56 protein-coding genes (1 of these 56 running past the window's edge) are annotated in these 56,413 nt (G+C 63.7%); 32 read left to right on the plus strand and 24 right to left on the minus strand.

Annotated features, from left to right (window positions below; all coding sequences use genetic code 11):
- Positions 1-374: 374 nt before the first annotated feature.
- The gene (locus ACZ52D_RS04550; protein ID WP_464442704.1) at positions 375-722 is read right to left on the minus strand and encodes a hypothetical protein; all 348 of its coding nucleotides are present in this window, start codon (positions 720-722) and stop codon (positions 375-377) included.
- Between the two features lie 120 nt (positions 723-842).
- Positions 843-1,715: a MurR/RpiR family transcriptional regulator gene (locus tag ACZ52D_RS04555; protein WP_222456232.1), complete on the minus strand. Its 873-nt coding sequence runs from the start codon at positions 1,713-1,715 to the stop codon at positions 843-845.
- 153 nt (positions 1,716-1,868) lie between these two features.
- Between ACZ52D_RS04555 and ACZ52D_RS04560 the strand changes: the two genes are divergently transcribed.
- The 7 genes from ACZ52D_RS04560 (at position 1,869) to ACZ52D_RS04590 (ending at position 9,990) form a co-directional block, all read left to right on the plus strand.
- Complete coding sequence (locus ACZ52D_RS04560) at positions 1,869-2,654, plus strand: N-formylglutamate amidohydrolase (protein WP_464442706.1); 786 nt, start codon at positions 1,869-1,871, stop codon at positions 2,652-2,654.
- A complete protein-coding gene (locus tag ACZ52D_RS04565; RefSeq protein ID WP_222456234.1) occupies positions 2,647-3,243 on the plus strand; it encodes a TRAP transporter small permease subunit in 597 nt (198 codons plus the stop codon). The genes ACZ52D_RS04560 and ACZ52D_RS04565 overlap by 8 nt, the downstream gene beginning before the upstream one ends.
- Positions 3,243-4,745 (plus strand): TRAP transporter large permease, encoded by a 1,503-nt coding sequence (locus ACZ52D_RS04570; protein ID WP_417475596.1) that lies wholly within the window; start codon positions 3,243-3,245, stop codon positions 4,743-4,745. The genes ACZ52D_RS04565 and ACZ52D_RS04570 overlap by 1 nt, the downstream gene beginning before the upstream one ends.
- A gap of 52 nt (positions 4,746-4,797) precedes the next feature.
- The gene (locus ACZ52D_RS04575; RefSeq protein ID WP_222456236.1) at positions 4,798-5,832 is read left to right on the plus strand and encodes a TRAP transporter substrate-binding protein; all 1,035 of its coding nucleotides are present in this window, start codon (positions 4,798-4,800) and stop codon (positions 5,830-5,832) included.
- Between the two features lie 115 nt (positions 5,833-5,947).
- Positions 5,948-7,300 carry a glutamine synthetase family protein gene (locus ACZ52D_RS04580; protein ID WP_369924599.1) on the plus strand — a complete coding sequence of 451 codons (1,353 nt, stop codon included), beginning with the start codon at positions 5,948-5,950 and terminating at the stop codon, positions 7,298-7,300.
- A 98-nt stretch (positions 7,301-7,398) separates the two neighbouring features.
- Positions 7,399-8,781 (plus strand): aldehyde dehydrogenase family protein, encoded by a 1,383-nt coding sequence (locus ACZ52D_RS04585; RefSeq protein WP_464442708.1) that lies wholly within the window; start codon positions 7,399-7,401, stop codon positions 8,779-8,781.
- A 63-nt stretch (positions 8,782-8,844) separates the two neighbouring features.
- Positions 8,845-9,990, plus strand: a complete 1,146-nt coding sequence (locus ACZ52D_RS04590; protein ID WP_464442709.1) for an iron-containing alcohol dehydrogenase — start codon at positions 8,845-8,847, stop codon at positions 9,988-9,990.
- A gap of 87 nt (positions 9,991-10,077) precedes the next feature.
- On the opposite strand, the gene ACZ52D_RS04595 is transcribed toward ACZ52D_RS04590, so the two are convergent.
- The gene (locus tag ACZ52D_RS04595) at positions 10,078-11,082 is read right to left on the minus strand and encodes a LacI family DNA-binding transcriptional regulator (protein ID WP_464442710.1); all 1,005 of its coding nucleotides are present in this window, start codon (positions 11,080-11,082) and stop codon (positions 10,078-10,080) included.
- Positions 11,083-11,227: 145 nt separating this feature from the next.
- On the opposite strand from ACZ52D_RS04595, the gene gap reads away from it, so the two are divergent.
- Entirely contained in the window at positions 11,228-12,241 is a 1,014-nt protein-coding gene (gene gap, locus ACZ52D_RS04600; RefSeq protein ID WP_222456241.1) for a type I glyceraldehyde-3-phosphate dehydrogenase, read from the plus strand.
- A gap of 306 nt (positions 12,242-12,547) precedes the next feature.
- On the opposite strand, the gene ACZ52D_RS04605 is transcribed toward gap, so the two are convergent.
- The 5 genes from ACZ52D_RS04605 to phnC form a co-directional block, all read right to left on the minus strand.
- Complete coding sequence (locus ACZ52D_RS04605) at positions 12,548-13,162, minus strand: LbetaH domain-containing protein (protein ID WP_417475602.1); 615 nt, start codon at positions 13,160-13,162, stop codon at positions 12,548-12,550.
- 39 nt (positions 13,163-13,201) lie between these two features.
- On the minus strand, positions 13,202-14,566 hold the full coding sequence (phnE, locus tag ACZ52D_RS04610) for a phosphonate ABC transporter, permease protein PhnE (RefSeq protein WP_464442711.1): 1,365 nt from the start codon (positions 14,564-14,566) through the stop codon (positions 13,202-13,204).
- Positions 14,563-15,432, minus strand: coding sequence for a phosphonate ABC transporter, permease protein PhnE (phnE, locus tag ACZ52D_RS04615; RefSeq protein WP_464442712.1), 870 nt, complete (start codon positions 15,430-15,432; stop codon positions 14,563-14,565). The genes phnE (ACZ52D_RS04610) and phnE (ACZ52D_RS04615) overlap by 4 nt, the downstream gene beginning before the upstream one ends.
- Positions 15,433-15,543: 111 nt before the next feature.
- Positions 15,544-16,446, minus strand: a complete 903-nt coding sequence (gene phnD, locus ACZ52D_RS04620; RefSeq protein ID WP_222456245.1) for a phosphonate ABC transporter substrate-binding protein — start codon at positions 16,444-16,446, stop codon at positions 15,544-15,546.
- Between the two features lie 65 nt (positions 16,447-16,511).
- On the minus strand, positions 16,512-17,330 hold the full coding sequence (gene phnC, locus ACZ52D_RS04625; RefSeq protein ID WP_222456246.1) for a phosphonate ABC transporter ATP-binding protein: 819 nt from the start codon (positions 17,328-17,330) through the stop codon (positions 16,512-16,514).
- A gap of 217 nt (positions 17,331-17,547) precedes the next feature.
- Between phnC and rpe the strand changes: the two genes are divergently transcribed.
- Positions 17,548-18,237 carry a ribulose-phosphate 3-epimerase gene (gene rpe / locus ACZ52D_RS04630; protein WP_464442713.1) on the plus strand — a complete coding sequence of 230 codons (690 nt, stop codon included), beginning with the start codon at positions 17,548-17,550 and terminating at the stop codon, positions 18,235-18,237.
- A 232-nt stretch (positions 18,238-18,469) separates the two neighbouring features.
- Here the strand turns inward: rpe and ACZ52D_RS04635 are convergent, their stop codons facing one another.
- Positions 18,470-20,560 (minus strand): 3-hydroxyacyl-CoA dehydrogenase NAD-binding domain-containing protein, encoded by a 2,091-nt coding sequence (locus tag ACZ52D_RS04635; protein ID WP_464442714.1) that lies wholly within the window; start codon positions 20,558-20,560, stop codon positions 18,470-18,472.
- A 387-nt stretch (positions 20,561-20,947) separates the two neighbouring features.
- Between ACZ52D_RS04635 and ACZ52D_RS04640 the strand changes: the two genes are divergently transcribed.
- From ACZ52D_RS04640 to ACZ52D_RS04735, 20 genes are all read left to right on the plus strand, one after another.
- Positions 20,948-21,475 carry an N-acetyltransferase family protein gene (locus ACZ52D_RS04640; protein WP_464442716.1) on the plus strand — a complete coding sequence of 176 codons (528 nt, stop codon included), beginning with the start codon at positions 20,948-20,950 and terminating at the stop codon, positions 21,473-21,475.
- 145 nt (positions 21,476-21,620) lie between these two features.
- Positions 21,621-22,823 carry a 3-oxoadipyl-CoA thiolase gene (pcaF, locus tag ACZ52D_RS04645; protein WP_464442717.1) on the plus strand — a complete coding sequence of 401 codons (1,203 nt, stop codon included), beginning with the start codon at positions 21,621-21,623 and terminating at the stop codon, positions 22,821-22,823.
- A gap of 24 nt (positions 22,824-22,847) precedes the next feature.
- Positions 22,848-23,825 (plus strand): 1,2-phenylacetyl-CoA epoxidase subunit PaaA, encoded by a 978-nt coding sequence (gene paaA / locus ACZ52D_RS04650; RefSeq protein ID WP_369924588.1) that lies wholly within the window; start codon positions 22,848-22,850, stop codon positions 23,823-23,825.
- A gap of 53 nt (positions 23,826-23,878) precedes the next feature.
- Positions 23,879-24,163, plus strand: coding sequence for a 1,2-phenylacetyl-CoA epoxidase subunit PaaB (gene paaB / locus ACZ52D_RS04655; RefSeq protein ID WP_222456250.1), 285 nt, complete (start codon positions 23,879-23,881; stop codon positions 24,161-24,163).
- Positions 24,163-24,957: a 1,2-phenylacetyl-CoA epoxidase subunit PaaC gene (paaC, locus tag ACZ52D_RS04660; RefSeq protein WP_464442718.1), complete on the plus strand. Its 795-nt coding sequence runs from the start codon at positions 24,163-24,165 to the stop codon at positions 24,955-24,957. Before paaB ends, paaC begins: the two co-directional genes overlap by 1 nt.
- A gap of 124 nt (positions 24,958-25,081) precedes the next feature.
- Positions 25,082-25,567 (plus strand): 1,2-phenylacetyl-CoA epoxidase subunit PaaD, encoded by a 486-nt coding sequence (gene paaD / locus ACZ52D_RS04665; RefSeq protein ID WP_464442719.1) that lies wholly within the window; start codon positions 25,082-25,084, stop codon positions 25,565-25,567.
- Positions 25,568-25,577: 10 nt separating this feature from the next.
- Positions 25,578-26,651, plus strand: a complete 1,074-nt coding sequence (paaE, locus tag ACZ52D_RS04670; protein WP_464442721.1) for a 1,2-phenylacetyl-CoA epoxidase subunit PaaE — start codon at positions 25,578-25,580, stop codon at positions 26,649-26,651.
- Between the two features lie 24 nt (positions 26,652-26,675).
- Positions 26,676-27,437, plus strand: a complete 762-nt coding sequence (locus ACZ52D_RS04675) for a Phenylacetic acid catabolic protein (RefSeq protein WP_464442722.1) — start codon at positions 26,676-26,678, stop codon at positions 27,435-27,437.
- Positions 27,438-27,671: 234 nt separating this feature from the next.
- A complete protein-coding gene (locus ACZ52D_RS04680) occupies positions 27,672-28,178 on the plus strand; it encodes a VOC family protein (protein ID WP_464442724.1) in 507 nt (168 codons plus the stop codon).
- Between the two features lie 45 nt (positions 28,179-28,223).
- Positions 28,224-29,087 carry a branched-chain amino acid aminotransferase gene (locus ACZ52D_RS04685; protein ID WP_464442725.1) on the plus strand — a complete coding sequence of 288 codons (864 nt, stop codon included), beginning with the start codon at positions 28,224-28,226 and terminating at the stop codon, positions 29,085-29,087.
- Between the two features lie 74 nt (positions 29,088-29,161).
- Positions 29,162-29,617, plus strand: a complete 456-nt coding sequence (locus tag ACZ52D_RS04690; RefSeq protein ID WP_222456257.1) for a universal stress protein — start codon at positions 29,162-29,164, stop codon at positions 29,615-29,617.
- Positions 29,618-29,762: 145 nt separating this feature from the next.
- Positions 29,763-30,329 (plus strand): NifU family protein, encoded by a 567-nt coding sequence (locus ACZ52D_RS04695; RefSeq protein ID WP_369924581.1) that lies wholly within the window; start codon positions 29,763-29,765, stop codon positions 30,327-30,329.
- Positions 30,330-30,349: 20 nt separating this feature from the next.
- A complete protein-coding gene (tsaB, locus tag ACZ52D_RS04700) occupies positions 30,350-30,946 on the plus strand; it encodes a tRNA (adenosine(37)-N6)-threonylcarbamoyltransferase complex dimerization subunit type 1 TsaB (protein ID WP_464442726.1) in 597 nt (198 codons plus the stop codon).
- The gene (locus ACZ52D_RS04705; protein ID WP_464442727.1) at positions 30,939-31,364 is read left to right on the plus strand and encodes a GNAT family N-acetyltransferase; all 426 of its coding nucleotides are present in this window, start codon (positions 30,939-30,941) and stop codon (positions 31,362-31,364) included. The genes tsaB and ACZ52D_RS04705 overlap by 8 nt, the downstream gene beginning before the upstream one ends.
- A gap of 163 nt (positions 31,365-31,527) precedes the next feature.
- Positions 31,528-32,526, plus strand: a complete 999-nt coding sequence (locus ACZ52D_RS04710; RefSeq protein ID WP_222456261.1) for a BMP family lipoprotein — start codon at positions 31,528-31,530, stop codon at positions 32,524-32,526.
- 235 nt (positions 32,527-32,761) lie between these two features.
- Complete coding sequence (locus ACZ52D_RS04715; protein WP_222456262.1) at positions 32,762-34,291, plus strand: ABC transporter ATP-binding protein; 1,530 nt, start codon at positions 32,762-32,764, stop codon at positions 34,289-34,291.
- On the plus strand, positions 34,291-35,385 hold the full coding sequence (locus tag ACZ52D_RS04720) for an ABC transporter permease (protein WP_369924579.1): 1,095 nt from the start codon (positions 34,291-34,293) through the stop codon (positions 35,383-35,385). Before ACZ52D_RS04715 ends, ACZ52D_RS04720 begins: the two co-directional genes overlap by 1 nt.
- A complete protein-coding gene (locus ACZ52D_RS04725) occupies positions 35,385-36,392 on the plus strand; it encodes an ABC transporter permease (RefSeq protein WP_222456264.1) in 1,008 nt (335 codons plus the stop codon). The genes ACZ52D_RS04720 and ACZ52D_RS04725 overlap by 1 nt, the downstream gene beginning before the upstream one ends.
- 192 nt (positions 36,393-36,584) lie before the next feature.
- The gene (locus tag ACZ52D_RS04730) at positions 36,585-37,508 is read left to right on the plus strand and encodes a sulfite exporter TauE/SafE family protein (protein ID WP_464442728.1); all 924 of its coding nucleotides are present in this window, start codon (positions 36,585-36,587) and stop codon (positions 37,506-37,508) included.
- 2 nt (positions 37,509-37,510) lie between these two features.
- Positions 37,511-38,293, plus strand: coding sequence for a TIGR02186 family protein (locus ACZ52D_RS04735; RefSeq protein WP_417475616.1), 783 nt, complete (start codon positions 37,511-37,513; stop codon positions 38,291-38,293).
- 179 nt (positions 38,294-38,472) lie between these two features.
- On the opposite strand, the gene ACZ52D_RS04740 is transcribed toward ACZ52D_RS04735, so the two are convergent.
- From ACZ52D_RS04740 to ACZ52D_RS04765, 6 genes are all read right to left on the minus strand, one after another.
- Entirely contained in the window at positions 38,473-39,210 is a 738-nt protein-coding gene (locus tag ACZ52D_RS04740; RefSeq protein ID WP_464442729.1) for an SDR family oxidoreductase, read from the minus strand.
- Positions 39,207-40,745 (minus strand): ATP-dependent DNA helicase, encoded by a 1,539-nt coding sequence (locus ACZ52D_RS04745; protein ID WP_222456268.1) that lies wholly within the window; start codon positions 40,743-40,745, stop codon positions 39,207-39,209. The genes ACZ52D_RS04740 and ACZ52D_RS04745 overlap by 4 nt, the downstream gene beginning before the upstream one ends.
- An 84-nt stretch (positions 40,746-40,829) precedes the next feature.
- Positions 40,830-41,471, minus strand: coding sequence for an acyl-homoserine-lactone synthase (locus tag ACZ52D_RS04750; protein ID WP_464442730.1), 642 nt, complete (start codon positions 41,469-41,471; stop codon positions 40,830-40,832).
- A gap of 91 nt (positions 41,472-41,562) precedes the next feature.
- Positions 41,563-42,282 (minus strand): helix-turn-helix transcriptional regulator, encoded by a 720-nt coding sequence (locus ACZ52D_RS04755; RefSeq protein ID WP_222456270.1) that lies wholly within the window; start codon positions 42,280-42,282, stop codon positions 41,563-41,565.
- Positions 42,283-42,653: 371 nt separating this feature from the next.
- Positions 42,654-43,940 (minus strand): crotonyl-CoA carboxylase/reductase, encoded by a 1,287-nt coding sequence (gene ccrA, locus ACZ52D_RS04760; RefSeq protein WP_222456271.1) that lies wholly within the window; start codon positions 43,938-43,940, stop codon positions 42,654-42,656.
- 111 nt (positions 43,941-44,051) lie between these two features.
- Positions 44,052-45,473, minus strand: coding sequence for a 1-acyl-sn-glycerol-3-phosphate acyltransferase (locus ACZ52D_RS04765; protein ID WP_464442731.1), 1,422 nt, complete (start codon positions 45,471-45,473; stop codon positions 44,052-44,054).
- A 174-nt stretch (positions 45,474-45,647) separates the two neighbouring features.
- Between ACZ52D_RS04765 and ACZ52D_RS04770 the strand changes: the two genes are divergently transcribed.
- The 3 genes from ACZ52D_RS04770 to deoD all read left to right on the plus strand — a co-directional run bounded on the left by ACZ52D_RS04770 (position 45,648) and on the right by deoD (position 48,771).
- The gene (locus ACZ52D_RS04770) at positions 45,648-47,615 is read left to right on the plus strand and encodes a methylmalonyl-CoA mutase family protein (protein ID WP_464442732.1); all 1,968 of its coding nucleotides are present in this window, start codon (positions 45,648-45,650) and stop codon (positions 47,613-47,615) included.
- 117 nt (positions 47,616-47,732) lie between these two features.
- Positions 47,733-48,050 (plus strand): H-NS histone family protein, encoded by a 318-nt coding sequence (locus ACZ52D_RS04775; RefSeq protein WP_222456274.1) that lies wholly within the window; start codon positions 47,733-47,735, stop codon positions 48,048-48,050.
- 16 nt (positions 48,051-48,066) lie between these two features.
- Positions 48,067-48,771, plus strand: a complete 705-nt coding sequence (deoD, locus tag ACZ52D_RS04780; protein ID WP_222456275.1) for a purine-nucleoside phosphorylase — start codon at positions 48,067-48,069, stop codon at positions 48,769-48,771.
- Positions 48,772-48,947: 176 nt separating this feature from the next.
- Here deoD and ACZ52D_RS04785 read toward each other — a convergent pair whose 3' ends face one another.
- The 9 genes from ACZ52D_RS04785 to sdhC all read right to left on the minus strand — a co-directional run.
- Positions 48,948-49,805: an urea carboxylase-associated family protein gene (locus tag ACZ52D_RS04785; protein WP_464442733.1), complete on the minus strand. Its 858-nt coding sequence runs from the start codon at positions 49,803-49,805 to the stop codon at positions 48,948-48,950.
- Positions 49,806-49,877: 72 nt separating this feature from the next.
- A complete protein-coding gene (locus tag ACZ52D_RS04790; protein WP_464442734.1) occupies positions 49,878-51,053 on the minus strand; it encodes a type III PLP-dependent enzyme in 1,176 nt (391 codons plus the stop codon).
- Between the two features lie 561 nt (positions 51,054-51,614).
- On the minus strand, positions 51,615-51,803 hold the full coding sequence (locus tag ACZ52D_RS04795; RefSeq protein WP_464442735.1) for a hypothetical protein: 189 nt from the start codon (positions 51,801-51,803) through the stop codon (positions 51,615-51,617).
- A 121-nt stretch (positions 51,804-51,924) separates the two neighbouring features.
- Positions 51,925-52,635, minus strand: coding sequence for a ZIP family metal transporter (locus ACZ52D_RS04800; RefSeq protein ID WP_222456279.1), 711 nt, complete (start codon positions 52,633-52,635; stop codon positions 51,925-51,927).
- Between the two features lie 101 nt (positions 52,636-52,736).
- A complete protein-coding gene (locus ACZ52D_RS04805; RefSeq protein ID WP_464442736.1) occupies positions 52,737-53,006 on the minus strand; it encodes a hypothetical protein in 270 nt (89 codons plus the stop codon).
- A gap of 117 nt (positions 53,007-53,123) precedes the next feature.
- Positions 53,124-53,903 carry a succinate dehydrogenase iron-sulfur subunit gene (locus ACZ52D_RS04810; protein ID WP_369928545.1) on the minus strand — a complete coding sequence of 260 codons (780 nt, stop codon included), beginning with the start codon at positions 53,901-53,903 and terminating at the stop codon, positions 53,124-53,126.
- An 11-nt stretch (positions 53,904-53,914) separates the two neighbouring features.
- The gene (gene sdhA / locus ACZ52D_RS04815) at positions 53,915-55,723 is read right to left on the minus strand and encodes a succinate dehydrogenase flavoprotein subunit (RefSeq protein ID WP_222456281.1); all 1,809 of its coding nucleotides are present in this window, start codon (positions 55,721-55,723) and stop codon (positions 53,915-53,917) included.
- 26 nt (positions 55,724-55,749) lie between these two features.
- Positions 55,750-56,121: a succinate dehydrogenase, hydrophobic membrane anchor protein gene (sdhD, locus tag ACZ52D_RS04820; protein ID WP_222456282.1), complete on the minus strand. Its 372-nt coding sequence runs from the start codon at positions 56,119-56,121 to the stop codon at positions 55,750-55,752.
- 12 nt (positions 56,122-56,133) lie between these two features.
- On the minus strand, positions 56,134-56,413 hold the 3' portion of the coding sequence (gene sdhC, locus ACZ52D_RS04825) for a succinate dehydrogenase, cytochrome b556 subunit (RefSeq protein WP_222456283.1). The gene runs 110 nt beyond the window's last position; only the last 280 of its 390 coding nucleotides appear in the window; its start codon lies off the right edge, out of view — the gene reads right to left on this strand; the stop codon is at positions 56,134-56,136.

A 56,413-nucleotide genomic window follows, 5' to 3' on the forward strand; every position in this document is an offset into this window, starting at 1 on the left:
GGGCTTTTACGGACACCCCGGGATGCCCGCAACCCCAAAATGCACAAAAACGCAGATCCGCCGAAGAAAATCCCCGCAACCACGCAAAATCAATAACTTAGCAGGCAAGAAACCCGCCAGAACCTGGCGCAGGATCGCCGATGCCGCCCTCCCCTCCCCGCCCCGCGACCGCGATCCGCACCCAAACGCCCAGTTACCCACAGACTCGCAGGACTTACCCACAGACCAGGCCCGGAATCGGCCAAACATTGGACCACCTGCCCCGCGGACGACTCGCTCAAAACGCTTCACTGGGCAGAAACGAAAACGGGCGCCCCCTGGGGGCGCCCGAAAACTCCACAGCGCAGCAACCTGCCCCGCTCCAACAGGAACTCTCACTGTGACAACAGCCAGCCCGCCTCCGCTTCGCAAAATTTACGGCTGAGCTGGCGAGGCTCGTCGCTGCCCTCGAGGTAGGCCTGATGGACCAGGGTCATGCAATTTCCCTGCCGCGCGCCAAAACGCACCTCCCCATGCGCACCGCTATCAGCATTCTTCCAACTCACCGCCCCAAGGCTGTCCGGTTGCGCCGCCCCCAGGATCCGCTGCTCCGTCTCGCGCATCAGATTTGTATCCTCAGGGGTGAAACCGGATTTGGACAGGATACGGCTGAGCGGGTTGGCCGCAACCGGCGCGCAGGCCAGCGCGGCAACAACGGCAAGAACAACTCCAGAAAGACGCATTTCAAATACTCCATGAGGCATGGGACGCTGACCCCATGCTGTTCAACAAAACCTGCGAGCAGTAAGACGCAAGCTCACGCCGTTGTCCATGCAGCCAAACCGGTGCACGCGGTTCGCCGCTCAGGAGAACTTGCGGAACAGCCGCGTCATGTCGAACAGCTCGTCCAGCCTGTCGTATCGCTCCTTGGTCTTGTCCCAACTCTCCTCCTGAGTGGCCGCAATCATCGCCTCGAGCAGCATCATGGTGGAAATGTTGGAGTCCCAAGCCGAGGGGATCTCCACCCAGCAATTGAAGACATGGTCCGCAACAGAGGCAATCGGGCTGGTCCACTGATCGGTGATCAACACCACCTTCACGCCTCGCTCGGCCGCCAGTTCAGCGAGGCGCTGCAGATTTGTCTCGTAGCGGCGCACGTCGAACATCAGCAATGTGTCACCTTCGACCATGTCCAGCACGTAGTGCGGCCAGGTCGCCGAGGAGGATGTCATATGGGTGACCCGCTGGCGAATGGCCTGGAAGTGAGTAAAGGCGTAATCGGCCAGCGCCCGCGTGATCCGGCCGCCAACGACATAAAGACGCCCCTCCGTATTGGCGAGCTGCCGGGCCGCCGCATCGAATTGCGCGGAGTCGATGTTTGAAAATGTCTGCTGGAGGTTTTCGGTGACGGCAGTGGCAAAGCGGTTCAGCAAGTGCCCCTCAGGCGCTTCGGACGCCCAGTTGTCCCGCCGTTTGGTCGGCCCGGAGACCTTGGCCTCCAACTCCTTGAGAAGCGCCTGATGGAACTGCGGATACCCTTTGAACCCCAGCTTCTGCACCATCCGCGCCACCGTCGGCGTGGAGACATCCGCGTTGGCCGCAACGATTGTGATCGAAGCCAAGCCGGCCGCCGGGTAGTTTTCAAGCAGGCGATTGGCAAATTTTCGTTCGGACTGGGTAAGCCCGGCAAAATTCTCGCGGATCAACTCGCGTACGGTGGCTGGCGGCTTGGTCAACGTGGCACTCCCGCTTGTAAACTGGATCCCCCGCCCGGTTCACTCTGAAGAACATCTTTCAGAGCCGTCCTGTCGGAAAACTTCCATGAAAGTATATTGACACAAAAATCTCTTCATGGAAACATTTTTCCAAGCCTCAGGGGGGGACGATAAATGCAAGTGAGTGATTCTCACGCTCAGGATACAGCCGTGGAGGTGGTGAACGCGGACGGTAGCGGCCAGGTCTTGCTGCTGTGTGAACACGCCTCCAATCACATTCCGGACCGTTATCAGGGACTGGGACTGCAGCAGGAACACCGCCTGAGCCATGCTGCCTGGGACCCCGGCGCGCGGGCCGTGGCGCTGCACCTGTCCCGCGCCCTTGACGCGCCGCTGGTGGCGAGTCGCGTCTCGCGGCTGGTATATGATTGCAACCGTCCGCCCGAAGCCCCCTCTGCCATGCCGGAAAAATCCGAGCTGATCGAGGTGCCCGGCAATCGCGACTTGACGGACGCGCAACGGCAGGAACGCGTGGCGACTGTGTATGCCCCCTTTTGCGCCGCGACCACCAAACTGATCGAGGCGCGCAAGGCCGCAAATGTGCCGACGGTACTGGTCACCATGCACAGTTTCACCCGCCACTACTATGGCAAGGAACGGGCCGTGGAGATCGGCATTCTGCACGACAGCGACAGCCGACTGGCGGATGCGATGCTCGCCGCCGCTCCGGCCTTGCCGCACCGCCGGATCGAGCGGAACGAGCCATACGGGCCGCAGGACGGGGTGACCCATTCGCTGCAGATCCACGGGATCGCCCATGGGCTCGACAACGTGATGATCGAGATCCGCAACGACCTGCTGTCGACCCCCGCAGACGAGGAAGCGCTGGCAGAAGAAATGCTCACCCTGCTGCGCCCTGCCTTGGCCGCACTGACTCCGAAGGGGGACACCAATGCCTAAGGTAATCCGGGCCTACGTCCGCGGCATCGACGCGATGAACCGCTTTATCGGCCGCATTGCGATGTATCTGATCTTTGCCCTGATCGGGGTGCTGTTGTGGTCCTCGGTTTCCAAGACCTTCTTCAACCCGTCGCTGTGGACGCTGGAAACGGCGCAGTTCGTGATGGTCGCCTATTACATTCTGGGCGGCCCCTATTCGATCCAGATGGGATCCAACGTGCGGATGGATCTGTTCTACGGTAGCTGGTCGGTGCGCACCAAGGCGCTGGTTGATGCCTTCACCGTGCTGTTCCTGATCACCTACCTCGTGATCCTGATGTACGGCGCGCTCAGCTCCACCGCCTATTCGCTGGGGTACTTCGGTATGGAGCCGCTGCAGTTCTTCTGGGAGCTGCTGGTCACACTGGTGACCGAAGGCTTCAGCGCCGCGGGCGAAAAACTGGGCTATCTCGAGCGCAGCTCGACCGCCTGGCGGCCCTTCCTGTGGCCGGTGAAAACCATCCTCTGCTTCGGCGTCTTCCTGATGCTGCTGCAATGCCTTGCTGAACTGTTCCGGGATATCGGACGCCTGCGTGGAGTTGAAATCTGATGTCCTACGAATGGATTGCGATCGTCATGTTTGCCGGCATGATGCTGATGCTGATGACCGGCCAGCGTGTGTTCGGCGCCATCGGCTTTGTCGGCGCGGTTGCGGGCATGCTCCTGTGGGGCACCGGTGGGGTGGAGATTCCCTTCTCGGCCGCGATGAAGCTGATGAAGTGGTATCCGCTGCTGACGCTGCCGATGTTCATCTTCATGGGCTACGTGCTGTCGGAATCGAAGATCGCCGACGACCTCTACCGGATGTTCCACGTCTGGATGGGCCCGGTGAAGGGCGGCCTGGCCATCGGCACCATCGGCCTGATGGTGTTGATCTCGGCAATGAACGGCCTGTCGGTCGCTGGCATGGCCATCGGCGCCACCATCGCGCTGCCGGAACTGCTGCGCCGTGGCTATGACAAGATTCTGGTGACCGGCACCATTCAGGCCGGGTCGTCGCTGGGCATCCTGGTGCCGCCCTCGGTGGTGCTGGTGCTTTACGCGATGATCGCCCGCCAGCCGGTGGGCCAGCTGTGGCTGGCCGGGGTGGTGCCGGGTCTGCTGATGGCCACCATGTTCATCATCTACATCTACCTGCGCGCCCGCATGCAGCCCGACCTTGGCCCTGCCATGGCCCCCGAGGACCTGGCCGAGTACGAGACCATCTCTGACCATCCGCTGCGGCTGAACTACATCGTTCTGGGCGCGCTGGTGCTGGTGCCGCTGTTGATCCAGACCGGCCTGCTGGAGGCGAAACCCGCGCTCGGCCTGGCCGCGGCACTCGCAGCACTGTCTTTCGTGACCCGCAAGAACCCGCTGTTCTACAAAGACATCTTCATGAAGGAGAAGTACCGCCTGCTGTTCTCGGGCGTGCTGCCGCTGGCGATCTTTGCCGCCATGATGGTGCCCTTCGTGAACGGCTGGACCTCGCTGGTCGAAAGCTCTGCCATCGGTGCGATGACTGCCTTTATCGCTGCGGTGCTGAAGGGGCGCATGAACAAGGAGGTCTTCGAGATCTCCGTGCGCTCCACCCTGGGGATCTCCTGCATGTTCATGTGGATCATCCTGGCGGCACTGGCCTTTGGCGCCATCTTCGACGGGCTGGGCGCGGTCAAGGCGATCGAGGACCTGTTCACCACCAAACTGGGTCTGTCACCCTGGATGATCCTGATCCTGATGCAGCTCAGCTTCATCGTGATGGGGACCTTCCTCGATGACACCGCAATGCTGGTGATCGTGGCGCCGCTTTACGTGCCGCTGGTGGGCGCGCTCGGGTTCGACCTGATCTGGTACGGTGTGCTTTACACCATCACCACTCAGATCGCCTACATGACCCCACCCTTCGGCTACAACCTGTTCCTGATGCGCGCCATGGCGCCGCCGGAGATCGGGCTGAAAGACATCTATGTCTCGATCATCCCCTTTGCCGCGGTCATGGTGGTGGCACTGGCGCTGATCATGGTCTTCCCGCAGATCGCCCTGTGGCTGCCGGAATATGTCTACGGAAAATAATCAACGAGAGCCCTGCCAAGGGGCCGGATATTTCAACAAGGAGATGAGACGAATGACAACGAGACGCAAGTTTTTGCAAACTGCCGGCGTCGGCGCCATGGCAGCGCCCCTCGCCACCCCGGCCCTCGCGCAATCCACCATCAAATGGCGGATGCAGACCTACGCCGGTGCAGCACTGGCCGAACATGTGGTGAAGCCAGCCATCGACATGTTCAACAAGGTCGCTGGCGACCGGATGCAGATCGAACTCTATTATGCCGACCAACTGGTCCCGACCGGTGAACTGTTCCGCGCCATGCAGCGCGGCACCATCGACGCGGTGCAGTCGGATGACGACTCGATGGCCTCGCCGACCGAAGTCACCGTGTTCGGCGGCTACTTCCCCTTTGCCTCTCGTTACTCGCTGGATGTGCCGGTGCTGTTCAACCAGTACGGCCTGAACGAAATCTGGGATGAGGAATACTCCAAGGTCGGCGTCAAGCACATCTCCGCGGGCGCCTGGGATCCGTGCCACTTTGCCACCAAGGATCCGATCAACTCGCTGGCGGACCTCAAGGGCAAGCGCGTCTTCACCTTCCCGACCGCCGGTCGCTTCCTCAGCCAGTTCGGCGTGGTGCCGGTCACCCTGCCCTGGGAAGACATCGAAGTCGCCATGCAGACCGGCGAACTGGACGGCGTGGCCTGGTCGGGTATCACCGAAGACTACACCGTCGGCTGGGCTGACGTGACCAACTACTTCCTGACCAACAACATCTCCGGCGCCTGGGCCGGGTCGTTCTTTGCCAACCAAGAGCGCTGGAACGAGCTGCCCGAAGACATGCAGACCCTGTTCCGCGTCTGCTGTGACCAGTCGCACTACTACCGTCAATGGTGGTACTGGGGTGGCGAAGCATCCTTGCGCGTGAACGGCGACAAGATGAAGCTGACAACCATTCCCGACAACGAGTGGCAGCAGGTCGAAGACGCCGCAGTGAAGTTCTGGGACGAAATCGCCGCCGAAAGCCCGACCAAGGCCAAGGTGGTCGAAATCTTCAAGAAGTACAACTCGGACATGCAAAAGGCAGGCCGCCCCTACCGCTATAGCTAAGGGACCGCTTGAAAAGACGGAGTTTGGCCTGCACCCGCCGGCCAGGCTCCTGGACCAAGTAATTTGCCAAGACTTTCATGAACAGGTCTTGGCTCCAGCACGCAAAGGGCTGCTCATGCTCTCCTTCGACGATTTGAAAACCCAGGTGTCTTCCGGCCTGGTCGATACGGTTCTGGTCTGCCTGGTGGACATGCAGGGCCGCCTGATGGGCAAACGCTTTCATGCGCAGCACTTCATCAACGGCGCCTGGGAAGAAACCCACTGCTGCAACTACCTCTTGGCCACCGACCTTGAGATGGCGACACCGGACGGCTATGCCTCCACCTCCTGGGAAAGCGGATACGGCGACTACGTGATGAAGCCGGACCTCGAAACCCTGCGTCCGGTGCCCTGGCTGGACGGCACCGTGATGGTGTTGTGCGATGTCCTCGATCACAACACACACAAGGAAGTCCCGCATTCCCCGCGCGCGATCCTGAAAAAGCAGGTGAACCGCCTCAAGGCGATGGGCTATGACGCCATGTGCGCCACCGAACTGGAATTCTTCCTGTTCGAGCAGAGCTTTGACGAGATCCGCAAATCGGGCTTCCGCAATCTGGCGCCGATTTCGGGCTACAACGAAGACTACAGCATCCTGCAGACCACCCGCGAAGAGCACGTGATGCGCCCGATCCGCAACCACCTGTGGAACGCGGGCCTGCCGATCGAGAACTCCAAGGGTGAGGCCGAGACCGGTCAGGAAGAGCTGAACATCAAATACGCCGCCGCGATGGACACGGCGGAATACCACACCATCGCCAAGCATGCGGTGAAGGAAATCGCCCAGCAGCAGGGCCATGCAGTGACCTTCCTGCCGAAGTGGAGCCACGAAAAGGTCGGCTCCTCCAGCCATGTGCATCAGTCGCTGTGGCAGGACGGCAAGCCCGCGTTCTATGATGAAAGCGACGACTTGGGCATGTCGGCCCTGATGAAGAGCTACATGGCGGGTCTGCTGAAATACGCGCCCGACTACACCTATTTCATGGCGCCCTATATCAACAGCTACAAGCGCTTCATGAAGGGCACCTTTGCCCCCACCCGCATCATCTGGTCCGTGGACAACCGCACCGCGGGCTACCGGCTGTGCGGCGCAGGCACCAAGGCGATCCGGGTGGAATGCCGCATTCCGGGCTCTGACATGAACCCCTACCTGGCGATGGCAGGCATGCTGGCGGCAGGCATCGCGGGCATCGAGGAAGGCCTGGAACTGCAAGCACCCGCGAAGGGCGACGTCTACCAGGGCGACAGCGGCCTGATCCCCGGCAACCTGCGTGACGCGGGCGCGGCGCTGAAAGCGTCTGAAATGTTGCGCACCGCCCTGGGCGACGACGTGGTGGATCACTATGTCCGCGCCGCCGAGGTGGAAATCGAGGAATTCGAACGCGTGGTCACCGACTACGAGATCGCGCGAGGGTTCGAGCGGGCGTAAACCGCTACCGGGCGGCACCGACGCAAGGCGCGGGCCACCCGGGTATTTTGACCAGAAAGAAACAGGGGCAACCTGCCCCTTGGAATGGAGTTGTTGGCATGGGCCAGACACTGAAGTGCATCTCGCCGATCGACGGATCGGTTTTTGCCGAACGCGAAACCCTGTCGCGCGAAGCGGCGGCTGACGCCGTGGCGCGCGCGCGCAGCGCCCAGGCCGCCTGGGCGGCCCGCCCTCTTCAGGAGCGGATCGACCTGGTGATGGCCGGAGTCGCCGCCGTGGGCGCCATGAATGACGAGATCGTGCCCGAACTCGCTCACATGATGGGCCGCCCGGTGCGCTACGGTGGTGAATTTGGCGGCTTCAACGAGCGCGCCAGCCACATGGCGAAAATCGCCGAGGACGCGCTTGCGGATATCGAGGTCGGAGACGACGCCAGCTTCAAGCGCTACATCAAACGCGTGCCGCATGGGGTTGTGCTTGTCGTTGCCCCCTGGAATTACCCCTACATGACCGCGATCAACACCGTGGCACCTGCGCTGATCGCAGGCAACACGGTGCTGCTGAAACACGCGACGCAAACCCTGTTGGTGGGCGAACGCATGGCGCAGGCCTTTGCCTCTGCCGGTGTGCCCGCGGATGTGTTCCAGAATGTCTTCCTCGATCACGACACCACATCGGCGCTGATCGCCGAGAAGGCCTTCAACTTCGTCAACTTCACCGGTTCCGTCGGCGGCGGCAAGGCGATGGAACGCGCTGCGGCAGGCACATTCACCGGCGTCGGCACCGAACTGGGCGGCAAGGATCCGGGCTATGTCATGGAAGACGCCGATCTGGACGCCGCGGTCGACACGCTGATTGACGGCGCCATGTTCAACTCCGGCCAGTGCTGCTGCGGCATCGAACGGATCTACGTGCATGAAAGCCTGTTCGACGCCTTCCTGGAAAAGGCCATCGCCATCGTCAAAGGCTACAAGCTCGGCAACCCGCTGGACGAGGCGACCACCATCGGCCCGATGGCCAACGTGCGCTTCGCCAAGGAAGTGCGCGAACAGATCGCCGAGGCCGTTGCGGCCGGCGCCACCGCTCATATCGAGACCATGGCCGAAGACGACGGCGGCGCGTACCTCACGCCGCAGATCCTGACCAACGTGACCCACGATATGCGCGTGATGCGCGAGGAAAGCTTTGGCCCGGTTGTCGGCATCATGAAGGTCACCTCCGACGAGGAAGCCATCAAGCTGATGAACGACAGCGACTTTGGCCTGACCGCCTCGCTCTGGACCAGGGATCTGGAGCGGGCACAGCGCGTCGGTGACCAGATCGAAACCGGCACCGTGTTCATGAACCGCGCCGACTACCTGGATCCGGGCCTGTGCTGGACCGGCTGCAAGGACACCGGTCGCGGTGGCGGGCTGTCCGTCATCGGCTATCACAACCTGACCCGTCCGAAGTCCTACCACCTGAAGAAAGTGGCAGGCTGAGGACACCCTGCCCGCTCCGAAGTCTCCTCCCGGAGCGGGCTGTTTGCATCAAAGGAAAACGACATGAGCCTCGTTGGAAACTGGTCCTACCCGACCGCAATCAAATTCGGCGCCGGCCGGATCAAGGAACTGGCCGATGCCTGCGCGGCAGCCGGGATCAAGAAACCGCTGCTGGTCACCGACAAGGGGCTGGCGGATCTGCCGGTCACCCAGTCCACCCTCGACATCATGGAAGCGGCAGGTCTGGGCCGCGGCATGTTCTCGGACGTGGATCCCAACCCGAACGAGAAAAACCTCGAAGCGGGCGTCGAAGCCTACAAGGCCGGCGGCCATGACGGCGTGATCGCCTTCGGCGGCGGCTCCGGCCTGGATCTGGGCAAGATGGTGGCCTTCATGGCCGGTCAGACCCGCCCGGTCTGGGATTTCGAGGACATCGGCGACTGGTGGACTCGCGCGGATGCCGACGCCATCGCCCCGATCATCGCGGTGCCCACCACTGCGGGCACGGGGTCCGAGGTCGGCCGCGCCAGCGTCATCACCGACAGTGTCACCCACCAGAAGAAGATCATCTTCCACCCCAAGGTGCTGCCCACCGTGGTGATCTGCGATCCCGAGCTGACCGTGGGCATGCCCAAGTTCATCACCGCAGGCACCGGTCTGGATGCCTTTGCGCATTGTGTTGAGGCCTTCTCCTCGCCGCATTACCATCCAATGTCCCAGGGCATCGCACTGGAAGGCATGCGTCTGGTCAAGGATTACCTGCCGCGCGCCTATGCTGACGGCACCGACATCGAAGCCCGCGCACAGATGATGTCCGCCGCCGCCATGGGCGCCACCGGCTTCCAGAAGGGGCTCGGCGCGATCCACGCCATGAGCCACCCGATCGGCGCGCATTTCAACACCCACCACGGCACCACCAATGCGGTCTGCATGCCTGCGGTGCTGGAGTTCAACGCGCCGGTAATCGCCGACCGGTTCAATATGGCAGCGGCCTATCTGGGCATCGAGGGCGGCTTTGACGGCTTCCGCGCCTTTGTGCAGGAGTTGAACGACTCCTTGGGCATTCCGCGCAAGCTGTCCGATCTGGGCGTAACCGAGGCCTCGATCCCAGATCTGGTCAAGGGCGCGATCATCGACCCGTCCTGCGGCGGCAACCCCGTCGAGCTGACCAAGGAAAACCTGACCCAACTCTTCAAGGCGGCCCTCTAAGCCAACCACTCACGGAACTCAGAAACGCTCCCCCCCCGCGGGGAGCGTTTTACTTTACGCCAGTCTTCAACGTCTCTTTTCCGCGGGTCAGAGCGTTTCGCCCAGACTGATCGCAGGGTGCAGCCGGTCGAACACCAGCTCTCCTCCCGCGTCACCGCTGCGCGATTGCAGGATGATCTTCGCCGCGCGCTCGCCAATTTCGCGGCGGCAGGCGTCGGTGGTGGCCAGCTGCTTGGGCAGCCCCTGCAACAATTGCAGATTGTTGAACCCGGCCAAGGCGATGTCGTCCGGGACGCTCAACCCGGTCGCGAGACAGTGCATTAGCCCGCCAACGCTCATCACGTCGCTGGAATAATAGATACAGTCCAGGTCCGGACTGCGGGCCAGCATCTGCGCCGTCAGCTGGCGCCCGGTCTGGATCGAGCTTTCGCCGGAGTAATGCTCGCGATCCGCCAGCGTCACCCCTTGCGCCGCCAGCCCGTCGGTAAAACCGTCAAAACGCTTACGGGCCCGGAAGTCCTGCGGCATCTTGGTGCCGATAAAACCAATCCGTCGGTAGCCTCGGGCGAGGATCTGTTCCGCCATGCCGCGCCCCGCGTCCAGGTGTGAAATGCCGACGCAGTGACGCACTGGTTCACCGTCCACATCCATCACCTCGACCACCGGGCAATCCGCCTGCTGCAGCATCCGCCGTGTCGGGTCGGAATGCTCCAGCCCGGCAACGATCAGCCCGGACGGCCGCCAGCTCAGCATTTCGCGGATGACCTCCTCTTCCTCTTCCAGGGCGTAGCCTGAAATGCCAACCACCGGCTTCAGCGGGCTGTCGCGCAGAACCGCGGAAATGCCGGACAGCACCTCGGGAAACACGAAACTGTTGAGCGACGGCACCACCACCGCCACCAGGTTCACCGACTGCGACGACAGCGATCCCGCGATCCGGTTCGGCACATAGCCATGGATGCGGGCGATTTCCTCGACCCTGGACTTGGTCTTGGCCGAGACATCCGGCGCCCCGCGCAACGCGCGCGAGGCCGTCATCTCGCTGACCCCTGCGAGCCGGGCCACATCTTTCAGCAACAGTTTTTTTGTCATGACCCCATGGTCTTGCAGTTCGCCGCCAGCCGCAAGAGGGGAACGTTGCAACGCAGAGCTTGATTTACGCTTCCGTTATCGCTATCAGTAGCGCAGCCGTTATCGATACCGGACTTCACGCCGGTGCCACAGCCGGAGATCAGGAATGACACTGAAAATCGCAATCAATGGGTTCGGGCGCATTGGCCGCGGCGTGCTGCGCGCGCTGCTGGAAAACAACGTCCAGGATATCGAGGTGGTGGCGATCAACGACCTGTCCCCGCCGGAAACCCTGGTCCATCTTCTGAAATACGACAGCGTCCACGGCCGCCTGAAGACCCCGGTCTTCCTGTCCGGCGACGAAATCCGGGTCGGACATCACACCATCCGCCTGACCGCCATCCGCAACCCCGAGGAACTGCCCTGGCAGGACGTGGACGTGGCCTATGAATGCACCGGCCTGTTCACCACCCGCGATACGGCGGCGCTGCATCTGAAGAACGGCTCCAAGCGGGTGCTGATCTCGGCCCCGGGCAAGGATGCCGACCGCACCGTGGTCTTTGGCGTCAACCACATGGATCTGACCGCCGAGGATGTGATCGTCTCCAATGCCTCCTGCACCACCAACTGCCTGGCACCGCTGGCCAAGGTCATGGACGAGACCTTCGGTATCAAGACCGGCTACATGACCACGATCCACGCCTATACCGGCGACCAGCCGACCCATGACACCAGCCACAAGGATCTTTACCGCGCCCGCGCTGCAGCGCTGTCGATGATCCCCACCTCCACCGGCGCTGCCCGCGCCATCGCCGAAGTGCTGCCGCATCTGAAGGGCCGCCTCGAAGGCTCTGCCATCCGGGTGCCGACCGCCAATGTCTCCGTGGTCGACCTCAGCTTCGTGCCAGAACGCCCCGCCACCGTCGAGGCGGTGAACCGGGCCGTGCAGGCGGCGGCGGAATCCGATCTCGCCGGGATCCTGTCCTATGAGGAAGACCCGCTGGTGTCGGTGGATTTCAACCACGATTCGCATTCCAGCTGCTTTGCCGCGCCGCAAACCGCCGTCACCTCCGAGGGACTGGTGCGGGTGGTCAGCTGGTACGACAACGAATGGGGCTTCTCCAACCGGATGATCGACACCGGCCGCCGTATTGGCGAGGTGATGAAAGCCGTCGGCTAAGGTCGGCAGCCCAGGCGCGCCAGCGGCAGCGGTCCTCTCCCGCCCGTTGTCAGTCACTGGCGTGCCTGCCGCCCGTTGGGCCCGGCGCCGCGCTGACGCGCGGCGCGGGTGCGTTCAGACCGGGCTGTTCCCCATGAAACATGGGTTCAAGTGCCCCCCTGACTGCAGCGCGTGTACTTTCGGCCCCCTTCTCCGGGTTTCGGCCAGCCCCCATGCGCCGCGCAGCGGCGCCACGCCCAACTGTGAGGGGCATTTTGTTAAATGTGCCGCAACAGGCGGGAGCCGCGCCTGACGAAGAGACGCGGTTCAGGCGTATTTCTCCAGGAACGCCTCTGCCTTCAACGTCCGAAAATCCGGCAGCGCCTCTCGCAGGCGGGCATGGTCCCAGTCCCACCAGGCCAGCGCCATCATCGCTTCGGCCACAGCCTCAGGATAGCGGCGACGGATCAGCCGGGCGGTATTGCCGCCCACGATCGTGTAGGGGGCCACATCCTTGGTCACGATCGCGCCGGAGGCCACCACCGCGCCGTGGCCGATGGTTACCTCTGGTTTGATGATCGCCGCATGGCCGATCCAGGTGTCATGCCCGATAGAGGCCGTGCGTCCGGCGCGGTGGCGGAACCAGTCTGCATCCGCCTCCGCATCCTCCCAATAGTCGCCGGAGCGGTAGAGGAAGTGATGCTGCGAGGCTTTCTCCATCGGGTGATCTGTCGCGCCGATGCGGGTGAAGCTGGCGATATTGGCGAATTTGCCGACCTGCGCATTGGCGATGTCGCAGCTGCGGTCGCAGTAGCTGTAGTCGCCGATCCGCGAGTTGGTGACCCGGCTGCCTGCACCGATTTCCACATAGGCTCCGAACGTGCTGTCCGCGATGCTGCAGTCGGGATGTATAAACGGGGTCTCTGCCGTCAAACGGGGCATGGAGCTGCCTTATCTGTGGTGTCTGTGCCGCCGCCCCGATCAGGGCAGCAGCATCGCCTTGCCCGCGCGCGTTTTGCGCTTGGCCGACCCGGTCTCGCCCGTGATCAGCCGCCGCCGCAACCAGCCCGATATCCAGTCCATCAGCATCACCATCAGGATGATGAGGGTGATGTAATAGGCCACCTCCTCCCAGTCCTTCTGGGTGATGATCGCCTGGGTCAGCAGCAGACCGATGCCGCCGCCGGTGATCGCGCCGATGATGGTGGCAGAGCGGGTGTTGGATTCGAGGAAGTACAGCAGCTGGCTCAGCAGCACCGGCGTGATCTGCGGGATCACCCCGAAACGGTAGCGCTGCGCCAGTTTCGCCCCGGTCGAGGCCACGCCTTCGATCTGCTTTTCATCGACGTTTTCCAGCGCCTCGGAGAAGATCTTGCCGAAAGTGCCAGTGTCCGTCACCAGGATCGCCAGCGCGCCGGTCAGCGGTCCGGGGCCAAAGGCGCGGGCCAGGACCACCGTCCAGATCAGTGAATCCACGCCGCGGACGAAATCGAACAGGCGGCGCATGGCAAAGCGCAGCGGCGCAAAAGGCATGAAGTTGCGGGTCGCGGCAAAGGCCAGCGGCAGCGCGATCAGCCCGGCGCCGAAGGTGCCCAGGAAGGCCATCAGCAGCGTTTCCGCAATCGCCCAGGCCACGTCCTGATGGCGCCACATCTTGTTGGTCCAGACGTCGTGCAGGATCGCCCCCGCCTCGCCGTCGGCGGCGCGCTGCAGCAGCTCGCCAACCCCAAGGCCATAATAGGGGCTGTCGAGGGTGAAGAAGAACAGCTCCCAACCGGTGAAATAGCGGAACACCTCGGACCGGTTGCGGGTCACTGTCAGGCGGCCAGCCTCCGTGGTGATCGCCAGCCGGTTCTTGGAGCTGTTGATCCACTCCGGCACCTCGCCTGCGGGCAGTTCCGCCTGCACCCCGGCGCTGCGGCTGGGGGTGGCGCGCACGGTACCGTAACCCGGTATCGCATATTCAATTGTTTCAGGACCAAAGGTGACGCGGTGGCCGTCTTCGAGATCGATCACCGTGGTCTCTCCCAGCGACACCCAGTCCGGCGCGGTGCCTTCGGGGTAGGCGCCCTTGCGCTCGCCCTCGATGGCGACGGATACCGCACCGCTGCGATTGTCGCGTGTGACATGGGTCTTGTAGCTGTAGCTGTCGCTGACCAGGGTGCGCGCGTTCTCAAGGCTGGCACGCTGCCACAGACCCGCCACGTCGAAAGCGACAAAGACATATGCCATGTAGGCCAGAACCGCAGCTGGCAGCGCAAAGCTCAGCAGGCGCTTCTTCAGGAACAGCTGCGCCGCCTCCTGCTTCAGCTGGGCCGGTGTCAGATTGGTGTCAAAGGTGGTCATGCCTTCGCTCCATGGGTCAGACGGTCACGCAGCAGGCCGGACAGCTGATCCACGGCCACGATGGTGACAAACAACAGAAGGAAGATCGCAGCGGCCTCGTCGTAGCGCCCCTGTCCCCAGGACATGGCGTTCTTCAGCTCGTAGCCGATACCACCGGCGCCGACGAAACCCAGGATCGCCGAGGCGCGGATGTTGATCTCGAAACGCAGCAGCGCATAGCTCACATAGTTCGGCCCCACCTGCGGCAGCACCCCCAGCGCCATCCGCTGCGCCCAGCTGGCCCCGACCGAGGTCAGCCCCTCCACCGGCTTCAGCGAGGCATTTTCGTTTACCTCGGAAAACAGTTTGCCCAATGCCCCGGCGGTGTGGATGGCAATGGCGATCATCGCAGGCACCGGCCCGCCGCCCAGCACAAAGATCAGCACCAGCGCGATGACAATCTCGGGAATGGCGCGGCAGATGTCGCTGATGCGCCGGAACAGCGGGATCAGCGCAGGCCAGGGGGCCATGCCGCGGGTGGCCAGCATGGACAGCAAGGTGCCGAGAACCGTCCCCACGAGGGTCGACGCCGCGGCAATGTTCAGGGTCTCCACCAGCGCCGGGAAGAAATGCACCACATGGCCCGGGAGCTGCGCGGCCTTCTCAGCAGCTTCTGCAAGCACCTCGGCGGGGTAGTCGAAGATGCGGGTGAACCCTTCACCAAAGGAGCCGGCGTTGCGATCATCAGCGGTGCGGAACCCCGCCACCATCATGGCCACGAATACCGCAAGTAGAATGCCGCCATACAGGCGCTTGCGCCGAGTATGGTCCGTGTATTGTTCCCGGATCTCGTCCAGCGTCGGCCGGGCTGCCGTCAGATCTGCCATTTAAGGGTCCTGGTCTTGCTGAGGCGACGCATCAGCGTGCCTTCATGGAAATTGCGGGGTCCGGGACGACCCGAACCCCGCAGACTGTGATCGAGAATTTACTATCTGAAATTACTTGGATTTCAGCTTGCGCGCTTCGATGATGACCTCGTAGGCCTCGTGGGTGATCGGCTCGAATGCGCGGGCTTCGCCGGCGGCAACGCCATAGAAGCAGTCACGGTCCTTTTCAGCCAGCCCCGCCATCAGCGCGGTCATCTTTTCCTTTACGTCCGCAGGCAGTGCCTTGCGCAGCACCACCGGGCCTTCCGGGATCGGCGCCGATTTCCAGATCTCGACCATGTCGTTCATGTCGACCAGGCCGGCATCCACCGCACGGCGCAGAGCGCCGGACTTGTAGCCATCTTCCCATTCGCCCAGACCGTCGGCCCAGGTCACGCCACCGTCGACGTCACCATTGGCAACCGCCACGATGGTCTGCTCGTGACCACCGGTGAACTTCACCTCACCGAAATAGTCGCCGGATTCCATGCTGGCGTTGATCTTCTGCGGAATCTCGATCGAGGGGATCAGGTAACCGGAGGTGGAGTTCGGGTCACCGAAACCGAAGGTTTTGCCCTTCAGATCCTCCAGCGAGGTGATGCCGCTGTCCTTGCGGGCAAAGCCGACCGAGTAGTACCCGTAGCCGCCGTCAGTGTTCACCTTGACCAGCACCGGCTCGACCGCCTCCGGGTCGGACAGATAGGTCTTGGCATAGCCCGAAGCGCCCAGCCAGGCCATGTCGATGGTACCGCCGAGCAGCCCCTGGATCACACCGTTATAGTCGGCGGGGGCAAACAGCTTGGTTTCGACACCCAGTTCTTCTTCCGCGTATTTGCGCAGGCATTCGTTGTTGTTCAGACGGTCCTGGGCGTTTTCACCGCCCAGCAGGCCAATGCGGAATTCGGTGATTCCTTCGGCTGCGACCGGGGCGGTCAGGGCGGTGGAGGCCAGTACGGCAGCAATAATCTTCTTCATTTTACGTCTCTCCAAATGATCTCCCCGACAGGCAAACTGCCGGTTTGACGAATACGGTCAGGGGGTTATTCGGCGGGAACCACGGCACGCAGCGCGTCCGTCTTTTCCAGCGTTTCGATTTCGGTCGAGGTCGCGGCCTCCGAGAACTCCTCTCCGGCGCCGTAGATCTCGCGGGCGACACCGGTGGTCAGCTGTTCGGGCAGACCGTCAAAAACGATGCGACCATCGCGCATGCCCACCACCCGGTCGCAATAGCGACGCGCGGTATCCAGCGTGTGCAGGTTGGCAATGACGGTGCGGCCGTCTTCCTCGTGGATGCGGCGCAGTGCCTCCATCACAGTCTGGGCATTCATCGGATCCAGCGAGGCAATCGGTTCATCCGCCAAGATGATCTTGGGGTCCTGCATCAATGCCCGGGCAATCGCCACCCGCTGCTGCTGGCCGCCCGACAGCGCCTCGGCCCGCTTGGCGGCGTGTTCGGCGATGCCCAGACGGTCCAGGATATCGATCGCCTTGTGGATGTCTGCCATCGGGTAAAGGTTGAACAGCGTCGCCATCACGTTGCGGCGGTTCAGCGTCCCGTGCAGCACGTTGGACACCACGTCCATCCGCGGCACCAGGTTGAACTGCTGGAAGATCATCGCGCATTCGGACTGCCAGGCACGTTTTTCCTTGCCCTTCAATCGGGTAATGTCACGGCCCTCAAACAGGATGCGGCCTTCGCTGGCGTCGCCCAGCCGGTTGATCATCCGCAGCAATGTGGACTTACCGGCGCCAGAGCGGCCGATGATCCCGATCATGCAGGGTTTGTCGATATCCAGCGTCGCGGCCTCGACCGCGGTCTTGTCGCCGAAACGTTTCGTAAGTCTGTCAATGCGCAGCACGGCGGCGCTCCCTTTTCTTTCCGGGACTGCCTAGCCGCGCTGCTCAAAGCTCATGTGTCACAGCCGTGAAAGTTTTGTAACGCCACCCACCCGCATCCCTTAGGTGCAGGTGCCCTGCCCAGATGGTATGGATGCAAACTGCCCCTGTCCTCAGCCCGCCAGACCCGCTATACGGCCAGAAACTGCCTCTATCTTTGCTGCTGAAGGAAGCTGCCAGATGTCCTTTGACCGTTCCATCAAGATCGCCCCCTCGATCCTCTCCGCCGATTTCGCCAACTTCGGGCAGGAGATCCAGGCCATCGAAGCCCAAGGCGCCGACTGGGTGCATGTGGATGTGATGGACGGGCACTTCGTCCCGAACCTCACTTTCGGCCCGCAGGCGGTGAAGGCGTTCCGCCCGCATGTAAAGACGGTGATGGACGTGCACCTGATGATTGCGCCGGTGGACCCCTACATCGATGCCTATGCCGATGCAGGCGCCGATGTGCTGACCGCCCATGTCGAGGCCGGCCCGCACATTCACCGCACCCTGCAGGCAATCCGCGCAGCAGGCATGAAGGCAGGCGTGGCCCTGAACCCCGGCACCCCGGCCGAGGCGGTCGAACATCTGCTGGACCTGACCGACCTGGTCTGCGTGATGACGGTGAACCCCGGTTTCGGCGGCCAGAAGTTTCTCGACATGACCGCCAAGGTCCGCCGCCTGCGCAGCATGATCGGCGACCGCCCGGTGCATATCGAGATTGACGGCGGCGTTGATCCCACCACTGCACCGCTGGTGGCCGAGGCTGGCGCAGATGTGCTTGTCGCAGGCTCGGCCGTGTTCAACGGCGGTTCGGTCGACAATCCTGACGTCTACGGCGAAAACATCCGCAAGATCCGCAGCTCGACCCAAGGCACCTGGGCCTGAGCGCCAGACCGGGGCACTTGCGCCGATCGCTAGCGGCCTGCCCCTCGGCACATCCCGGGATGTGACACGCTTGTCTTGTTTGCCTTGTCAGGCCCAGCGCCGCGCGTTTCGCGCGGCGCTTTTGCATTTAACGTCGGCCTCAGCGCGCCTGGCACGGCGTAGCCGGGCCGCGGCCTGATGGCCTTCGACGGGCCGGAAGGGCGCGCCACCGACGAGGGCGGCGCTTCCGGTGTCAGTCGGCCTTGTTCAGATCGTCAAACCGGCGGCCCTCGGCGACCAGCTGCTCCAGCAGTGGCGCTGGCTGCCAGAAGAAGTCATCCTCTGCTGCATAGGCCCGGATGTCCGCGAGGATCCCGTCCAGCCCCTGCAGGTCCGCCCATTTCAGCGGGCCACCCCAGAAGCGCGGGAACCCATAGCCAAACAGCATGACCATATCCACGTCCAGCGGGCGGCGGGCTATGCCCTCCCCCACCACCTTGGCGGCCTCGTTCACCATGGCACACATGTAGCGCCGCAGCACCTCGGCATCGCTGAACTCGCGCGGGGTCACGCCCTGCTGCGCCTGATCCTTGGCAATCAGTTCAGCCACCTCCGGGTTGGGCACGCCACCACGCTGACCTGCCTCGTAGATGTAGAACCCCTTGCCGGTCTTCTGTCCGAAGTCGCCGCCTTCACAGAGCATCTCGTAAAAGCGCGGCACACGTTCACGCGGATCGCGGGTCGGCGCGCGGCGCTTGCGGGCGGCCCAATTGATATCGAGCCCCGCCAGATCCCCCATCTCGAACGGCCCCATCGGAAAACCGAAACCGCGCACCACCTCGTCCACCTGGTAGGGCGAGGCACCGTCCAGAACCACATATTCCGCCGCCTTGCGATAAGCGTTCATGATGCGGTTACCGATGAAGCCGTCACAGATGCCCGAGCGCACGGCGACTTTCCTCAACCGCTTGCCAAGGGCAAAGCCGGTGGCCAGCACCTCCGGCGCGGTTTTCTCTGCCACCACGACCTCGAGGAGCTTCATCACATGCGCAGGAGAGAAGAAATGCAGACCGATCACATCCTGCGGGCGGGAAGTCGCCGCCGCGATCTCATCCACATCCAGATAGGACGTGTTGGTCGCCAACACCGCCCCCGGTTTGCAATGGGAGTCCAGTTTGCCAAAGACCTCGCGTTTCACGTCCATGTCCTCGAACACCGCCTCGACCACCAGGTCCACCTGCGCCAGTGCCGTGTAATCGGTGGACACCGTCAGCGCCGCGCCGGTCAGCTCGGAGAACTGCGCCTCGCTGATCTTGCCGCGCTTCAGCGCGCCGCGCAGGTTGCCTTCGATCCGGCCGCGCGCTGCCGCCACCGCGTCCTCTGTCATCTCGATCAACACCACCGGCAAACCGGCCAGCAGGACGGCGGTGGCAATGCCCGCCCCCATGGTGCCGCCGCCGATCACCCCGACCGATGCGACGTCGCGCGGGCTGACGCCCTCTAGTTCCGGCAATTTGCTGACCGCTCGCTCGGCAAAGAAGGCGTGGATCAGGCCCTGGCGCTGATCCGAGTCCATCAGCTCCATGAACAGCGCGCGCTCGCGCTTCAGCCCTTCTTCGAAACTACCCGCCTCGGCCGCAGCCTGAACCGCCCGTACCGCGGTCGCGGGCGACAGCTGGCCGCGGCCCTTCTTCAGCACTGCCGCATAGGCCGCATCAAAGTCCACCGCCTCAGGCGCAGGCATCTCGCCCACCGCCCGGCGCGCGGCCCCTTTTTCCAACAGTTCGCGGGCATAGGACAGGCCGATCTCACGCGGATCGCCGTCCACCACCCGGTCGACGATGCCCTTCTCCAGCGCTTCGGCGGCGCTGACGTGACGCCCCGAGGTGATCATCTCCAGTGCAGCTACGGTTCCCGCCAGCCGCGGCAGCCGCTGGGTGCCGCCGGCACCGGGCAGGATGCCGAGGTTCACCTCCGGCAAGCCCATCTTGGCGGACGGCACCGCCACCCGGTAATGCGAGGACAACGCCACCTCCAGCCCGCCGCCCAGCGCAGTGCCATGCATGGAAGAGACCACCAGCAGCGGCGAGGCTTCGATCCGGTTGCACAGATCCGGCAGGCTCGGCTCCTGAGGCGGCTTGCCGAACTCGCGGATGTCGGCACCCGCGAAATAGGTGCGACCCTCACCGTAGATCAGCACCGCCTTGGCGCCCTCTTGCTCGGCCCGTTCGATGCCTGCGAGCAGCCCCTTACGCACCTCGACGCCCAAGGCGTTCACGGGCGGGTTCTGCGCTTTCAGGACAGCGATGCTGCCCTCACGCTCATATGCAATGGCTTCACTCATCCGGCTGTCTTCTCCCCTTCGGCGCTGCTTGCGGTGCAGCGCAGCTTACGTCTGATTGGGCCTCGCAGAACACCCTGCGCCAAGCCCCGATATCCTTTGGCAACCCGAGGGCACCTGGCAACTTGTAACAAGTTTCAGGCAGAAGTGAAACTTTTGAAACGCATCGCCCAAGCGTGCCATTCAGCTTTCCGCGGCAAGAAGAGCCGGCGACGGCCGGAAAAGAAACCCCAAAGAACATCTGCGCCCCCACCCTGGCGAGCGTCAGTTCGGGAAAGAGGAGCCAGCCAGCCCGGCGTCGGAAGATCCCTCCAGGGGCGCCAAGACCCTTGACCCGCGTTCGGCCCTGACGAAACGATTGCGCATTTCCCCCTCGCCCACGGAGCCATAATGAACGCAACCAGGTCCCGCATCCGCCCCGCCACCCTGGACGATTGCTCCAGCCTCGCCGCGCTTTCAATCGAAGTCTGGTTGGGAACCTACCTGCGCCAAGGCGTTGCAGCGGCCTTTGCCGACTTCGTCCTCGGCCATTTCACCCGATTGCACTTCGAGGCCGCGCTGCAAGATCCCCACGAACGAATTCTGGTGTCACAGAACCAGCAGGGAATTGATGGCTACATTCGGCTGAGCCACAACCGCGCGCACCCCACCGGCGGCGTGTCCCGCACCGAGATCTCTACGCTGTATGTTCAGCCGCGCCACCAGGGCAGCGGTATCGGTCGCCGCCTGCTCCACGCCGGGCTGGAGCAGAGGCGCAGTTTGCACTGGGACGCGCCCTGGCTGGCCACGAACGCTGAAAACCATCCTGCAATCGAATTCTACCTGCGGCACGGGTTCTGTCGTGCTGGCATGACCCATTTTCAGATCGACGGTCAAAAATACCCCAATCAGGTCTTTCAGTTCGTGGACGCTAGCTAGCCGCGATGCGCCTGCCCACTTGTTACAGAATTTTCCACCATCACCTAATTGCGTTACATTTAACTTGCCGCGAATCATCATTCGGCGTATCACCGACCCTACGGTCGGGGAATTCCCGCCAGCACCACAGGAGACGCGAACACCCATGGATGCTTTCATCTGCGACGCCACCCGCACCCCGATCGGCCGCTACGGCGGCGCGCTCAGCCAGATACGCACTGACGACCTGGCCGCCCTGCCGATTGCCGCGCTTGCAGCGCGCAACCCGGATGTGGACTGGGGCAGACTGGACGACGTAATCCTGGGCGACGCCAATCAGGCCGGAGAAAGCAACCGCAACGTCGCACGCATGGCGGCCCTGCTGGCGGGCCTGCCCACCACGGTGCCGGGCACCACGATCAACCGCCTTTGTGCCTCGGGCATGGATGCGGTCGGCATGGCCTCGCGCGGGATCAAGGCGGGTGACTATGACATGGCCATCGCCGGCGGCGTTGAAAGCATGTCGCGCGCGCCCTTCGTGATGCCCAAGGCCACCGCAGCCTTTACCCGTGCCAATGCGGTCTACGACACGACCATCGGCTGGCGCTTCGTGAACAAGCGTATGCACGACATGTATGGCACCGATTCCATGCCGCAGACCGCCGACAACGTTGCCGAAGACTACGGCGTCTCCCGCGAGGATCAGGACGCCTTTGCCGCCCGCAGCCAGGCCCGTTGGGCTGCCGCGCATGAGGCTGGCATTTTCAAGGAGGAGATTACTCCGGTCACCATTCCCCAGCGCAAGGGCGAGGACCTGGTGATCGACACCGACGAACACCCCCGCCCCGGCACCACGGCGGAGAAGCTGGCGGGGCTGAAAGGCGTCAACGGCCCGGACAAGAGCGTCACCGCAGGAAACGCCTCCGGCGTCAATGACGGCGCCGCCGCGATCCTGATGGCAAATGAGGCTGCGGCTGCGAAGAACGGCCTGAAGCCGATGGCCCGCATCGTCGGCATGGCCGCCGCAGGGGTCGAGCCGCGCATCATGGGCATTGGCCCGGTGCCCGCCACCCGCAAGGTTCTGGCCCGCACCGGCCTCACCATCGAACAGATGGACGTGATCGAATTGAACGAGGCCTTCGCAAGCCAGGGCCTTGCCACCCTGCGCGAACTTGGCCTTCCGGACGATGCGCCCCATGTTAACCCTAATGGCGGTGCCATCGCGCTTGGCCACCCGCTCGGCATGTCCGGCGCGCGGCTGGTGCTGACCGCCGCCTATCAGCTGCAGCGCAGCGGCGGGCGCTATGCGCTCTGCACCATGTGCGTCGGCGTCGGTCAGGGAACAGCCCTGATCCTGGAACGCGTGTAATCTACCCCGCAGGAGGTCCCAGACATGTATGCTCAGATGATCAAATCCGAAGCGACCCAGGACGATCCGGAGAAGCTGGCCGCCTTTCAGGCCCGCATCGACGCGGGTGAGAAGATCGAGCCCAAGGACTGGATGCCCGAGGGCTACCGCAAGACGCTGATCCGCCAGATCGGCCAGCACGCACATTCCGAAATCGTCGGCCAGCTGCCCGAAGGCAACTGGATCACCCGCGCGCCGACGCTGGAGCGCAAGGCGATCCTGCTGGCCAAGGTGCAGGATGAGGCAGGCCACGGGTTGTATCTCTACTGTGCCGCAGAAACGCTGGGTATCAGCCGCGACGAGATGACGGAAATGCTGCTCGACGGGCGCATGAAGTATTCCTCGATCTTCAACTACCCAACGCTGAACTGGGCCGACATCGGCGCGGTCGGCTGGCTGGTCGACGGTGCGGCGATCATGAACCAGGTGCCGCTGCAGCGGACGTCCTACGGCCCCTACTCCCGCGCCATGATCCGCGTCTGCAAGGAAGAGAGCTTTCACCAGCGCCAGGGCTATGACGTCATCCGCAGAATGGCCGAGGGCACCCCGGAGCAGAAGAAGATGGCGCAGGATGCGCTGAACCGGCTGTGGTACCCGTCACTGATGATGTTCGGTCCCTCCGACAAGGACTCGGTGCATTCCGCGCAGTCGATGAAATGGAAGATCAAGATGAACACCAACGACGAGCTGCGTCAGAAGTTCGTCGACCAGACCGTGCCGCAAGCGGAATACCTGGGGCTGACCATTCCGGACCCGGACCTGAAATGGAACGAGGAGCGCGGACACTATGATTTCACCGACCCGGACTGGAACGAGTTTTTTGACGTGATCAAGGGCAATGGCCCGTGCAATGCCGACCGTCTCGCCGCCCGCAACAAGGCCTGGAAGGATGGCCAGTGGGTGCGCGACGGCATGCTCGCACATGCCCGCAAAAAGGCCGCACGCAAGCACGCGGCCGAGTAACTTTCGAACCTTCCAGCGCCCGCGGCGCCCCCTCAGCCAAGAGGATCAGAGATATGAAAAACGAATGGCCCCTGTGGGAAGTCTTCATCCGCGGCCAGCACGGCATGAGCCACCGCCACGTCGGCTCCCTGCACGCGCCCGACGCCGAAATGGCAATCAAGAACGCCCGCGACGTCTACACCCGCCGCAACGAAGGTGTGTCGATCTGGGTTGTCGAAGCCGCGGCGATCACCGCCTCCTCACCCAGCGACAAGGGTCCTCTTTACGAGCCGTCGGAAAGCAAGGTTTACCGCCACCCGACTTTCTTTGACATTCCTGACGAAGTGGGGGCGATGTGATGACTGCCGCCGCCGCCAAAGCTCAACCCGCCCTCACCCAGCAAGAAGCCTTTGTGCAGTTCCTGCTGCGAATGGGAGACAACACGCTGATCCTCGGTCACCGGGTCAGCGAATGGTGCGGGCACGCGCCGGTGCTGGAGGAAGACATCGCACTGGCCAACATCGCTCTCGACCTGATCGGCCAGACCCAGATGTGGCTGGGCCTTGCAGCAGATGTGCAGGGCGAGGGGAAATCCGCAGACGATCTCGCGTTTCTGCGCGACGCCTGGGACTTCCGCAACCTGCTGCTGGTCGAGATGCCCAACGGTGACTTCGGCCAGACGCTGATGCGCCAGTTCCTGTTCGACGCTTGGCATGGGCTGATGCTGGAACAGCTGAAAAGCTCCTCGGACGAGCGGGTGGCCGCGATTGCAGAGAAGGCTTCGAAGGAAGTTGCCTACCACTTTGAGCGGTCCGCCGAGACGGTGATTTCCCTTGGGGACGGCACCGAGGAAAGCCACAACCGCATGCAGGCGGCGTTGGACTACCTCTGGCCTTACGTCGGCGAGATGTTCCTCTCCGACGAGGTCGACGCCGCGATGGAGCAGGCAGGAATCGCGCCGGATCCAGTAACCTTGCGCGACGCATACGTTTCCCGCGTCTCCGACGTTCTGGCAGAGGCTACGCTCACCATCCCGGAGAGCCGCTTTGCCCAGAAAGGCGGCCGCACCGGCCAGATGCACACCGAGCATCTGGGCCATCTGCTGACCCAGATGCAGTGGCTGCAACGCGCCTACCCCGGCGCGAGATGGTAACGCCACGGTACAAGAACTGAGGGCAGCCCCCGGCCTCGGGTTGGGGGTAAAGCCCCCTCCCGTGGGGGAGGTCGGGGGCTGCCCGGTCTAGCGTCCGGGCGAAACAGCCAATGAGGATTTCCGCATGAGCCAACTTGCCGAAAAACCAGCCGAGAAGCCCAGCCCGGACCAGGTCTGGGAGTGGCTGGACGCGGTGCCGGACCCGGAGATCCCGGTGATTTCCCTTGTCGACCTTGGCGTCATCCGCGGCGTCGAGTGGCAGCACGACACGCTGGTCGTCACCGTTACACCCACCTATTCCGGCTGCCCGGCCACCGCGGTGATCCAGATGGATATCGAAACCGCCCTCAAGGCCCGCGGCATTGAGGATGTGCGTCTCAAGACCCAGATCTCGCCCGCCTGGACCACCGATTGGCTGTCAGACAAAGGCCGCGCCAAGCTCGAGGTCTACGGCATCGCCCCGCCCCAGCCCGCGGGTGGCCCGGAAAAATGCCCGCATTGCGGCAGCCGACATGTCACCAAGGTCAGCCAGTTCGGCTCGACCCCCTGCAAGGCCCACTGGCGCTGCCAGGACTGCCTCGAACCTTTTGATTATTTCAAGTGCATCTGAGGAGACCCTGATGGCGCGCTTTCACGACCTTGAAGTCACCGATGTCCGCAAGACCATTCGCGATGCGGTGGTGGTCACCCTGAAACCCTCGCCGGAGGCGGCCACTGCGTTCGATTTCACCCAAGGCCAGTATCTGACCTTCCGGCGGGACTTCGACGGCGAGGAGCTGCGCCGCAGCTATTCCATCTGTGCCGGAAAGGACGAGGGCATCCTGCAGGTCGGCATCAAGCGCGTCGACGGCGGTGCCTTTTCGACCTGGGCCAACACCGAGCTGAAAGTCGGCGATACCCTGCAGGCGATGCCGCCGATGGGCACCTTTCACACGCCGCTCGATCCGAAGGCTGAAAAACACTATCTCGGCTTCGCGGGCGGCTCCGGCATCACGCCCGTCCTCTCGCTCCTCAAGACGACGCTGGCGACAGAGCCAAAGTCCTCCTTCACGCTGGTCTATGCCAACAAGGGCGTGAACACGATCATGTTCCGCGAGGAACTGGAGGATCTGAAGAACATCCACATGGGGCGACTGAACGTCATCCATGTGCTGGAATCCGACGCTCAGGACATTGACCTGTTCACCGGTCTCGTGACCGAGGAAAAATGCGCCCAGCTCTTTGAGCATTGGATCGACATCACGTCCGTCGACACCGCCTTCATCTGTGGTCCTGAACCGATGATGCTCGGCATCGCCGCAGCCCTGCGCACGGCCGGGCTGGAGGACAGCCAGATCAAGTTTGAACTTTTCGCCTCTGCCCAGCCGGGCCGCGCCAAGCGCAAGGCGGGCGCCGCAGAAGCTGGCACAAGCGCCAATCAGACCAAGGCGGCCATCACACTCGACGGGGCCACCCAGACCATCCAGATGGGCAAGGACATGACGCTGCTGGACGCCGCACTGGAAAACGCCATGGACGCGCCCTACGCTTGCAAGGCGGGCGTCTGCTCCACCTGCCGCTGCAAGGTTTTGGAGGGCGAGGTGGAGATGGTCGCCAATCACGCGCTTGAGGATTACGAGGTCGAAAAAGGGTATGTGCTTAGCTGCCAGGCCTACCCGGTGACGGATACAGTGGTGGTGGACTACGACCAGTAGCAACCGTTTTGGGGAGGATCAGCCGTGGCTGAAGATATGAGCATCGAAACCTACCTGGCCCGCGGGGGCGTGTTGACCACCCCGGCCAACGTCCCGCCCCGCTACCGGGCAGAGCTGCTGAAGCTGATGGCAACCTTCGTCGACAGCGAGCTGGCCGGTGCCGCAGGTTTTGCTGATATCATCAACCAGGGTCCCGGCATCCAGGCCCGCATCGCCGCGGCCCGCATCGTGCTGGAAAAAACCGCGCATGCGGACCGGGTGTTGCGCCTGATGGGGGAATTCGGTGCGGACACGGCCCGCTATGCCGATCACCATCCCTGGACCGCCCGGCTGGCGCGCGATGCCGACATCGGACAGAGCCGAAGCCAACACGACATGCGGCTGGCGGTCTTCAACTACCCGCTGCAAGGCTGGGCCGATGCGGTCGTGATGAACGTGTTGATGGGCCGCGCCGTGACCCTCCAGCTGGAGGAGCTGAGCCATGTCTCCTACCAGCCCTTGGCCGAGGCCTTCCGCACGATCCTGCCAGTGGAGACCCGCCACGCGGAACTGGCCGAAGAAGGGCTGATGACACTCGTGGAATCAACCGGAACCGAGCCCCTGCAAGACTTGGTTGACTATTGGTGGCCAAGAGTCGCGGCAAGCTTCGGGCAGGAAGCCTCGGACAAGTTCGAAGGGCTGAAAGCGATGGGGCTGCGCCGCACGCCAAACGCCGAGTTGAAGACCCGCTGGCAGCAACAGGCAACTTCCATCCTGGCGAAAGCCGGGCTGGCGCCAGCAGGCTGAGCCCGGCTGCGTCTGCGCGCCAGGCAGCCCGGCGCTCCCGCCCCTCCTTGCACGCAGTGTCATGCGCTGGTCCGCTTGGGCGCGGCGCGCTTGTCGGCGCGCGGTCACGCCCCCTGTGACAGTGTGCAACCGCACAGGGGAATGGTGCGCCCCTGTGGACTGGCACCGGCCCTGACTGTCGCCATATTCAAAGGGACAGACCGCGCGGCGGTACAGCACCTCAAGGAGACGAACATGAGCACTGGTTCCACATCCCTTCCCCAAGGCACCTGCATCGGCCATGTTCACCTGAAGGTCTCGGACCTTGAGCGTGCAATCGGCTTTTACAGCGGCGTTCTGGGGTTCGATGTCACCCAGCGGATCGGCGAGTCCGCGGCTTTCCTCTCGGCGGGCGGCTATCATCACCACATTGGCCTGAACACCTGGCACTCGCGCGGCGGAGCGCAACCGGCTCCGGGCACCACGGGGCTATACCATACCGCAATCCTGCTACCGGACCGCCCCAGCCTCGGTGCCGTGCTGCGTCGGGTCCTGGCGGCCAACATCCCGCTGGAGGGCGCCGCCGACCATGGCGTTTCAGAAGCGCTCTACATCCGCGACCCGGACGGCAACGGCGTCGAACTCTACCGGGACCGCCCGGCAACGGAGTGGCCACGGACCGCCGATGGCGAACTGGCGATGGTCAACGAGCCGCTTGATCTCGAGGCGCTGCTGGAGGCGGAAAAGGGTATGGACCTCTGACCCATTCCTGCCTAGCGTTCCGCCACCAAGCGAAAGGACAGATCGATGGCCGCAGGCAGCAAAATCCGGACCTATTTCAATGGCACCTGGCACGACGGCGATGTCGCCGTGATGCGGGCCGCGGACCATGGGATGTGGCTGGGCTCCTCGGTGTTTGACGGCGCCCGCTTCTTTGATGGCGTCACACCAGACCTGGACCTGCATTGCGCCCGCACCAATGCCTCGGCCCGTGCGTTGATGATGGAGCCGACCTTGCAGGCGGCTGAAATGGCCGAACTGATCCGCGACGGGCTCAAAGGGTTTGCCGCGGACGCAGCCGTCTACGTGCGGCCGATGTACTGGGCCACCGATGGTGATGCGACGCTGATTGCTCCGGACGCGGACAGCACGCAATTCGCCGTCAGCCTGGAAGAGATCCCGATGCCCGCCGCCGACGCCTCTGCCACGCTGACCCGCACCCGTTTCCGTCGGCCGGTGCTGGAAAACGCGGTAGTGAATGCCAAGGCCGGATGCCTCTATCCCAACAACGCCCGCATGCTGCGCGAGGCCCGCAGCAAGGGCTTTACGAATGCCCTGGCACTGGATGCCATGGGCAATGTTGCCGAAACCGCCACCAGCAACGTCTTCTTGGTCCGCGATGGCGTCGTGTTCACGCCGATCCCCAACGGCACCTTCCTGGCCGGCATCACCCGCGCCCGCCATATCGCCAACATGCGCGCCGATGGAATGACCGTGACCGAATGCGTGCTGACCTACGAAGACTTCGAGACCGCGGATGAGATCTTTCTGTCCGGCAACATGGCCAAAGTGACCCCGGTCACCGCATTCGACGACTGCACCTATGAGATCGGCCCGGTGACCAAACGCGTCCGCGCGCTCTACTGGGATTGGGCAGCAGGGCAGAAATGACAGCGCAGCAGCAGCTCTATTGCCTGATCGGCCTGCTTGCGCCATGATCCCGACGCAACAACACGTGAGGCGAGATGCGCAAATTCCTGGTGGTACTGGACGACAGCCGCGAATGTCTGAACGCGATGCGCTTTGCCGCGATGCGGGCTGCGCACACCGGCGGCGGTGTGACCATCCTGTCGGTGATCCCGCCGGATGAGTTCAACCACTGGATCGGTGTCGGCGAGGTCATGCGTGAAGAGGCCCGCGAACGCATTCACGCCCACTTCGAGGTTTTCGCCAAGTGGATGCGTGACCGCCAGAATGTCGACCCTGAACTGGTGATCCGCGAAGGCGAGCCGGTGCCTGAAATCCTCGACTATATCGAGGGCGATCCAGAAATCGGCGTGCTGGTGCTCGGCGCGGGCATCGGGCGCAAGGGGCCGGGACCGCTGGTCACCCAGCTGACCAAGAACTCGGGCACGCTACCGGTGCCGATCACCATCGTTCCGGGCGATCTGTCCAAGGAACGGCTGGAAGCCATCACCTGATACCCGACGCGACCGAACACCACCGCGCTGCGCCCCGCTCCCATCGCCATTGCTCTGCCGAGCCCCGGCAATTTAGAATGGTTCCAAATCTTGACTTGCCGTGGCGCAAGGCGCATATCGGGAACACGCTTAACGGAGACCCGCCATGTTCATTCAGACCGAATCCACGCCCAACCCGGCGACGCTGAAATTCCTGCCGGGTCAGACAGTTCTCGAGGTCGGCACCGCAGACTTTGCCAGTGCCGAGGCCGCCGAGAAATCCCCGCTGGCTGCCCGCATTTTCGCCGTCGACGGCGTGACCGGCGTATTCTTTGGCAATGACTTCGTCACCGTGACCAAGGAAGACAGCGTCGATTGGGACCACATCAAGCCCGCCATCCTCGGCGCGGTGATGGAGCACTTCCAATCCGGTCAGCCGGTGATGGCCGATGGCTCGTCCGATCCGGCCTCGGGCCACGCGGAACACTCGGGCGAAGATGCCGAGATCGTCAACCAGATCAAGGAACTGCTGGACAGCCGCGTCCGCCCCGCAGTTGCCCAGGACGGCGGCGACATCACCTTCCACGGCTTTGATCGCGGCGTTGTCTACCTGCACATGCAGGGTGCCTGCGCAGGTTGCCCCTCCTCGACCCTGACGCTGAAGATGGGCATCGAGAACCTGCTGCGCCATTACATTCCGGAAGTCACCGAGGTGCGCCCGGTTGCCGTGTGACGGCTGCGAAAGGACATTGCATGACCTCTGAACCGCTGGTTCTGGGATTTGACACATCGGCCGCGCATTGCGCGGCCGCTTTGCTGCGCGGCGACGAGGTGCTGACCACCCGTCTGGAAGAGATGACCCGCGGCCAGGCCGAACGACTGATGCCGCTGCTGCAAGAGGTGCTGTCCGAGGCCGATGCCAGCTGGGAAGACCTCGACGCGCTGGGTGTCGGCATCGGCCCGGGCAATTTCACCGGAATTCGCATCGCCGTATCCGCGGCCCGTGGGCTGGCCCTCGGGCTGGACATCCCGGCGGTGGGCGTCAACGGCTTTGAGGCCCGCGAGGCGGACGGCAGCCTGCCCGCGGTGCCTGCCCCCCGTGACCAGGTCTATGCCGCCCTGCCCGGCGAGGCACCGCGCCTGATGCCGCGCCAGGAGGCCGAGGACGCCGCCCGCGGTGCCGGTCTGGCGTTTGCGCCCGAGGCCAGCCCCCCCGGGATCGCGGAAGCCATTGCGCGCATCGCCTCCGCACGCTTTGCCACCGCCACCGAGCCCCCCGCGCCACTTTACCTGCGGGCCGCGGACGCCGCGCCCTCGAGTGACGTCGCGCCGACCCTGCTCGATGACTGACGCACCAAGCCCGTCACAGATGGCCGCCACCCATGCGGCCGCCTTCACCCAATCGCGTCCTTGGACAACCGGTGAATTCGCGGAGCTGTTGACCAGCCGCCTGTCGCTTGTGGTCGGCGACGACCGCTGCTTTGCCCTGTTTCGGGTGATCGCGGACGAGGCGGAGCTGCTGACCATTGCCACCCACCCGGATCACCAGCGCCAGGGACTGGCGCGGGCCTGCCTGTCGCGGGCGGAGGTCGAGCTGCGGCTGCGTGGCGTGACGGAGGTGTTGCTTGAGGTCGCCGCCGACAATGCTCCGGCACAGTCGCTATATCGCAGCGCGGGATTCGCGGAGTGCGGCCTGAGGCGGGAATATTACCCGCGTCCGGGCGCACAAGCTGTCGACGCGCTGCTGATGCGCAAAGCTTTACGTTAGGCCACTTTGCGGTTCAGCCCGCTATTTCGCACCATTTGGTCAAAAAGCTGTTGACCCTCTCCCTGCCCTGCAGGCTAAATTGCCGCACCCTTTTGGCCTGAACGAGGCCGGGCAGCGGCAAACCCCGCTGCATATGAAAAAAAATGATAGTGGGAGTTTCCTGATGACCCTGATGAAATCGCTGATGGGCGCAGCCGCGTCGCTGGCGCTGACCGCAGGCGCCGCACTGGCAGAACCGGCGCTGATCTTCGACCTGGGCGGCAAATTCGACAAGAGCTTCAACGAAGCCGCCCATAACGGTGCCAGCCGCTGGGCCGAAGAGACTGGCGGCAGCTACCGCGAGATCGAGCTGCAGTCCGAAGCCCAGCGCGAGCAGGCCCTGCGCCGCTTTGCCGAAGCCGGCGCCAACCCCGTCATCACCATGGGCTTTGCCATGGCCGACCCGCTCAGCACCGTTGCCGCCGACTACCCGGACACCAAGTTCGTGGCTGTCGACGTCACCTGGCTGGAAGCGCCCAACATTCGCCAGATCGGCTTTGCCGAGCATGAAGGCTCCTATCTGGTCGGCATGATGGCGGCGATGGCGTCGAAGTCCGACACCGTCGGCTTCATCGGCGGCATGGACATCCCGCTGATCCGCCACTTTGCCTGTGGCTATGCCCAGGGCGTGAAGGCCGTGAACCCCGACGCCAAGGTTGTCGCCAACATGACCGGCACCACCCCGGCGGCCTGGAACGACCCGGTGAAGGGCTCGGAGCTGACCAAGTCGCAGATCAGCCAGGGCGCTGACGTGATCTATGCCGCGGCCGGCGGCACCGGCGTGGGCGTGCTGCAGACAGCCGCCGACGAAGGCATCCTGTCGATCGGCGTGGACAGCAACCAGAACCACCTGCACCCGGGCAAGGTCCTGACCTCCATGCTCAAGCGGGTGGACGTGGCCGTCTATGAAGCCATGAAGGCCGGCGAAGACCTGGAGACCGGCGTCTTCACCATGGGTCTGGCCGAAGACGGTGTGGGCTATGCCCTGGACGAGCACAACGCCCCGCTGGTCACCGACGAGATGAAGGCCGCAGTTGAAGAAGCCCGCGAAAAGATCATCGCAGGCGAGATCAGCGTCGCAAGCTACTATGAAAACGACAGCTGCCCTGCGCTGAGCTTCTGATCCGACTGTCCCAGGCCATGACGGATTGTCTGCATATTCTGCGTGCCGCCTGGGGCCAGCCATCACCCGCTTCCCGATCCGCCTCGGCGGACATGGGGGGCGGGTTCCTCTTTTTCCACTCCGATCCCGGCAGCGCCGGTTGGTCAGGCATCTATCCCGCCTGCCCGTCCCGCATCGCGCCCGCCGCCCTCACTTTGGGAGCAAGGATCGGAACTTCAGGCATGGGAGAGCCCGCTTGACCGCCCCCGCCATCGAACTCAAAGGCATTTCCAAGGCCTTTGGCCCGGTCCAGGCAAACAAGGACATTTCCATCCGCGTCGCCCCCGGCACCATTCACGGCATCATCGGTGAAAACGGCGCCGGTAAATCGACACTGATGTCGATCCTCTATGGGTTTTACAAGGCTGACAAGGGCGAGGTCTGGATCAACGGCACGCGCACCGAGATCCCCGACAGCCAGGCCGCCATCGCCGCAGGCATCGGCATGGTGTTCCAGCATTTCAAACTGGTGGAGAATTTCACCGTGCTGGAAAACATCGTGCTGGGCGCCGAGGACAGCGGCCTGTTGATGCCCTCACTGCGCCGCGCCCGCAAGGAGCTGAAGGCGCTTGAGGAAGAATACGAGCTGTTCGTCGACCCCGACGCCCGCATCGACGAGATCGGCGTCGGCGCGCAGCAGCGGGTCGAAATCCTCAAGGCGCTGTACCGCAAGGCGGAAATCCTGATCCTGGACGAGCCCACCGGGGTGCTCACCCCGTCCGAGGCCGACCAGCTTTTCCGCATCCTCGACCGGCTGCGCGCCGAAGGAAAGACCATCATCCTGATCACGCACAAACTGCGCGAGATCATGGAGTACACCGACACGGTGTCGGTAATGCGCCGTGGCCAGATGACCGCCACCGTCAAGACGGCTGAGACCAGCCCCGAGCACCTGGCCGAACTGATGGTCGGCCGCAAGGTGCTGCTGCGCGTCGACAAGGTGCCCGCAACACCAGGGGCCCCGGTGCTGGAGGTCGAGGGCCTGCGGGTGGTCGACAGCGCAGGCGTCGAGCGCCTGAAAGGCATCGATCTGACCGTGCGCGCAGGCGAGATCGTCGGCATCGCCGGGGTTGCCGGCAATGGCCAGTCCGAGCTTCTGGAGGTGCTGGGCGGCATGCGCGAAGGCACCGGCACCCTCAAGCTGCACGGCCAGCCGCTGCCACTGTCAGGTCATGGTGCCGACGGCAGGGCCCGCCGTGCCGCCCATGTCGGCCACGTGCCGGAAGACCGCCAGCGCGAAGGGCTGATCATGGATTTCCACGCCTGGGAAAACGTCGCGTTCGGCTATCATCGCGATCCGGCCTACCAGAACGGCCTGATGATGAACAATGCCGCCCTGCGCGCCGACACCGAGGCCAAGATGGAGAAGTTCGACGTGCGCCCGCCGGATCCCTGGCTGGCCGCCAAGAACTTCTCTGGCGGCAACCAGCAGAAGATCGTGGTCGCCCGCGAGATCGAGCGCAATCCCGACCTGCTGCTGGTGGGCCAGCCGACCCGCGGCGTCGACATCGGCGCCATCGAATTCATTCACAAGCAGATCGTCGCCCTGCGCGATCAGGGCAAGGCCATCCTGCTCGTCTCGGTCGAGCTGGAGGAGATCCTGTCCCTGTCGGACCGTGTGGCGGTGATGTTTGACGGCATGATCATGGGCGAACGCCCGGCTGATCAGACCAACGAGAAAGAGCTCGGCCTGATGATGGCCGGTGTCGCGGGGGAGGCCGCGTAATGGAAAAGATGCCAAAATGGGCCGACGTGGTCCTGATCCCGCTGATCAGCCTGCTGCTGGCCGCCGCGCTCTCGGCGCTGGTGATCCTTGCCATCGGCGAAGACCCGGTGGCCGCGGTCAAGCTGATGGTCGACGGCGCGCTGGGGTCCACCTATGGCTGGGGCTACACGCTCTATTACGCCACCAACTTCATGTTCACGGGCCTCGCTGTGGCCGTGGCCGCCCATGCGGGGCTGTTCAACATCGGCGGTGAAGGCCAGGCAATGCTGGGGGGCCTCGGCGTTGCCCTGGTGTGCCTGTTCATCCCCTGGCCGCATTGGTCGCTGGCGCTGATCTTTGCCGCCCTTGGCGCCGGCCTGTTTGGCGCCGCCTGGGCGGCGATCCCCGCCTATCTGCAGGCCAAGCGCGGCAGCCATATCGTGATCACCACCATCATGTTCAACTTCATCGCCGCGGCGGTGCTGAACTACATGCTGGTCAACGTGCTGCGCCCCAAGGGCTCGCAGGATCCGGCCTCGGCCCGCTTCCCGGAAACGGTCCACCTGCCCTCGCTGCATGAAATGCTGGCGCCGCTGGGGATCGAGTTCTCCAAATCCGGCCCCGCCAATGTCAGCCTCCTGGTGGCGCTGGCCGCCTGCGTGGTGATCTGGCTGCTGATCTGGCGCACCCCGCTGGGCTACGAGATCCGCTCCCTGGGCAAATCCGAACCGGCAGCGCGCTATGCGGGCATTTCCTCGGTGCGGATCGTGATGATCGCCATGCTGATCTCCGGCGCGCTGGCCGGGATGATGGCGATCAACAACGTCATGGGCGAGGCCGAGCGCCTCGTGCTGAACTCCACCGAGGGCGCCGGCTTCATCGGCATCGCGGTGGCGCTGATGGGGCGCAACCACCCCTTCGGCGTGTTCCTGGCCGCAATCCTGTTCGGCTTCCTGTACCAGGGCGGCGCAGAACTGGCGCTCTGGACCTCGATCCCGCGCGAGCTGATCGTGGTGATCCAGGCTTTGGTGATCCTGTTCACCGGCGCGCTGGACAACATGGTGCGGATGCCGCTTGAGAAGATCTTCATCGCGGTACGGAAGGGGCAGAACTGATGGAATTCCTGACGATCATCCAGATTCTGGACTCCACCATCCGTCTGGCAACACCGCTGCTGCTGGCCTGCCTCGCGGGTCTGTTTTCCGAACGCGCGGGCATCTTTGACATCGGGCTTGAGGGCAAGATGCTGATGGCGGCCTTCTTCTCGGCGGCGGTGGCCGCTGTCACCGGCAATGTCTGGCTGGGATTGCTGGCAGGCATTGCCGCCTCTCTGGTACTGTCGGTACTGCACGGGGTCGCGTCGATCACCTTCCGGGGTAACCAGCTGATCTCCGGCGTTGCGATCAACTTCCTCGCCTCCGGCCTGACGGTTCTGATCGCGCAGGACTGGTTCAAGCAAGGCGGCCGCACGCCTTCGCTGTTCAGCGGCGGCCGGTTCGAGGGCTGGGAATGGCCCTTTGCCATCGGCCCTGCGGATGCCGCGGCGACAGGTCAGCCGGTGTCGCGCCTGATGGCCGAAGCCAACCCCGTGCATCAGGTCTATTCCGAGCTGCTGTCGGGCCACTCGATCCTGGTCTACTTCGCCTTCCTCGCAGTGCCCGCAACCTGGTGGATCCTGTTCCGCACCCGTTTTGGTCTGCGACTGCGGGCGGTGGGCGAAAACCCTGCCGCAGTTGATACCGCTGGCGTCTCAGTCGTGGGGCTGCGCTACGCAGCTGTTCTGATCTGCGGTTTGCTGTGCGGCATTGCCGGTGCTTACCTCGCCACCGCGCTTCAGGCCGGCTTCGTCAAGGAGATGACCGCAGGGCGCGGCTTCATCGCGCTTGCGGCGCTGATCTTTGCCAAGTGGCGGCCCTGGCACGCCATGGGGGCCTGCCTGCTGTTCGGCCTGTTGCAAGCCATTGCGCTGCGCTTTCAGAACATCGAACTGGGTGGTCTGACCATTCCGGTGCAGGCAATGGACGCGCTTCCCTATGTGCTCACGGTCGTGATTCTGGCCGGCTTCGTGGGCAAGGCGATCCCGCCACGTGCCGGCGGCCAACCTTATGTAAAGGAGCGCTAAGGGGCATAACGCCCTGCCGCTACGCGCTGTCACTCAAACGCCCGGTCCCGCACCGGGCGTTTTTTGTTTTCCCGTCTGCGCCCGAAATTTCCGAGGCCAGATAGGTCCAGTTTCTCGCGTCAAATCAGTCCTGCACGCTGCACAGCAGCATCGGTCATTGATTTTTGAACGAACTCAGGTCTAACAAAGAACATGCAGATCTACCTTCCCATAGCCGAGGTCTCGGTGAACGCGTTCCTGTTGCTGGGCCTTGGCGGCCTGGTCGGGATTCTGTCGGGCATGTTTGGGGTTGGAGGCGGCTTCTTGATGACGCCGCTCTTGTTTTTTATCGGCATTCCACCCGCGGTGGCGGTGGCGACCGAGGCCAACCAGATTGTCGCCTCTTCCTTTTCCGGTGTGCTGGCCCATTTCCGAAGGCGCACCGTCGATATCAAGATGGGGCTGGTTCTGCAGGCAGGCGGCCTCATCGGCGCCGCGCTCGGGGTGGTGGTTTTCAACTACCTCAAGGCACTGGGTCAGGTCGATCTGCTGGTGAAGCTGTGCTATGTCGTGTTCCTCGGCGTTGTCGGCGGGTTGATGTTCATCGAGAGCCTCAACGCCATCCGCAAGACCCGCAAGGCAGGCGGCTCCGCGCCCCCCACCCGGCGCCAGCGTGGCTGGGTGCATGCCCTGCCCTTCAAGATGCGCTTTCGCACCTCCGGGCTCTATATCTCGGTGATCCCGCCGGTGCTCGTCGGGGTCTGCGTCGGCATCCTTGCGGCCATCATGGGGGTCGGCGGCGGCTTCATCATGGTGCCTGCGATGATCTACATTCTCGGCATGCCCACCAAGGTGGTGGTCGGCACCTCGCTGTTCCAGATCATTCTGGTCACCGGCTTCACCACCATGCTGCACGCCACCACCAACTACACCGTCGACATCGTCCTGGCGGTGCTGCTGCTGGTCGGCGGCGTCATCGGCGCGCAGATCGGCACCCGCATCGGCGTCTACCTCAAGGCCGAACAGCTGCGCATTCTGCTGGCGCTGATGGTCATTGCCGTCTGCGTCAAGCTGGGGCTGGACCTGCTGCTGCAACCGGCTGAGCTGTTCTCGCTCGGCGCGATGGGGGGGCACTGACAATGCGCAAGCTGCTGCTGCCCGCCCTTGCCGCTGCCGCGCTGCTGCTGCCGCAGACCGCCGCCCAGGCCGCCAAGGAGGAAGTCGTTCTAGGCCTCAGCCAGGACCGCGTCGCGATCACCGCCACGTTCGATGGCTCCGAGATCCTCGTGTTCGGCGCAGTGAAACGCGAAACACCGATCCCGGTGGATGACCCGCTGGAGGTTGTCGTGACGGTCTCCGGCCCGGCCCCCGCGGTGATGGTGCGTCGCAAGGAAAAGAAGCTCGGCATCTGGGTCAACGCCGACAGCGTATTGGTTGATTCCGCGCCGGCCTTTTACGCGGTGGCCACCAGCGCGCCGTTTAACGAGGTGCTGACCGACACCGAGGACCTGCGCCACCGCATCTCGATCGAGCGGGCGATCCGCTCGGTCGGCGCTGCGATGCACATTCGCGGCGCCCAGGATTTCGCCGATGCGGTGGTGCGTATCCGCGAGAAGAACGGCCTCTATTCGTTGCGGGAAAACACCGTGGCGGTGGATGAGCAGACCCTGTTCCGCACCGCCATCCGGATGCCCGCGAACCTGACCGAAGGCACCTATGCGACCCGCATCTTCCTGACCCGTGGCGGCGAGGTGGTCTCCAGCTACGAAACCGCCATCGACGTGCGCAAGGTCGGTCTTGAAAAGTTCCTCTACGCCCTGTCGCGCGAACAGCCCTTTCTCTATGGGCTGATGTCGCTGGCAATTGCCATCGCCGCCGGCTGGGGCGCCTCCGCCGCCTTCAGCCTGATCAGGAACCGCTGACAGGGGCTCTGCCCCTCTTGGCCTTGCGGCCAATTCACCCCGGAGTATTTGCAGAAAGATGAAGCCCGGTGTTTCGCCTTTCCCGAAATACTCCGGCCGGAGGCCCGCAGCGCATCAGCGCAGCGCCACGCCCAACGGGAGCGGCGTATCCCAGATGCGCCAGCGACGGGCGGGAGCGCCTAGCCGCGGCCGATATAGGGCATCTTGGTGGCCATCACCGTCATGAACTGCACGTTGGCCTCCAACGGCAGATTTGCCATGTGCAGCACCGAGCGCGCCGCATCTTCGACTGCAAAGCTCTGCATCGGCGCCGCCTCGGGGTCGGCGGCGGCCTGACGCTGGCTCAGCTCTTCCACCATTGGCGTGCGGGCATTGCCGATGTCGATCTGGCCGCAGGCGATGTCAAACGCGCGGCCGTCCAGCGACAGGCTTTTGGTGAGGCCCGTGATCGCCGCCTTGGTCGCGGCATATGGCGCGCTCTGCGGTCTGGGGACATGCGCGGCGATGGAGCCGTTGTTGATGATCCGCCCACCCTGCGGCGCCTGCTGCCGCATCTGCCGGAACGCTGCGCGGGCGGCAAGGAACATGCCGTTGAGATTGACGTTCACCGAGGCGAACCAGTTGTCCAGCGGGATTTCATCAATGGTGCCGGGCGGCGTGAAAATGCCTGCGTTGTTGAACAGCACATCCAGCCGCCCCGCGGTCATGGCAAAGCTGTTCAATGCGTGATCCACCGCTGCCGGGTCTGTCACATCGGCCGCCAGCACATGCGCGTTTGCATGGCCCTGCGCCACCTCCTGCAGCTTGTCGGCTCTACGCGCCAGCAAACCAACCTGCCAGCCTTCGGCCAGGAACAGCTCAGCCACCGCGCGGCCGATACCGGAGCTCGCGCCGGTAATCAGGATTGATTGCGTCATGCCGGGGTGTCCTCCTGTACTTCCAAAGTCAATGCCGCCGCCGGGACCGCTTTCAGGTCATCCACACGCAAGGGGCCGCTGGGTTTGGCCAGACGATTACGCACCACCCAGATCAGCCGCTCCTGCGCGCGGGTGATGGCGACATAGGCCAGACGTTTCCACAAGGGCTGCCCTGCTTCGACCCGGCCCATTCGGGCGGCGGCGTAGATGTCGGGTGCGAAGACCTGCGTGGTGTCCCACTGCGAGCCCTGCGCCTTGTGGATGGTAACCGCCGCGCCGTGCAGAAAAGTGGCCCCCATGCGCGCGGCATAGGGGATGAAGGGCTCTTCCTCATCCGGTTTTTCGATCTTGACGATCGACGCCGCCGACACCTGTGGATCCTCTGCCCCCATCACGTGCAGCCGCGAAAAACCGGGTTTGCGCCCTGCCCCGAGAAAAATCACCTGCGCGCCCTTGATCAGGCCGCGCGCCTCAAGGTCGAGGCGCTTCTTGCGATGCTTGATCGGCAACTCGATGCCATCGCAGATCAGCGGCTCGCCCTCGATCAGGGCATCTTCCGGCGCGCCATGCACAGCGCGGAAGGCATTGATCAGCCGGATGCGGGTGTTGTTGCGCCACACCAGAACCGGTGAGCGCGCCATCAGGTCGACCTCGACCCGCTGGCCCCAGACCACCCGCTCATCGCGGCGGGCGGTGTCCTCGATCATCCGCTCGAAATCCTCGAACCCCAGCTGCGGATCGGCCAGCGCATGCGCCAGATCCAGGATCGGGTTTCCCGCCTCCTGCCGGTGGATGCGGTTCAGGATCAGGCGGCGTGGCTCCGGCAGCGCGTCGAACACCATCGAGCCGGACTGGTTGACCGGCGCCAGCTGCGCCGGGTCTCCGAACAGGATGAGGTTGGGGAAAATCTCCTTCAGATCCTCGAACTGGCGGTCGTCCAGCATCGAAGCCTCATCGACAAAACCGATATCCAGCGGCTCTTCGCGCCGCTTCCAGCCGGTGATGAAGTCCGAGCCACGCAAACCCGCGGCAGCCAGCGCACCGGGGATCGACTTGTTCTTCTCGTAAAACGCCGCCGCGCGCGCCAAGGCCTCTTCGGTCAAGCCCTCGATCTCGGGCTGATCGCCCTGCCCGGCCAGCCATTCCGCGATCTTCTCGAACTCCGGGTCATAAACCGGGGTATAGAGGATGCGGTGGATGGTGGTGGCCGGCACCCCGCGCAGTCGCAGAACGCTGGCCGCCTTGTTGGTGGGTGCCAGAATCGCCAACGTGCGACGGTCGTCACTTTTCTTGCGGCTCTCGTAATCGCCCGAGACAACCTCGACCCCGGCCTGTTCCAGCGCCTTGTACAGTTCCGCCAACAGCAGCGTCTTGCCCGAGCCAGCCTTGCCAATCACCGCCATCACCCCGGCGTCGCCGCGCGGCGGGTGCAAAAGCCCGTCATCAAGGTCAATTCCCGCCTGGCGCAGGAGCTCGGTCACGCTGTCATAAGCGGTGGCCTGATCATCGGAAAACTGTACGGGCAAGGTGGTCATGGCGCGACACTACAGCCGCGGAGCCGGGTCCGCCAGAGGCTCCCGGCTCCGCCGTGTGCTTTGCTCACTGCGCCCAGTGCCGGGTCAGGCCGTGAGCGGCAGCGCCGGTGACGCGGCGACGCCGCCGAACGCTCGGTCGAACCACAGTTGCGACAGCTCGGGCGCGATCCCGGCCTTCGCCGCCACCCTCAGGTAGACCTCCGGGCTGTACTCCCACAGCCCGAGACAGATCCGTTCACGGCCTTCGCCGCTGCTGCCGATCACCTCGGGACAGAAGCCAAGGCCGCGATAGACCCGCACCATGCGCCGGTCAAAGACTCCGGCGAAGTGGCGCAGATGGAAGTTGCGCATGATTTCCACGCCGCCCAGGGTCAGCGCCCCGGCAACAGATCCCCCCGCCTTGCGCGACAGGCAGAACCGGGTGCATTCCCAGATCAGCGGACTGCACACCGGCACCCCACCCGCCAATTCCAGAAACACGTCGTTGACCATCACCGGCCCTGTGGTGGGCAAAAACCGCATCGAGCCGCCGTGACGACCATCGGGCATCTCCCAGATCACATAGAGCGGATCCAGCGCATCATACTCATCGCGCTCCTCTCCCTGCGCGTCGACCTGCACCTCCCATCCCAGCCGGGTTCGGAACTGGTCCGCCCGGTCGCGGAACATGGACCGGGCCAGCAAGGCGTGGTTGTTCAGGTCATGGCCATAGATGTAACGAAGCATGATATAGTCCCCTTCTGGTGAACAGTGGGGACAGCTTACGCGATTTCCTGCAATTTAAGGGCGTGCCGAACGTGGCGCGCACACCCAGAGATCACACGACGATCAACCCCAGGGACAAGGCACGCGCAATCGCGTGAGTGGTGTTGATCGCGCCGAGTTTGAAACGCGCGCTTTCGATGTAGACGCGCAGGGTATGTTCCGAGATTGCCAGCGTTTGCGCCACCTGCGCGCGGCTGTAGCCAATGGCCAGAAGGGTCAGCGCGTCCACCTCGCGCGGGGACAGCGGCTGGGTCTGTTCAGGCGTGCGGTTGGGTTCGAACTCCAGCGCCTTTCGGTTGAAGTAATGTCCCATCAGGATCAGCTCCCGACCGAATTTCTCGGTCAGTTTCTCCCAGGTTGCATCGTCGCAATTGTGGCTGACCGTGAAAACCGCGAACTGGCCGTTGGGACCGCGGATCGGGATCGAGTATCCCTGGTTGCCAACCCCATGTTCCAACGCGTCTTTCAAAAATTCCCGCGCCGGTTTCGGTGACCAGTCAAGCCGCTTCCAGTCCACCGGGTGAAAGCGCTGGTAGCATCCCACCACCACCGGGTCGACCCGCACATAGGCCCGCTCCTGATAGCGTTGCACCCAGTCCTGCGGGTAGGTTCCGAAATAATAGTGGTCGCCGGCGCTGTCGACCCAATGATACATGGCGTGGTCGACACCAAACACCTCGCAGACCTGCTCGATGATCTGCTGCAGACCGTCCAGCGTGTCGGTCGCGTCAAGTGCTTCCAGAATGCGATCCAGGTCTGCCTTGCTAGCCATGTCGTGCCGCTGTCGCCCTCGCGAGTCCGCCCAGTTGGTTTTTGCAACCCGTGGCAGCATCCGGGCTGCGACGTGGTCCGACCACCTTGTGCCGCGCCCGACACGGAACAGTCAACGGCAAGCGCCGAGTTTAGCGCAAATCCGGACAGACCTGACGCAAATCCGAACAAGACGGTCGAAATCCGTTCAAGATGCGCGAGGCCCAAACTCCCCCGGAATAGCGAAAGCACTCAGTTCAAGCCATTGAAATTGTTATCTCAGTCAGAAAAAGAACCTGCGAATCACCTCAGTGACTCGCAGGTCGCCGACGACCCGGGGAGATCGCCAACCAGGCGCGGCCGACCCTTGGCTCGGCCGACAGGGAGATACGATCAGCTGTTGCTCTCCAGCACGTCCTGAAGCGTCCGCATGCCGGTTTTCGGCGCTTGCACCAGCACCGACATGTTGCCCGGCAGATGCTCGTTGCGCATCATCTTCATGTGGGCTTCGGGCAAATCGGCCCAGGCAAAGACCTCGGACATGCAGGGATCCAGACGGCGCTCGACCATCAGCTTGTTGGCAGCGGCGGCCTGCTTCAGATGCGCAAAGTGCGAGCCCTGCAGGCGCTTCTGGTGCATCCACATGTAGCGAACGTCAAAGGTCAGGTTATAGCCGGTGGTGCCCGCGCAGATCACAACCATACCGCCCTTCTTCACCACGAAGGTGGAGACCGGGAAGGTCGCCTCGCCGGGATGCTCGAACACCATGTCGACGTTCACGCCCTTGCCGGTGATGTCCCAGATCGCCTTACCGAACTTGCGGGCTTCCTTGAACCACTCGGCATATTCCGGGGTGTTGACCGTGGGCAGCTGGCCCCAGCAGTTGAAGTCCTTGCGGTTCAGCACGCCCTTTGCGCCAAGCCCCATCACGAAGTCGCGCTTGCTCTCGTCCGAGATTACGCCGATGGCATTGGCGCCGGCAGTATTGATCAGCTGGATCGCGTAGGAGCCGAGACCGCCCGAGGCGCCCCAGACCAGCACGTTCTGGCCCGGCTTCAGGTCATGCGGCTCATGGCCGAACAGCATCCGGTAGGCGGTCGCCAGCGTCAGCGTGTAGCAGGCGCTTTCTTCCCAGGTCAGGTGCTTGGGCCGCGGCATCAGCTGCTGCGCCTGCACGTTGGTGAACTGCGCGAAGGAGCCGTCCGGCGTCTCGTAACCCCAGATCCGCTGGCTGGGGGAGTACATCGGGTCGCCGCCGTTGCATTCCTCGTCGTCGCCGTCGTCCTGGTTGCAGTGGATCACCACCTCGTCACCGACCTTCCAGCGGGTGACCTTGGAACCAACCGCCCAGACGATGCCCGAGGCGTCAGACCCGGCGATGTGATAGGGGGCCTTGTGGCCATCAAACGGCGAGATCGGCGTGCCGAGGGAGGCCCAGACGCCATTGTAGTTGACGCCCGCTGCCATCACCAGGACCAGCACCTCGTTGCTGTCCAGCTCCGGCACGTCGACAACTTCCTGCACCATCGCGGTGTCCGGCTCGCCGTGGCGTTCCTTGCGGATGGCCCAGGCATACATCTTCTTGGGAACGTAACCCATCGGGGGGATTTCCCCCACTTCATAGAGATCCTTTTCGGGCGCCTCGTAAGACATGACGTCAGTCTGGGTATCCAATGCCATGACGGCCTCCTTTGCATCCAGGTTTTGCCGCAGTGCAGAATCGCGGCGATTACCTAGTGGATAAAATTCGCTAAGCAACATTGCAACAACTTTTGCTCAGTTTGTGAAATTTTATAACCCAGCAGATGCAGCATTGTCTTTAGCAGGTGCAGCATCACCCGGCCCGCAGCCGTCGTCTGCGGGCAACAGGTGGCGGATCGAATTGGCATAGAACTCCAGCAGTCCCAGCCGCGCCGGGTCCGGCACCAACCGGTCATCCTCACAGATCACCAGCTTCCGGCGGCGCAGATGCTCCACCCCCTCGCCCGCGGCGTTACAGGCCTCCTGCGGTGGCAGGTGCAACCTCGCCACTGGCAGAGCCGTGATCCACTTCTGCACCCGCGCCTCGATCTCGGCGCGGGTCTGGGGCCCATGACGACACAGCGCTGCCGCAACCAGTGGCACCGGCAGCACCGGCACAATGGTGCTGATCCGCGCCATCAACTCCTGTGCCAGCGGCTCGGTCGGGTCACCCGCCTGCGTGGCAGCAAACCCGCTGAGGCTCAGCGGTGCGCCAACCGTTACGGCGGCGCGGCCAGCCCGCCGATAGCGCCCTGTGAGCCAACGCCACAGCTGCCGCAGCAACCGCAGGGCCACCACGCCGATGCGGGCCTTGAATCGGCGCTCCCCGGCGCGCGCGGCGTCTTCCAGGATCTGGTCCTCCAGCACCCGATCGTAATTCAGGGCCACCGGGACAAAGACCACGTCGCGCCCCTTCGGGTCGCGCGCCTCGACGATGTATTTCAGCAATCCCAGCCTCGGTGCAGCCAGCGCGCCATCCAGGCTCAGCCCGCCCTCCGGGAACATCGCCTGCGTCGAGCCACCGCGCGTGGCCATCCCCACATAGGCCGCCAGCACCTTGCGATACAAATCATTGCGCGAGCGGCGACGGATAAAATAGGCACCCATCGCCCGGATCAGCCGCGACAGCGGCCAGACCCGCGCCCATTCGCCCACCGCATAGGACAACGCCGACCGCCGTGCGGCCAGGTAGGTCACCAGCACGTAGTCCATGTTGGAACGGTGGTTCATCACGAACACGACCGTCGCCTCGGGATCGATGTCATTCAGCGCACCGGGCTGCTGCTGCGCCAGGCGGACGTCGTAAATGCTGTTCGACAGCAGTCGCGCCGCCCGCGCCGCAAAGCTGAAATAGGCAAAGGCGGAAAACCCCGGCACGATTTCGCGCGCATAGCGGCGCACCTGCTCAAAGGCGACGTTCTCGGGAATCCCCTCGGCGCGGGCATGATCCGCCGCCGCCTGGGTCACCTGCGGATCGTGGATCAGCCGCTGGATCATGTCGTAGCGCCGGATCAGCTTGAACGGCTCGATCGGGCGCTCCAGCCGCTGGTTCAACCGCGCCACCGCGCGCTCCAGCCGCCTCCGCACGAACCAGCGCACGGAGGGAAACAGGAAATGCGAGGCAAAGGTCACCGCGGCGAAGCCGAGGATCAGCACGAAAAGCCACAGCGGAAGTTCCACGGTCTGCGTCATACACCGACAGTTGCCGATGGCTGCCGCCATTACAACCGCCAAGCTTCCAGCCCCTCAGATCTGCGGCTTCGCTCGGCATTGCCGCAACGCAGCGAATTGACATGGGTCTAAAATTGCAGTTTAGATCCCATTAGCGAAATAAAATTACCCACCAACCGACTCGCGAGGTCCCCGATGCCGCAGATGCAAAAAGACCGCCCCTGGCTGATCCGCACCTATGCCGGACACTCCACCGCCAAGGCCTCGAACGCACTTTACCGCTCAAACCTCGCGAAGGGGCAGACCGGGTTGTCGGTCGCCTTCGACCTGCCCACGCAGACCGGGTATGACAGCGATCACGTGCTGGCGCGCGGCGAGGTCGGCAAGGTCGGCGTGCCGATCTGTCATCTCGGCGACATGCGCACGCTGTTCGACCAGATCCCGCTCGAACAGATGAACACCTCGATGACGATCAACGCCACCGCGCCGTGGCTGCTGGCCCTTTATATCGCGGTGGCCGAGGAACAGGGCGCGGATGTGTCCAAGCTGCAAGGGACGGTGCAGAACGACCTGATCAAGGAATATCTGAGCCGCGGCACCTATGTCTGCCCGCCCAAGCCCAGCCTGCGGATGATCGCGGATGTCGCCGAATACTGCTACACCAACGTGCCGAAATGGAACCCGATGAACGTCTGCTCCTACCACCTGCAGGAAGCCGGCGCGACGCCGGAGCAGGAGCTGGCCTTTGCCTTGGCCACCGCGCAGGCGGTGCTGGACGAGCTGCGACCGCGCATCGCGCCAGAGGATTTCCCGGCCATGGTCGGGCGCATCTCCTTCTTCGTGAATGCGGGCATCCGGTTCATCACCGAGATGTGCAAGATGCGCGCCTTCGTCGACCTGTGGGATGAAATCTGCCGCGAGCGTTACGGCGTGGAGGACCCGAAGTTCCGCCGCTTCCGTTACGGCGTGCAGGTGAACTCGCTCGGGCTGACCGAACAGCAGCCGGAAAACAACGTCTACCGTATCCTGATCGAGATGCTGGCGGTGACGCTGTCGAAGAGGGCCCGCGCCCGCGCAGTGCAGCTGCCGGCCTGGAACGAGGCGCTTGGCCTGCCCCGCCCCTGGGACCAGCAGTGGTCGATGCGGATGCAGCAGATCCTCGCGTATGAGACCGATCTTCTGGAATACGGCGACCTTTTTGACGGCAACCCGGTGGTCGATGCCAAGGTCGAGGAATTGAAGGCGGGGGCCCGCGCCGAACTCGCCAATCTGGAATCCATGGGCGGGGCCGTCGCGTCGATCGAGTATATGAAAGGCCGCCTCGTCGACTCCAATGCCGAGCGTCTGAACCGTATCGAACGCAATGAAACCGTCGTGGTCGGTGTCAACAAGTGGACCGAAGGCGAACCCTCGCCGCTGCAAACAGAGGATGGCGGCATCATGGTCGTGGATCCCGCGGTGGAGCAAGAGCAGGTCGACCGCCTGAACACCTGGCGGCGAGAGCGAAACGAGGACGCGGTGCAATCGGCCCTCGCCAGCCTGCGGGCGGCGGCGCAAAACGGTGACAATATCATGGAGCCGTCAATTGCAGCGGCCAAGGCCGGGGTGACCACTGGCGAATGGGCCGAGGAGATGCGGCGCGTCCACGGCACCTACCGCGGCCCCACCGGCGTGTCGGCCTCGGTGTCGAACAAGACCGAAGGGCTGGATGAACTGCGCGCGGCAGTCGACAGCGTCAGCGATGCACTCGGCCGCCGGATCAAGTTCGTGGTCGGCAAACCGGGCCTGGACGGCCATTCCAACGGCGCCGAGCAGATCGCCTTCCGCGCCCGTGACTGCGGCATGGACATCACCTATGACGGCATCCGCATGACCCCCGCCGAACTGGTCGAAGCCGCGCAAAAGGACGATGCCCATGTGGTGGGCTTGTCGATCCTGTCCGGCAGCCACCTGCCACTGGTCGAGGATCTGATGCAGCGCATGCGCGACGCCGGCCTCGGCCACGTCCCGGTGATCGTGGGTGGAATCATTCCCGACGACGATGCGAAAAAGCTCAAATCATTCGGCGTTGCCCGGGTCTATACACCCAAGGATTTCGAGCTCAATGCAATTATGAGTGACATTGTCGAACTTGCAAAGCCACCGGAAATTGCAGCCCACTGATCTTTCCTGCGCAATTTTCCGCGAGCGACAAAGAAAAAGCTAAACCGAATTTGAAATTCGGTCCATAAAGAATGGCACACCGGCTTTTCCGGAGTGCCATTTATCATGGAGTAAGAAATGACGCTCGATCTTTCGAAAATGACAAGAAAAGAACTGCTCCAGCTGCAAGGTGATGTAGAGGAAGCCCTGCGCACCGCCGAATTGCGGGAACGTCAGGAAGCCCTGAAAGCGGCCGAAGAAGCCGCCGCGAAATACGGTTTCTCACTGGACGAAATTGCCAATGGTCCCCGCCCGGGCGGCAAGAAAACAAAAGCAGCCCCCAAGTATCGCAACCCGAACAATCCCGAAGAAACCTGGACCGGCCGCGGTCGCAAACCGCATTGGGTCCACGCCGCATTGACCGCCGGAATGGACATTTCCGATCTGGAAATCTGAACCAAGGGAAACGCAAATGACAGTTCATATCGGCGCTGCCAAGGGTGAAATCGCGGAAACCGTGCTGATGCCGGGGGACCCCTATCGCGCCAAATGGGCGGCGGAGACCTTTCTCAGCGACGCGGTTCTGGTCAATGAAGTGCGCGGCATGCTGGGCTACACCGGCACCTGGAACGGCCACCGCGTGACCATCCAGGGCAGCGGCATGGGCATGCCCTCATTGTCGATCTACGCCAACGAGCTTATCCGCGACTACGGCGCAAAGACCCTGATCCGCATCGGCTCCTGTGGTGGCATGCAGGAAAAGGTCAAGGTCCGCGACGTGATCCTCGCCATGACGGCCACCACCGTTCACAGCCCCTCCAGCAGTATTTTCCGCGAGGTGAATTTTGCCCCCTGTGCCGATTGGGGCTTGCTTCAGGCCGCCGCAAAGGCCGCCGCAACCCGTGACGTGGCCACCCATGTGGGCGGCATCTATTCCTCGGATGTCTTTTACGACGAACGTCCGGATTTGAATGAACAGATGGTGCGGCATGGTATTCTCGGCGTCGAAATGGAGGCCGCAGAACTTTATACCCTGGCCGCGCGTTACGGCTGCCGCGCCTTGGCGGTCTTGACCGTTTCCGACCATTTGCAAACGGGCGAGGCGCTGCCATCCGATCAGCGCGAGCGCAGCTTTGGCGACATGGTTGAAATTGCACTCGAGGCCGCGTTTCGCTGAATGCCCCTGTCACGCGCGGCGTAAGGGTCCGACCCTGGCAATGTTGATTATGGGCAGAGGCGCGACCTCTGCCCTTTTCATTTGCCCTGTGGGGTCGCGTCAATTGCAACAGGCGAGCTGTCCGGTTTGCGAAATGCCATCACCTGCCGGGCCGCGGCTTCCCCCTCTGCCCTGTCTCACCCTCGCCCGTGGCTGCGGTCATAGCCATTGACCGCAGGCGGCCGCCAGTTCGCCAGTTCATCAGTCGGCGGCGCGAAAACCTCTACCAACATCGGGTAGCAGGCGGCGGTGTCGCTGGAATGCTCCGCCGAACAATCACCACCCGGACAGGCGCTGAGCGCGCCCAGCAGGTCGATCTCCGCGAAAAACTCAAGGTAGTCACCGGGGCGGACCGGACTTGCCTTCATGAAATACTGGCCGGTGTCGCGGGTAAAGCCGGTGCACATAAAGACGTTGAGAACGTCGTGCACATGCGGCTCGGCCTCCGCCAGCGGCAGCCGCAGGTGATCCGCCAGCGCCCGGGTCAGGTTGGAGTGGCAGCAGTGGTGATACTGGCTGCCCGACAGCAGGTTGCCGGTATAGGGGTCACAGCGTGTCCCGATCACGTCGTGAACCGAGCCGCCGAATTCATCAATGCCATACCACCCCAGGGTGTCCTCGACGATGGTGGCCATCGGGCGCAGGTAGGGAAAGCTGCTCCACAGGCGCTCGCCGGTGCTGACATGGGTGCCGTGCAATGCGCGGGTCTTGCCGGAGTAAAAGCGCTCTGACAGGTTGTTACGGTTCCACAGGTTGAGATCCCCCACCTGCGGCCCCTCGATCGAGGTGATGCGGAAGAAATGCCCGGCTGGCACCTCGAAACAGGCCGCCTCGCGGGGGGCGACGCGCCGCTCCGCCGTCGTCACCGCCCCCTGTCGCGCCCGTCGGTATAGCGGCAGATCCGGCTCCGGCAGGCTGTCATTGGGATAGCAGATGACCGGACGCACGGCGCGTCGGGCCTGCGCATCATCGGGCGCGGAGGGAGTGTCTGTCATGGGGCAAACCTTTTTCAATGCTTGCCCCATCAAGACTGCTTCGTGGCCGGGCTGCAAGCCCCGCCGCCAGTCTCAGATCACCACGACATCCAGCGGCGGGAAGCCATTGAAGCCAACCGAGGCATAGGTCGAGGTATAGGCCCCACAGCTGTGGATCACCACGCGGTCCCCGGCTTTCAGGCCCAACGGCAGCTGGTAGGGGATGCGCTCATACAGCACATCGGCACTGTCGCAGGACGGGCCGGCCAGGATGCAGGGACCTGTCGGCTCGTGGTCGCGCTCGGTGGTGATGCGATAGCGAATTGCCTCGCCCATGGTCTCGGCAAGACCCGAGAACATGCCGATGTCCAAATAGGCCCAGCGATGCAGGTCGTCAGCGTCCTTCCGCGACACCAGCAGGACCTCTGCCGCGATGGCACCGGCCTCGGCGACCAGACCGCGCCCCGGCTCGGCCATGACCTGCGGCACTTCGCCAAAACGCTCCGTCACCAGCGCCATGACCGCGCGGGCATAATCCTCTGCGGGCAGCATTTCGGCACCGTAGGAGGCCGGGAAGCCGCCACCGATGTTCAGCAGCTGCAGGTCATGGCCGGCCGCACGCGCCTGGTGCCAGACGGTCGCCACCTGATCCAGCGTCCCCGCCCACATCTGCGGCGCCCGCGTCTGAGAGCCGACGTGGAACGACAGCCCGGCCACGACCAGACCGGCGTCACGCGCCTGGTCCATCAGCTTCAGGACCATCTCGGCCGAGCTGCCGAACTTGCGGCTCAGCGGCCAATCGGCCTCGGTGTTGTCGACCAGCATGCGCAGGTAGACGCTGGCCCCGGGCGCATGCTCGGCCAGCTTGTCCAGTTCCTCTGCCGCATCGGCAGCAAAATGGGTGATCCCGAGGCGGTGGGCATAGGCGATATCCGCCGGCCGTTTGATGGTGTTGCCAAAGCTGATCTGCTCCGGCTGCGCACCGGCCGCCAAGCACATGTCGATCTCGGCACGGCTTGCGGCGTCAAAGTTTGCGCCCTCGACCACCAGCCGCTGCAGGATGCCCGGAGCCGGGTTGGCCTTGACCGCATAGTGGATGCGCGCACGTCCCAGGCCACGCGCCAATGCGTGGTATTTCGCCGCAACGGCCTCGGCGTCGACCACCAGCGTCGGCCGGTCGAACCGGTTGGAGGCGATGTAGCTCAGGGTGCGGGATACGAATTCACAGTTGCGGGCGGTCAGCCCGGCTACGTTTGCGTTCATGGTCATCTCCAATAGACCCGGCCGAATACGGCCGCTCAGTGCTGTCAGAGACGTTACCGTCGCTACGTAACCTTAGGGGCGTGACCCCTTTCGCCAGAGGCGCGTGCGTTGGCGTCTTGGCGGCCCATATCTGGCAAACCGACGAGTCGTTCAAGTGTTTTTTGTATTGCTCCGCCGGATTTGCAGATCAGTGATGCGCTCCCGCCTGCGCCCCGGTCCTTGGACAAGGACCGTCCGCAGTTGGGCCCGGCACGGAAGGGGCTCCGGCGCAGCCGGTGCACCTGCGGGCGCGGGAGCGCACTGGCCTGCTATTGCCGCAGGGTCGGGTTGAGGCAGACGGTCGGCTCTGCGTCAGACGGCGCAACAGCGCCACAATACTGGCACCGCCATTGGCCCTCGGCACGCGCCTGCCGCCAGCGACAATTGCGGGTAAGGCTCGTAGTTCGTCTCCGCCACAGCAAGTAGCCCAGAACCGCAGCCAGCAGAAAAATCAGAAGAATCGGCATGATAGCTGTCTAAGCTTCCGCAGGCGGCGGCTCAACCGGCTCTGAGCGGGCAGCAGGTCTCTCAGGCGGCGGCGTAGTAGTCGAACAGGTGATCCGTGTCCGCGTCCGGCGCGTCTACCACGGCAGCCGACAACGGCGCGGGCGTATAGTATTCAAAGCTCTGCTCCAACGCGGCCAGAGCCTGCTGTGCCGCGGTCTCGACCTGCTCGGACTTGGTCTGCGGCGCGTGAAGTGCGGTGATCTGGGTCATGGAATTGCCTCCTTCGGCTTGGCAAGATCCTCCCATGGCCCGCAAGATAGCCCCCAGCGCCGGGGCCCGCAGCCGGTGAATGCGCAAGTCCGTCATGCAGCCAGCGCATTCCCCGCCGAGGTCAACTGATCAGCATTTCCCCGGCCAGCCCCAGCGCAAAGCCCGCAACCGCACCAAGAGCCGGCAGGCTCTTTTCGTTCGAATGGGCCTTTGGCGCGATGTCCTGAAACAACAGGTACAGAATGCCCCCAGCGGCAAAGATCATGATAGCGGCCAGCAGCGCATGGGCCTGGGCCAACCAGACAAGACCCACCAAGGCGCAAACCGGTCCCAGCGCCGCCAGTCCCAGGAACACCAGCAGGACATGCCCGGCAGAGCTGTCCCCCTGGCGGATCTCGCGGAAAGCGGCAAAGCCTTCGGGCAGATTCTGCAGAAAGATCATCAATGCCAGCAGCCGCGCGGTTGCCGCATCCGCCACCAGCATCGCCCCCAGTGCCATCGCCTCCGGTACGTAGTCCAGCAACATCGCCAACAGCAGCGCGCCACTGCCGCCTTTGCGTTCCAGCAGGCTGTCGACACCGTAAAAGACCACGCCCCCCGCCACGAACAGGGCCACCGCCAGCAAGGGCGGCAGCGTCTCCGCCGCCTCGGGGACCAGCACCAAAGCCACCGCCGAGGCCAGCGCACCGCCGCCGAAAGCGGCGATCAGGTGCAGCACCTCGTCCCGCAGCATCGGATTGTGGATATGCTCCCGCGCGGCGAGAAACCCGCCGAGCGGCATCGCAAGACCGGCAAATCCGGCCAGAAGCATGGCAGAAACAACAGGTTCCATGGGATCAGCCTAGCGCCCGCCCGTGCGCGTCTCAACCATCTATTGTGGCCGTCGCGGCAGGGTTCAACCTGACGGTCACACCGACAATCGCCCCGGGGCCGTCAGGCATTCAAACAGCGGGTCATTTGCGCCGCCTGCGCCGCCGTCACCGTGTCGCTCGGACGAACCTCGCGCACCACGGTTGCTCCGGGCCCATGGCCCAGCACCTCGGTCCAGACCCGATAGGGGCCGGTTATCCCGGCCGCACTCGCGCACCCGGCAAGCCGCGCATCCGAGGCGGCTAGCTGCGCCCCCAACCGGTCGCCGTCCATCGCCATCATGCAACCACCCAGAACCATCGTCACAGCCACCGCCGGGATCATCGGTTTCATCGCCGCGCTCCACACTCTGTTGCAAAGAACATGCCCCCGGTCTCGCAGGAAACCGGGGGCAGTGCAATTTTCAGATTGGCAGGCAGGCGGAACGCCGCGGATCCCCTGCCCGACGGATCAGACCGTGCGCTCGACCATCATCTTCTTGATGTGCGAGATCGCCTTGGCCGGGTTCAGGCCCTTGGGGCAGGTCTTCGCGCAGTTCATGATGGTATGGCAGCGATACAGCTTGAAGGGATCTTCCAGCTGATCCAGACGTTCGCCGGTGGCCTCGTCCCGGCTGTCGATGATCCAGCGGTAGGCATGCAGCAGAGCGGCCGGGCCGAGGTAGCGATCGCCGTTCCACCAGTAGGACGGGCAGGACGTCGAGCAGGACGCGCACATCACGCATTCATACAGGCCGTCCAGTTTCTTGCGGTCCTCAATCGACTGCTTCCATTCCTTGGCCGGACGGTTGGTCTTGGTTTCCAGCCACGGCATGATCGAGGCATGCTGGGCGTAGAAATGCGTCAGATCCGGGATCAGGTCCTTGACCACCGGCATATGCGGCAGCGGGTAGATACGCACATCGCCCTTCACCTCGTCCAACCCGTAGATACAGGCCAGCGTGTTGATGCCGTCGATGTTCATCGCGCAGGACCCGCAGATCCCCTCGCGGCAGGAACGGCGGAAGGTCAGCGTCGGATCGATCTCGTTCTTGATCTTGATCAGCGCGTCCAGGACCATCGGACCGCATTTGTCCATGTCGAGGAAGTAGGTATCCACCTGCGGATTTTTCCCGTCATCCGGGTTCCAGCGGTAGATCTTGAACTTGCGCACGTTGGTGGCGCCTTCCGGCTTGGGCCAGGTCTTGCCGGTCACCACCTTGGAGTTCTTGGGGAGGCTGAATTGAACCATGGTCTGTCTCCTTAGAACGTCCGCGCCTTGGGCGCGATTTTCTTGAGGCTGATGCCGCCTTCGTCTTCGGAGGTCAGCGGATCGGTGATCACCGGACGGTAGCTCAGCTCGACCTTGTTGCCCTCGACACGGGACACGGTGTGGACGCGCCAGTTCTCGTCATCACGCTCGGCGTAATCCTCATGCGCATGGGCGCCGCGGCTCTCCTTGCGGGCTTCCGCGCCCACGATGGTGGCCAGCGCGTTGGGCATCAGGTTGGTGAGTTCAAGCGTCTCCATCAGGTCGGAGTTCCAGACCAGCGAGCGGTCGGTTACGTGCAGGTCGTCCAGCTTGGCCGCGATTGCGGTCATCTTCTCAACGCCTTCCTTCAGGGTCTTGTCGGTGCGGAACACCGCCGCGTCGGCCTGCATGGTGCGCTGCATTTCCAGCCGCAGATCGGCGGTCGGAATGCCGCCCTTGGCGTGACGCAGCGCATCGAACCGGTCGAACGCCTTGTCGACGGACGCCTTGTTCAGCACCGGGTTCGGCGCCTCCGGGTCGACAACCTTGCCTGCGCGAATGGCGGAGGCGCGGCCAAAGACCACCAGGTCGATGAGCGAGTTGGAGCCCAGACGGTTGGCCCCATGCACCGAAGCACAGCCCGCCTCGCCCACGGCCATCAGGCCGGGCACGACCGCGGTCGGATCCTCCTCGGTCGGGTTCAGCACCTCGCCCCAGTAGTTGGTCGGGATACCGCCCATGTTGTAGTGTACGGTCGGCAGAACCGGGATCGGCTCCTTGGTGACGTCAACGCCCGCGAAGATCTTCGCCGACTCCGAAATCCCCGGCAGCCGCTCCGCCAGCGCCTCGGCCGGCAGGTGGTTGAGGTTCAGGTGGATGTGGTCGCCATGCTCGCCCACGCCGCGACCTTCGCGGATTTCCATGGTCATCGAGCGGGAGACGTAGTCGCGCGGTGCGAGGTCCTTGTACTGGGGCGCGTAGCGCTCCATGAAGCGCTCACCCTCGGAGTTGGTGAGGTAGCCGCCCTCGCCGCGCGCGCCCTCGGTGATCAGACAGCCAGAGCCGTAGATGCCGGTGGGGTGGAACTGCACGAACTCCATGTCCTGCAGCGCGAGGCCAGCGCGCGCCACCATGCCGCCGCCGTCGCCGGTGCAGGTGTGCGCCGAGGTGGCGGAGAAATAGGCGCGGCCGTAACCGCCGGTCGCCAGCACCACCATCTTGGCGTTGAAGACATGCATGGTGCCATCGTCGAGCTTCCAGCACACCACGCCCTGACACTGCCCGTCTTCGGACATGATCAGGTCGATGGCGAAATACTCGATGTAGAACTCGGCGTTGTTCTTCAGCGACTGGCCGTAGAGCGTGTGCAGGATCGCGTGGCCGGTGCGGTCGGCGGCGGCGCATGTACGCTGCACCGCGGGGCCTTCACCGAACTCGGTGGTGTGACCGCCAAAGGGGCGCTGGTAGATCTTGCCTTCCTCGGTGCGCGAGAACGGCACGCCATAGTGCTCCAGCTCGTAGACCGCCTTGGGGGCCTCGCGGGCGAGGTACTCCATCGCGTCGGTATCGCCCAGCCAGTCAGAGCCCTTGACGGTGTCATACATGTGCCACTGCCAGTGGTCCGGGCCCATGTTGGCCAGCGACGCGGCGATGCCGCCCTGTGCGGCCACAGTGTGCGAGCGGGTCGGGAAAACCTTGGTTACGCAGGCGGTGCGCAGACCTTGCTCGGCCATGCCCAGCGTCGCCCGCAGACCCGCGCCACCGGCGCCAACCACCACGACATCATATTCGTGGGTTTCATATTCATATGCTGCTGTCATCGTTTCTGTTCCTTGCCGCGCATATATCAGAGGGCGAGTTTGACGAGGGCGAATAGGCCCGCCGCGATCAGCGTGTAGGTAAACGCCGCAACGGCAACCAGGGCCAGTTTCTGCGCCACGCCATGCACGTAATCTTCAATCGCTTCCTGCGCCTCGCGCAGCAGGTGCAACAGGATCACCACCAGGCTCAGGCCCAGGATGATCGCCGGAATCGGACGGCTGAAATAGGCCAGCACCTCTTCATGGCTGCCGCCCAGCGCGCTGCCGAAAATGAAGATGAACAGCGGTACCAGCGGCACCAGCAGAATGGAGCTGACAATCATCTGCCAGTGGTGATGGGTGCCAGTGCCCCCGGCGCCCAGGCCCTGAGCGCGTTTACGGTCCGTCAGAAATTGCATGTGAAGCCCCCCTTACACGACCAGAATGGTCAGAACCGCCAGCACGGTGGCGCCGATGAACATGCCCATGCCCATCTTTTCGGAAATCGCAACTTCCAGGCAGTAGCCGAAGTCCCAGATCACGTGACGCAGGCGGCCCAGCATGTGGTACCACAGCGCCCAGGCCCCTCCGAGCATCAGCAGGTCACCTAGCCAGCTGCGCAAGAGCCCGTCGATGAAGGCAAAGGCGGAGTCGGATGTTGCGGCGGCCAGCAGCCACCAAACCACCAGCACGGCCAGGATCAGTGCCGCG

The organism is Leisingera sp. S2M4 (assembly GCF_055398055.1).

Bases quoted from the DNA above. Each gene is read 5' to 3' on its own strand.
- ACZ52D_RS04550 (WP_464442704.1), bottom strand. From the start codon at position 722: ATGCGTCTTTCTGGAGTTGTTCTTGCCGTTGTTGCCGCGCTGGCCTGC.
- ACZ52D_RS04560 (WP_464442706.1), top strand. From the start codon at position 1,869: ATGCAAGTGAGTGATTCTCACGCTCAGGATACAGCCGTGGAGGTGGTG.
- ACZ52D_RS04565 (WP_222456234.1), top strand. From the start codon at position 2,647: ATGCCTAAGGTAATCCGGGCCTACGTCCGCGGCATCGACGCGATGAAC.
- ACZ52D_RS04570 (WP_417475596.1), top strand. From the start codon at position 3,243: ATGTCCTACGAATGGATTGCGATCGTCATGTTTGCCGGCATGATGCTG.
- ACZ52D_RS04575 (WP_222456236.1), top strand. From the start codon at position 4,798: ATGACAACGAGACGCAAGTTTTTGCAAACTGCCGGCGTCGGCGCCATG.
- ACZ52D_RS04580 (WP_369924599.1), top strand. From the start codon at position 5,948: ATGCTCTCCTTCGACGATTTGAAAACCCAGGTGTCTTCCGGCCTGGTC.
- ACZ52D_RS04585 (WP_464442708.1), top strand. From the start codon at position 7,399: ATGGGCCAGACACTGAAGTGCATCTCGCCGATCGACGGATCGGTTTTT.
- ACZ52D_RS04590 (WP_464442709.1), top strand. From the start codon at position 8,845: ATGAGCCTCGTTGGAAACTGGTCCTACCCGACCGCAATCAAATTCGGC.
- ACZ52D_RS04595 (WP_464442710.1), bottom strand. From the start codon at position 11,082: ATGACAAAAAAACTGTTGCTGAAAGATGTGGCCCGGCTCGCAGGGGTC.
- gap (WP_222456241.1), top strand. From the start codon at position 11,228: ATGACACTGAAAATCGCAATCAATGGGTTCGGGCGCATTGGCCGCGGC.
- ACZ52D_RS04605 (WP_417475602.1), bottom strand. From the start codon at position 13,162: ATGCCCCGTTTGACGGCAGAGACCCCGTTTATACATCCCGACTGCAGC.
- phnE (WP_464442711.1), bottom strand. From the start codon at position 14,566: ATGACCACCTTTGACACCAATCTGACACCGGCCCAGCTGAAGCAGGAG.
- phnE (WP_464442712.1), bottom strand. From the start codon at position 15,432: ATGGCAGATCTGACGGCAGCCCGGCCGACGCTGGACGAGATCCGGGAA.
- phnD (WP_222456245.1), bottom strand. From the start codon at position 16,446: ATGAAGAAGATTATTGCTGCCGTACTGGCCTCCACCGCCCTGACCGCC.
- rpe (WP_464442713.1), top strand. From the start codon at position 17,548: ATGTCCTTTGACCGTTCCATCAAGATCGCCCCCTCGATCCTCTCCGCC.
- ACZ52D_RS04635 (WP_464442714.1), bottom strand. From the start codon at position 20,560: ATGAGTGAAGCCATTGCATATGAGCGTGAGGGCAGCATCGCTGTCCTG.
- ACZ52D_RS04640 (WP_464442716.1), top strand. From the start codon at position 20,948: ATGAACGCAACCAGGTCCCGCATCCGCCCCGCCACCCTGGACGATTGC.
- pcaF (WP_464442717.1), top strand. From the start codon at position 21,621: ATGGATGCTTTCATCTGCGACGCCACCCGCACCCCGATCGGCCGCTAC.
- paaA (WP_369924588.1), top strand. From the start codon at position 22,848: ATGTATGCTCAGATGATCAAATCCGAAGCGACCCAGGACGATCCGGAG.
- paaB (WP_222456250.1), top strand. From the start codon at position 23,879: ATGAAAAACGAATGGCCCCTGTGGGAAGTCTTCATCCGCGGCCAGCAC.
- paaC (WP_464442718.1), top strand. From the start codon at position 24,163: ATGACTGCCGCCGCCGCCAAAGCTCAACCCGCCCTCACCCAGCAAGAA.
- paaD (WP_464442719.1), top strand. From the start codon at position 25,082: ATGAGCCAACTTGCCGAAAAACCAGCCGAGAAGCCCAGCCCGGACCAG.
- paaE (WP_464442721.1), top strand. From the start codon at position 25,578: ATGGCGCGCTTTCACGACCTTGAAGTCACCGATGTCCGCAAGACCATT.
- ACZ52D_RS04680 (WP_464442724.1), top strand. From the start codon at position 27,672: ATGAGCACTGGTTCCACATCCCTTCCCCAAGGCACCTGCATCGGCCAT.
- ACZ52D_RS04685 (WP_464442725.1), top strand. From the start codon at position 28,224: ATGGCCGCAGGCAGCAAAATCCGGACCTATTTCAATGGCACCTGGCAC.
- ACZ52D_RS04690 (WP_222456257.1), top strand. From the start codon at position 29,162: ATGCGCAAATTCCTGGTGGTACTGGACGACAGCCGCGAATGTCTGAAC.
- ACZ52D_RS04695 (WP_369924581.1), top strand. From the start codon at position 29,763: ATGTTCATTCAGACCGAATCCACGCCCAACCCGGCGACGCTGAAATTC.
- tsaB (WP_464442726.1), top strand. From the start codon at position 30,350: ATGACCTCTGAACCGCTGGTTCTGGGATTTGACACATCGGCCGCGCAT.
- ACZ52D_RS04705 (WP_464442727.1), top strand. From the start codon at position 30,939: ATGACTGACGCACCAAGCCCGTCACAGATGGCCGCCACCCATGCGGCC.
- ACZ52D_RS04710 (WP_222456261.1), top strand. From the start codon at position 31,528: ATGACCCTGATGAAATCGCTGATGGGCGCAGCCGCGTCGCTGGCGCTG.
- ACZ52D_RS04720 (WP_369924579.1), top strand. From the start codon at position 34,291: ATGGAAAAGATGCCAAAATGGGCCGACGTGGTCCTGATCCCGCTGATC.
- ACZ52D_RS04725 (WP_222456264.1), top strand. From the start codon at position 35,385: ATGGAATTCCTGACGATCATCCAGATTCTGGACTCCACCATCCGTCTG.
- ACZ52D_RS04730 (WP_464442728.1), top strand. From the start codon at position 36,585: ATGCAGATCTACCTTCCCATAGCCGAGGTCTCGGTGAACGCGTTCCTG.
- ACZ52D_RS04735 (WP_417475616.1), top strand. From the start codon at position 37,511: ATGCGCAAGCTGCTGCTGCCCGCCCTTGCCGCTGCCGCGCTGCTGCTG.
- ACZ52D_RS04740 (WP_464442729.1), bottom strand. From the start codon at position 39,210: ATGACGCAATCAATCCTGATTACCGGCGCGAGCTCCGGTATCGGCCGC.
- ACZ52D_RS04745 (WP_222456268.1), bottom strand. From the start codon at position 40,745: ATGACCACCTTGCCCGTACAGTTTTCCGATGATCAGGCCACCGCTTAT.
- ACZ52D_RS04750 (WP_464442730.1), bottom strand. From the start codon at position 41,471: ATGCTTCGTTACATCTATGGCCATGACCTGAACAACCACGCCTTGCTG.
- ACZ52D_RS04755 (WP_222456270.1), bottom strand. From the start codon at position 42,282: ATGGCTAGCAAGGCAGACCTGGATCGCATTCTGGAAGCACTTGACGCG.
- ccrA (WP_222456271.1), bottom strand. From the start codon at position 43,940: ATGGCATTGGATACCCAGACTGACGTCATGTCTTACGAGGCGCCCGAA.
- ACZ52D_RS04765 (WP_464442731.1), bottom strand. From the start codon at position 45,473: ATGACGCAGACCGTGGAACTTCCGCTGTGGCTTTTCGTGCTGATCCTC.
- ACZ52D_RS04770 (WP_464442732.1), top strand. From the start codon at position 45,648: ATGCCGCAGATGCAAAAAGACCGCCCCTGGCTGATCCGCACCTATGCC.
- ACZ52D_RS04775 (WP_222456274.1), top strand. From the start codon at position 47,733: ATGACGCTCGATCTTTCGAAAATGACAAGAAAAGAACTGCTCCAGCTG.
- deoD (WP_222456275.1), top strand. From the start codon at position 48,067: ATGACAGTTCATATCGGCGCTGCCAAGGGTGAAATCGCGGAAACCGTG.
- ACZ52D_RS04785 (WP_464442733.1), bottom strand. From the start codon at position 49,805: ATGACAGACACTCCCTCCGCGCCCGATGATGCGCAGGCCCGACGCGCC.
- ACZ52D_RS04790 (WP_464442734.1), bottom strand. From the start codon at position 51,053: ATGACCATGAACGCAAACGTAGCCGGGCTGACCGCCCGCAACTGTGAA.
- ACZ52D_RS04795 (WP_464442735.1), bottom strand. From the start codon at position 51,803: ATGACCCAGATCACCGCACTTCACGCGCCGCAGACCAAGTCCGAGCAG.
- ACZ52D_RS04800 (WP_222456279.1), bottom strand. From the start codon at position 52,635: ATGGAACCTGTTGTTTCTGCCATGCTTCTGGCCGGATTTGCCGGTCTT.
- ACZ52D_RS04805 (WP_464442736.1), bottom strand. From the start codon at position 53,006: ATGAAACCGATGATCCCGGCGGTGGCTGTGACGATGGTTCTGGGTGGT.
- ACZ52D_RS04810 (WP_369928545.1), bottom strand. From the start codon at position 53,903: ATGGTTCAATTCAGCCTCCCCAAGAACTCCAAGGTGGTGACCGGCAAG.
- sdhA (WP_222456281.1), bottom strand. From the start codon at position 55,723: ATGACAGCAGCATATGAATATGAAACCCACGAATATGATGTCGTGGTG.
- sdhD (WP_222456282.1), bottom strand. From the start codon at position 56,121: ATGCAATTTCTGACGGACCGTAAACGCGCTCAGGGCCTGGGCGCCGGG.